Consider the following 56,531-nt stretch of genomic DNA (forward strand, 5'->3'; position numbering starts at 1 on the left):
CGTCGGTGCCGGCCTAGGCGCGGGGCGCGACGCAACCGGAGCCTCCATGCCGCCGCCCTTCTTCTCCGCCGTCAGCGCGACGACGGCGCCGGCGACACCAGGGATCGCCTTGACGACACGCTCGGCTGCAGCGCGCAGCGGCTCCATCTCCTGTGCGCGGGCGGCGGGAACGGTGATCGAGAAAAACACTTTCGAATCGGCGATGAAAATCTCCGAAACCATGCCGAGGTCGACGATGTTGCCGGTGAAGTCCGGCCCGTTGACCGTCTTCAGACGCTCGGTGACGATTTCCTTGGTGACGGACATGCATTGTTCCCTAAGGCGTTTGGCTGCGGCTCAGATAGTGCAGATTGGCAGCGACTCCAAGCACCACGGTGTCCGCCTCACCTTGCCAGGCCAACCGCAAGGTAGGTGAGCGCCGAAATTGCAGCCGTGGCCGGCAAGGTGACGATCCAGGCGATGACGATGTTGCCGGCAATGCCCCAGCGCACGGCCGAGACGCGGCGGGCGGCGCCGACACCGATGATGGCCCCGGTGATGGTATGGGTGGTCGACACGGGGACGCCGAGCCAGGTGGCGGCAAACAGGGTGATGGCGCCGCCGGTCTCGGCGCAGAAACCCTGCATCGGATTCAGCCGGGTGATCTTCGAGCCCATCGTGTGAACGATGCGCCAGCCGCCGAACAAAGTGCCGAGCGCCAGTGCTGTCTGACAGGTGAGGACGACCCACAGCGGCACGTAGAACGTCCCGCCGAGCATACCTTGCGAATAGAGCAGCACGGCGATGATGCCCATGGTTTTCTGGGCGTCGTTGCCGCCGTGCCCTAGCGAATAAAGCGAGGCCGAAAAGAACTGCATGACGCGGAAGGTGCTGTCGACGGCGAACGGTGTCTGGCGGACGAACAGCCAGGAAACGGCCAGGATCAGGACCAGCGCCAGAAGAAACCCTGTCGCCGGCGACACGACGATTGCGGCGACCGTCTTGCCAAGCCCGGTCCAGACGATGGCGCCGGGCCCAGCCTTTGCAACGCTGGCGCCGACGAGCCCGCCGATCAGGGCATGCGAACTGCTGGACGGGATGCCGGCAATCCAGGTGACGATGTTCCAGACGATGGCGCCAACGAGCGCCGAGAAGATCACCGCCGGCGTGACGATGCTGACGTCGACGATACCTTTTCCCACAGTTTCAGCCACGTGAAGGCCGAAGAACATGAAGGCGATGAAATTGAAGAAAGCCGCCCACAGGACCGCATATTGCGGTCTCAGCACGCGGGTGGAGACGATGGTGGCGATGGAGTTCGCTGCATCGTGCAGGCCGTTGAGAAAATCGAAAAACAGCGCGACGGCGACAAGGCCGATCAGCACGGGAAAGGCGATGGTGGCTTCCATTGCCTAAACGTTCTCGATGACGATGCCGCTGATCTCGTTGGCGACGTCCTCAAAGCGGTCGACCACCTTCTCCAGCTGGCCGTAGATCTCCGAGCCGATCAGGTAGGCCATCGGATCGCTGCGGCCATGCCGCTTGAACAGGTCCTTCAATCCCTGCTCATGCAGATCGTCGGCGCGGCTTTCGACGCGCATCACCTCTTCGGCGATGGCGTTGAGGCGCACCGTGTGCGTGCCGACCTTGCTGAGCAGCGGGATCGCCTCGGCAACCAGCCTGGAGGCGGCAACGATGACGCCGCCCATCTCCTGCATCAGCGGGTCGAATTCCTTCTTTTCGAACAGCTTCACCGTCTTGACGGTCTTGTGCATCATGTCGATGGCGTCATCCATCGACTGGATCAGGTCCTTGATGTCGCCGCGATCGAAGGGCGTGATGAAGGAACGCCGCACCGCCAGCAGCACTTCGGCCGTGATATGATCGGCCTCGTCCTCGAGATCGATGATCTTCTGGCACCAACGATCGATGTCCTTGCCCTGCAGGAGCTGCTCCAGCGCCTCGGCGCCGCCGACCACGGTGCGGGAATGCCGTTCAAAGAGGTCGAAGAAGCGATCTTCGCGCGGCAAAAGCTTGCGGAACCAGCCCAGCATGTCCGATCTCCTCGTATTCAATCCAACCACATAGCGCCGTGTTCGGCCGGGGGAAACAGCCAGCCGGCCCAAAGATGTGGATGCATGGCCAATTGCGGGTAGAGCTTGCGGCGAAAGGCAATTTCCCCGACCTTGCGCGCAACGAACGGACGGATGGTATGATCGACAAGCTCGAATTCTTCATCGCGCTGGCCAAGGAGGAGCATTTCGGCCGGGCGGCGGAAGCGTGCGGCGTCACGCAGCCGACCTTGTCGGCCGGGATCAAGCAGCTGGAGGGCCAGCTCGGCGTCATGCTGGTCAATCGCGGTTCGCGCTTTCAGGGGCTGACGCCGGAAGGCAAGCAGGTGCTGGTGTGGGCGCGTCGCATCGTCGGCGATTCCAGGACCATGCGCGAAGAGATGCGGGCGGCGCGACATGGCCTGTCCGGGCGTATCCGTATTGCCGCCATCCCAACCGCCCTCGCCATGGTGGCGCGGCTTACGACGCCATTTCGCGAGAAGCATCCGGGCGTCACCTTCTCTATCCTGTCGCGCACCTCGATCGAGGTGTTGTCGCTGCTCGGCAATTTCGACGTCGATGCCGGCATCACCTATCTCGACAACGAGCCTCTCGGACGGGTGACCAGCGTGCCGCTCTATGACGAGCGCTACCAGCTGATCACGGCGGTCGGAAATCCCTATTCGGATCGCGACAAAGTGACATGGGCCGAAATCAGCCAGCTGCCGCTCTGCTTGTTGACGCCGGACATGCAGAACCGCCGCATCATCGACCAGCATCTGGCCGAGGCCGGCGTGCAGGTGCGGCCGACACTGGAATCCAACTCGATGATCGTGCTGTTCTCCCACATACGGACAGGCAAATGGTCGTCGATCATGCCGCTCAACCTGGCGGAAACATTCGGTTTTTCCGAGCCGATCCGGGCCATTCCGATCGTCGAACCGGATGCCAGCCACACGGTCGGGCTGGTCGCCGCGCCGCGCGAACCGCACACGCCGCTGGTGCAGGCGCTGCTGGACGAGGCGATGGCGCTGGCAGACGATTTCCGCGCCAATCGCTGAGCTAGTCATAACTGGTCAATCGGCGCGATAGAAATTTTCTATCGTGCAACGAAACCGCTTTATTGATTTCAGAGGTTTTCTCTGATTTCTTAAGCACTTAGCGATTAAGCGGCGTAGGCATGTCGTTGTTCCAAAACCGCTTCATGCCTTTGGACGATTATATGCATCGATCGCTACGATAGGGAGGGCGCTGCGTGACGATGCAGCCTGCAAGTACCGAGATACAGTCGCGCACGGCGGCGATCATCCAGGAGTTGAAGGGCCTCGAAGGCCCGCTGCTGCCGATCCTGCACGAGATCCAGGAAGAATTTGGCCACGTGCCGCAGGACGCCGTGCCCGTCATCGCCGATGGGCTGAACCTGTCGAGGGCCGAGGTGCACGGCGTTGTGACCTTCTATCATGATTTCCGTGCCCGGCCGGCCGGCCGGCACGTGCTCAAGCTCTGCCAGGCGGAAGCCTGCCAGTCGATGGGTTCGGATGCGATCGCCGCAAAGGTCAAGCAGTTGCTCGGCATCGATTTCCATGAGACCACCCGCGACGGATCGGTTACACTTGAGCCTGTCTATTGCCTCGGGCTGTGCGCCTGTTCACCGTCGGCGATGCTGGATGGTGAGGTGATCGGGCGGCTCGATGACGAGAAGATCGAAGAGATCGTCGGGGAGGTACGCTCATGATCCCGCGCATCTACATTCCAGGTGACTCCGGCGCGCTGGCGCTCGGCGCCGAAAAGGTCGCCAAGGCTGTTCGTGCGGAACTGGCTGAACGGGGCGTCGAGGCCAAGATCGTCCGCAACGGCTCGCGCGGCGCCTATTTCCTCGAACCGATGGTCGAGGTCGCGACCGAAAAGGGCCGCGTCGCTTACGGGCCGGTCAAGCCATCGGACGTCAAGAGCCTGTTCGACAGCGGCTTTCTCACCGGCGGGCATCACAAGCGCTGGCTGGGCGCGCCCGACAAAATCCCGTTCCTGGCCAAGCAGACGCGCCTGACCTTTGCGCGTTGCGGCATCAACGACCCGCTATCGCTCGATGCCTACAAGTCACTGGGCGGGCTCAAGGGCCTGCAGAACGCGGTGGCCATGGCGCCGCTCGACATCGTCAAACAGGTCACGGAATCGGGCTTGCGCGGCCGAGGCGGCGCCGGCTTCCCGACCGGCATCAAGTGGAAGACGGTGCTCGATACGACATCTGACCGCAAATACATCGTCTGCAATGCCGACGAGGGCGACAGCGCCACCTTTGCCGACCGCATGATCATGGAGGGCGACCCCTTCGTGCTCATCGAAGGCATGACGATTGCCGGCATCGCCACCGGCGCGACCAAGGGGTTCGTCTATATCCGCTCGGAATATCCGCATGCGGTGGCTGTCATGAACAAGGCTGTCGAGGTCGCCCGCAAGGCAGGCGTGCTCGGCGTCAGCGTGCTGGGTTCGCCCAACGCCTTCGACATGGAAATCCGCGTCGGCGCCGGCGCCTATGTCTGCGGCGAGGAAACTTCGCTGCTGAACAGCCTTGAAGGCAAGCGCGGCGTGGTGCGAGCCAAGCCACCGCTGCCGGCAATCCAGGGTCTGTTCGGCAAGCCGACGGTGATCAACAACGTCATCAGCCTAGCCTCCGTGCCCATCATCATGGACAAGGGTGCTGCCTTCTACAAGGATTTCGGCATGGGCCGCTCGCGCGGCACGATCCCGATACAGATCGCCGGCAACGTCAAATTCGGCGGCCTGTTCGAGGCGGCGTTCGGCATGACGCTGGGCGAAATCGTCGACGATATCGGCGGCGGTACGGCCACAGGTCGCCCGGTGAAGGCGGTGCAGGTCGGCGGCCCGCTCGGCGCCTATTTCCCGCGCGGCCTGTTCGACACGCCGTTCGACTACGAAGAGTTCGCGAAGCGCGACGGGCTGATCGGCCATGCCGGCATCACCGTGTTCGACGACACGGCCGACATGCTGAAGCAGGCGCGCTTTGCCATGGAGTTCTGCGCCATCGAAAGCTGCGGCAAGTGCACGCCCTGCCGCATCGGCTCGATACGCGGGGTGGAGACCATCGACCGGCTTGCCGCCGGCATCGAGCCGGAGAAGAACCTGGCACTGGTCACCGATCTCTGCAACACGATGAAGTTCGGATCGCTCTGCGCGCTGGGCGGCTTCACGCCCTATCCGGTGATGAGCTCGATCACCCATTTCCCCGAAGATTTCAAGCCCGCGCCGGCGCGCGTGGCTGCTGAATAGGAGCTGGCAGATGAATATCAAGGCCGACTTCCCGACACTCATCGAAGAACTCGATTACGGAACCCCGGAATCGAAGGCGCAAAAGCAGGTTACGCTGATCGTCGACGGCCGCAGCATCAGCGTGCCGGAGGGTACGTCGATCATGCGCGCGGCGATGGAAGGCGGGGTCGAGATCCCAAAACTCTGCGCCACGGACATGCTGGACTCGTTCGGCTCCTGCCGCGTCTGCCTGGTCGAGATCGACGGGCGCGGCGGCACGCCGGCATCCTGCACGACCCCCGTCGGCGAAGGCATGGTGGTGCGCACGCAATCCGAGCGGCTCGACGCCATCCGCCGAGGTGTCATGGAGCTTTACGTCTCCGACCACCCGACCGGCTGGAACGAGAAGGCCGGTACCGGGGCCAGCGAGTTCGACGTTGTGGCGAAGTCTGTCGGCCTGACCGAGAACCGCTTCGGCATCGAGGGCCGCAACCACGTCAAGCAGGAAAACGGCGTCGCGCCCGGCCATGGCTCGCTGGCGGTCGACTACATCGCCCGCGATGAGTCCAACCCCTATTTCACCTATGATCCGGCGCAATGTATCGTGTGCTCGCGCTGCGTGCGGGCCTGCGAGGAGGTGCAAGGCACCTTCGCGCTGACGATCGAGGGCCGCGGTTTCGAATCGCGCATGGTCGCCGGCATGCACGAGGATTTCATCGCCTCCGAATGCGTATCCTGCGGCGCCTGCGTGCAGGCCTGTCCGACCGATGCGCTGCGTGAAAAGACCGTGCTTGAGAAAGGCATGCCCGAGCGCTCCGCCGTCACCACCTGCGCCTATTGTGGCGTCGGCTGCTCGTTCAAGGCCGAAGTGAAGGACGACGAAGTCATTCGCATGATGCCCTACAAGGACGGCAAGGCGAACCACGGCCACTCCTGCGTGAAGGGCCGTTTCGCCTATGGATATGCCACCCACAAGGACCGCATCCTGTCGCCTATGATCCGGGAAAAGGTCAGCGATCCCTGGCGCGAGGTGAGCTGGGAAGAGGCCATCGCCCATACGGCCAAGGAATTCCGCCGTATCCAGTATCAATACGGCCGCACCTCGATCGGCGGTATCACGTCCTCGCGCTGCACGAATGAAGAGACCTATCTCGTCCAGAAGCTGGTGCGCCAAGGCTTCCGCAACAACAATGTCGACACCTGCGCCCGCGTCTGCCACTCGCCGACCGGCTACGGCCTCGGCCAGACCTATGGCACCTCGGCCGGCACGCAGGATTTCGATTCCGTCGATTTCACCGATGTCGCCGTCATCATCGGCGCCAATCCGGCTTCCGCGCACCCGGTGTTCGCCTCGCGGCTGAAAAAGCGGCTGCGCCAGGGCGCCAAGCTGATCGTGCTCGATCCGCGCCGCACCGAAATGGTCAAGTCGGCGCATATCGAGGCCGACTATCACCTGCCGCTGAAGCCCGGCACCAACGTGGCGGTGCTGACGGCGCTGGCGCATGTCATCGTTACCGAAGGGCTTTTCGACGAAGCCTTCATCCGCGATCGCTGCGACTGGGCGGAGTTCCAGGATTGGGCTTCTTTCGTCGCCTTGCCGGAAAACAGCCCCGAAATCGTGGGCAAGCTGTCCGGCGTCGATCCCGAACTGATCCGAGGTGCTGCACGACTCTATGCCAAGGGCGGCAATGGCGCGATTTATTACGGCCTCGGCGTGACCGAACACAGCCAGGGTTCGACCACGGTTATGGCTATCGCCAACCTTGCCATGGCGACCGGCAATATCGGCCGCCCGGGCGTCGGGGTGAATCCGCTGCGCGGCCAGAACAACGTGCAGGGTTCCTGCGACATGGGCTCGTTCCCGCATGAACTGCCGGGCTACCGCCACATCTCCGGCGAGGCGGTGCGCGACATCTATGAGACGTTGTGGGGGGTGAAGCTCGACGACGAACCGGGCCTGCGCATCCCCAACATGCTGGATGCCGCCGTCGACGGATCCTTCAAGGGCATCTACATCCAGGGCGAGGACATCCTGCAATCCGACCCTGATACCAAGCATGTCGCGGCCGGCCTGGCGGCGATGGAATGCGTCGTCGTGCACGACCTGTTCCTCAACGAGACAGCTAACTACGCGCATGTCTTCCTGCCGGGCTCGACCTTCCTGGAAAAGGACGGCACCTTCACCAATGCCGAGCGCCGCATCAACATGGTGCGCAAGGTGCTGGAGCCGAAGGCGCGCTATGCCGACTGGGAAGCGACACAGGAGCTTGCCCGCGCGATCGGGCTGGATTGGAACTACCAGCATCCCTCCGAAATCATGGACGAGATCGCCAAAACGACGCCAAGCTTCGCCGGCGTCTCTTTTGATCTGCTCGACCGTGTCGGATCGGTGCAATGGCCCTGCAACGAGAAGGCGCCGCTCGGCACGCCGATCATGCATATCGACGGCTTCGTGCGCGGCAAGGGCAAGTTCATCCGCACAGAATATGTGGCGACCGACGAGCGGACCGGGCCGCGTTTCCCGTTGCTGCTGACCACCGGTCGCATCCTCAGCCAGTACAATGTCGGTGCACAGACAAGGCGCACCGAAAACGTCATGTGGCACTCGGAGGACCGGCTGGAGATCCATCCGCACGATGCCGAGAACCGCGGCCTGCGCGATGGCGACTGGGTGCGGCTGACCAGCCGTTCGGGTGAGACGACGCTGCGTGCGCTGATCACCGACCGGGTGTCGCCAGGTGTGGTCTACACAACGTTCCACCATCCCGACACGCAGGCCAACGTCATCACCACCGACTTCTCGGACTGGGCGACCAACTGCCCGGAGTACAAGGTGACCGCGGTGCAGGTCGGCGCCTCCAACGGGCCTTCGGACTGGCAGCGCGATTATAACGAGCAGGCCGAGCAGAGCCGCCGCATCGCAAAGCTGGAAGCGGCGGAGTAGTCTTGCCACGGCGTTCGACAATAAGAGCTTCAATCTTGACGGTTGGTCGACCCCTACTCCGTCAGGAAGGACGCGAGCTTATGCCGCCTGGCGCCTTTCTTCTCCCTCCGGAGGGGGGAGAGGTGGCGCCGCGAAGCGGCGACGGAGTGGGGGACGCCGGCCCCGCAACACGCAGCCGTCGAAAGTCGCGCACAACCCAAAGAGCAGGCAAACCGGCCTATCTGGCGAGCAGTCGACCCCCACTCCGTCAAGCTTCGCTTGACACCTCTCCCCCGGTCGACGGGGGAGAGGAAAGGCGCGAGCCTCCACAGCTACTGCTAAGGACGAACAGGGCAGAGGGGCGCGCCTCGTGACCCGAAAACGCCAAGCCACCACCCAAATCTCTCGCCTTGCCCACCGCGCCAGCGGCACGACATCGGCCAACCGCATGGTGCCGGAGGAGACGCCGGTGGCGTTCTCCTTTGCCGGCACCACCCATGCGGTGATGATGGCGAGCCCGGCCGATTTCGAGGATTTCGCGCTCGGCTTCTCTCTGACCGAAGGCATCATAGCCTTGCCTGACGAAATCGATGCGATCGAGGTCGAGGACCATGGCGCCGGCATCGATATCCAGATCCGGCTGAAGGACCAGGCCAATACGCGCTTCGAGACGCGGCGCCGGCGCTTGGCCGGGCCGGTTGGCTGCGGGCTGTGCGGCATCGAATCCATCGAGGAAGCGATGCGCTCGGTCGACAAGGTTGGTGCGTCCAAGCTTACGCTTGAAGCCGACGACATCACCCGTTCGGTAAAGCTTTTGTCCAAGGTGCAGCCTCTGCATTCAGAAACCGGCGCCGTGCATGCAGCGGGCTTCTACATTCCCGGCAAAGGCATCGTCATGGCGCGCGAGGATGTCGGCCGGCACAATGCGCTGGACAAACTGGCCGGCGCGCTGGCCAAGGCCGGCATTGACGGTGCATCGGGCGCGGTGGTGGTGACATCACGCGTCTCAGTGGAGATGGTGCAGAAAACGGCGGCGATCGGCTCCGCCTTCATCATCGCCGTGTCGGCGCCGACAGCCCTTGCCATCCGCACCGCCGAAGAGGCCGGCATGACGCTGGTGGCGCTGGTGCGCGGCGACGATTTCGATGTTTTCACCCACCCGGAACGGGTGGTCTTGGGAGTTGCCCAGCATGTCGCATGACGAAGAACACATCACGAGCACCGGGGAAAAGCTGGTGCGCATGGCCAACCAGATCGCCGCCTTCTTCCATTCAAGGCCCCGCGAGGAAGGTGTGGCGGGCGTGGCCGAGCACATCAACAAGTTCTGGGAGCCCAGGATGCGCCGGCAGTTCTTCGAGATGCTGGACAGTGGCGGCGAAGGTTTTGACGAACTCGTCGTCGTGGCCTCGGCCAGGATCAAGCGGCCGAAGACCGAGGAGCAGGCCGATGTGAGCATCGGCTACGTCCAACCCACGGGTGCAGAGAGCGCCGCTCCCCAGAAATAGCCTCCCCCAGAAATGGCGGGCGAACACGGTTCGCCGCGGGCTATATTCCTGTCTTCTAAAGTTTGGCTGCCGCATCCGCCAGGCGTCTGCTATGGTCGGCGATCAGAAATCGTCTGGCCGGGCGGGATAGCAACGTGAGGCCGATCGAGACGCGATATGCCCTCAGCGGCGACGTGCGGATCGCCTATCAGGTGGTCGGCCAGGGATCGTTCGACCTGGTTTTCGTGCCCGGCTTCATCTCCAATCTCGACCTGCATTGGGAAGACGAGGGCTACGCCAGGCTCTTGAAACGGCTCTCGGCGTTCTCGCGGCTGATCCTGTTCGACAAGCGCGGCACCGGCCTGTCCGACCGCGTCGACCCACGCCACCTGCCCAGCCTCGAAACCCGCATGGACGATGTGCGCGCGGTGATGGATGCCACCGGCAGCGGCCGCGCGGCCTTGCTCGGCGCTTCGGAAGGCGCGCCGATGGCAATGTTGTTTGCCGCCACCTATCCGGAACGGACACGAGCGCTGGCGCTCTATGGCGGTTATGCGCATTTCCACAAATGGGTGATGTCGCCGGAGCGCCTCGAGGCCTTCATCGCGACGGCCGGCACGGAATGGGGCACGGGCGCCACACTGCCCAACTTCGCTCCCGGCCGGGTAGATGATGCGCATTTCACCCAGTGGTGGGCCCGCTTCGAGCGGCTGTCGGCCAGTCCGACGGCAGCGGCAGCCCTTGCCCGGATGAATGCCGGAATCGATGTGCGCGGCGTGCTGTCGGCGATCGGCGCACCGACACTGCTCATTCATCGCCGCAACGACGCGCGGGTCGACCCGGACGCCAGCCGCTTCCTGGCGAAAGAGATCGCCAATGCGCGATTGGTCGAGGTCCCCGGGCGCGACCACCCGATCTGGACCGGCGATGTCGACCGGGTGGCCGACCTGATCGAGGAATTCCTGACCGGCGAGCGTGCCGTGGCCGAAGTGGAGCGCGTGCTTGCCGCTCTTCTGGCGACACGCATCTACGACACGGCGAGGGTTGGCGACCGCATGTGGAGCGAACGCAGCGAGCGCTTCCAGGAGAGCTGGCGGCAGCTGGTCGGCCGTCATGGCGGACGCGTTGCCGGCATCCATGGCGAATTGATGATCTCGCGCTTCGACGGGCCGGCGCGGGCCATACGCTGCGCGGCGGCACTGCGCGATGCGGCGCAACATATGGGCATTGCAAGCGCCCAGGGCGCCCATGTCGGCGAGGTCGAAATGCGCGGGCCGCCGGTGGGGCTGATGGCACGGGTGACGATGCAGATCGCCGCCCATGCCGGGCGCGGCGATATTCTGGCGTCGCGGCTGGCGGCCGATCTGGCGGCGGGGTCCGGCCTGTATTTCATCGATGCCGGGCGTGTCACGGTGGATGAGCTGGACGAGCCGCTGGCGCTGGTCCAGGCGACGTCGGAACAGCACCTGGAGCCGGCCTGCCGCCCCAAGGCGAAACCCGCCGAGCCGGCTCAACTGACGGCGCGCGAAAGCGAGGTGGTGATCCTGATCGCCGACGGCAAGAGCAATGCCGCGATCGCCGCCGAGCTGAGGCTCAGCGAGCATACGGTCAAGCGTCATGTCGCCAACATATTGCTGAAGCTCGATTTGCCGTCACGGGCGGCGGCAGCGGCATTTTCCGCCAGGCAGGCTGGCCCGGACGGGCCATAGGGACCATGGCGCTTTCGGGCGAAGCGGCCAGGTGGGGTCGAGGCGTACCAATTCTCTCCATGCAGGCCAGGCGGATGTCGCCGGGAAAGGCACTGCGGATGGAGGATGCAATGCTGAAGTCAAACAGGTCGATCAAATCGCTGGTGATAGCGGCAAGCGTTGGCGCGCTGTTCATGATCGCTCCCGCCAGGGCCGAGGATGCCTCGGCGGCGGCCGCCTACAAGGACATCGAGGCGACGCTCGGCTCGGTGCCGGACATGTTCAAGACGCTGCCCGATGTCGCCGTTGCCGGCGCCTGGGCCGAGATCAAGGGCGTGCAGCTCAACCCCAAGACCGCGCTCGACGGCAAGACCAAGGAACTGCTGGGGCTGGCCGTCGCCTCGCAGATCCCCTGCCAGTATTGCATCTATTTCCATACCGAGGCCGCCAGGCTCAATGGCGCGACCGACGAGGAGATCAAGGAGGCGATCGCGATGGCGGCCATCGTGCGCCACTGGTCGACGATGCTCAACGGCAGCCAGGTCGATTTCGCGACCTTCAAACAGCAGACCGACGGTGTGTTCGCAGCCGTCAAAGCCAAGTCGCAGTGAAAGAAAATGCCGGGCGGTGCGCCGGGCATTGCTTGTGATCATTCAACCGCCCGATCAACGGGCCATGGAGGAGAAGATGCTGACCAAGACGCAGAGCGTGGACGGCGCGGCGATCAAGAAAGCGATCGAAGGACGGGACGGCAGGATGCTCGCTAGCTTCTATGCCGACGACGCACTGGTGCGGGTGATCGACCGCAACAATCCGCCGAGCAAGCCGCGCGAGATCCGCGGCCGGGCGGCGATCAGCACCTTCTGGGACGACATCTGCAGCCGGGCGATGACCCACAAGGTCGACACCACCATCGCCGATGGCGACAATCTCGCCTTCACCCAGGCCTGCGCCTATCCGGACGGAACGAAAGTGTTCTGCGCGGCGGTGCTGGAGCTGAAGAATGGGCGGATTGCACGACAGACGGTCGTGCAGGCTTGGGACGAGTAGTTGCACCGCGAAAAGATCAACCGCGGTTGGGCCGCAAAACTGGAGGAGACAAAAATGTTCAGCGCCAGATGGCAGATCGACGCCAAGTTCGGGCACAAGCAGACCGTGCTCGACCTGTTGAAGAAATGGGAACGCGAGATCGGCTCNGATCGGCTCTCAGGTCGGCATTGCCGATCTCGAGTTCCAGATCATGACCGGTTCGATCGGAGCTCGGGAAGCGACGGTCGAATCGCATCATCAGGTCGAAAGCCTTGCCCAGCTGGAGGGCTTCTTCGCCAGGATCGGCATGATCGACGCCCACGCCAAATGGGGCAAGGAGATGGAGCCCTACGTCGTTTCAGGCACCAGCCTTTGGAACATCTACCGCATCGTGGAGTAGCCGTGGCAGGTGCAGCAGTTTTCGGCCATCAGTTGCGGCGGCCGAAACTCGTCCGCTGCCCGGAAAACCGCCCTTCCCTGGCCCTTGGTTGCGGCACCGGTCTGATGGGCGAGAAACTGCGGCGGTCGCCGAACGGCTGGAGGGCTACGATATCTCCGCCGCCATGCTGAAAAAGGCTCGCGCCAAAGGCGTCTACGATCTGCTCGCCAAGGCCGATCTGCAGGATTTCGCCTATGCCGGACCGAAAGCCGATCTGGTGGTGGCGGCCGACGTGTTCATCTATGTCGGCGCGCTCGATCGCGTGATGAAGACCGTCGCGGGCATTCTGGCCACCAATGGCCTGTTTGCCTTTTCCGTCGAAAAGCCAGCCAAGGGCCGGGCGGGCGGCGACGCCGGTTTCGCGCTGCAGCCGTCTCGTCGCTACGCCCATTCTCAAGCCTATGTCGAGCGGGTGCTTGCCGCAAACGGCCTGTCGGTGCTGTCGATGCAGCCGACCGTCATCCGCTGGGATCGCCGCCAGCCGGTCGACGGGCTTGCCGCGCTGGCGGTGCCCTCGTCCAAGGGTTGATGTCTCGTCTTGTTCGAAAACGTGAATAGGATTTTTGCGGCTGGCGCGGCATCAGGTAGGATACAAGCCGAGAAAAGCCCTCGGCAGGCATTGAGGAGGAACACATGCGCTGGAACATGATGGTCTTGGTGTCTTGCCTGGCAATGACCGGCTGCATGGGCAGTTCGATGTCGGAGCGGCAGGACCAGGACGTGCAATCGTCGCTGCAATATGACAACGTGCCTTGCGACCAGTTGCTGGCGCAGCGCAACGAACTGGCGCAGCAATACCATCTGTCGACGGACGCCAAGCCGAGCTTCTCCAATCCGGCGATGGGCTTCGGCCCGTTCACGCCGGATATGCGCTCCAAAAGCAAGCGCGACACCGACCTGGCAAGCGGCCAGATCGATGCCATGAACCGCTCGATCGTCCGCCGCGACTGCGGCACGCCCAACAAGCAGAAGAAGTTCAGTCTGCCGAGCTGAACCTGGACTTCCTCAGTACCCCGCCTTGCGGTCGACCACGTTATCAAGCTTTTCGCCGCGCTCGAAGCCAGCCATCTGCCGCAACATGCTCGGCGCCAGGTGGACAGGGTCGGAGGTCGCCGCCGCGTGCGGCGTCACGAACACTTTCGGGTGACTCCATAGCGGACTGGTCTTCGGCAGCGGCTCGACCTCGAACACGTCGAGGCTCGCCTCCTTCAGCGTGCCGTCGCCCAGCGCGCGCAAGATGTCGGCGTCCTTCTGCAGCCGGCCGCGCCCGGCATTGATCAGCACCGAGCCGCCGAGGCCGTTGCGCTTGCGCAATTCCTTCAGCACGCCGTAATTGATGATGCCGTGCGTATCCGGCGTCAGCGGCAGCAGCACCACCAGTATGTCGGTGGCGTTGAGGAAGGGGATCAGCCCGGCCTCTCCGGCATAGGTCGCAACGCCTTTCATGGCCTTGTCGCTGCGCGACCAGCCATTGACGGCAAAGCCGAGCGACAACAGCACCGATGCCGCCGCGCGGCCGAGATTGCCGAGCCCCATAATGCCGACCGAGATGTCACCGGCCGGCCGCTGCGGCGGTTCGTGCCAGGTCTTCTTCGGCTGCTGCGCACGATAGAGCATGCCCTGGCGGTGATGGTCGAGCACGCGCCAGACGACATATTCGGTCATGTACTGCGTCAGGTTGTCAGCGACCACTTTGACGATCGGCACATCGGGCAGGCCGGGATCGGCGAAGATATGGTCGACGCCGGCCCCGATCGAGAAGATTGCGCGTAGATTCGGCAGCGATTTCAAGAGGTTCGGCTTCTGCTTCCACACCACCGCATAGGTGATCGACGGGTCAGAGGCGCCGTCCGGCTCCAGCACCACTTCGCGCTCGGCCGACAGCAGCTCGCGCCAGCGCTGCGGATGAAAGCCGGTGACGGCAAGCAGGATTTTGCCTTTTTCCATTTGCGGATTGTATTCCCTGTTATTCGCTAACGATACCGACTGGCGCCGTCTCGATCTTGAACGCGGCCGAGATCAGCGCCTTCGTATAGTCGGTCTGCGGGCGCTCGAAAATCTGTTCGGAAGGGCCGGCTTCGACGATCTTGCCATTGCGCATGACGATGACGTCATTGGCAAGGGCGCGAATGACTTTCAGATCGTGGCTGATGAACAGATAAGCAAGGTCGTGCCTGGCCTGCAGATTGCGCAAGAGGTCGACCACTTGCGCCTGCACGCTCATGTCGAGCGCCGAGGTCGGTTCGTCCAGCATGACGAAGCGCGGATTGAGCACCATGGCGCGCGCAATGGCGACGCGCTGGCGCTGGCCGCCGGAGAATTCATGCGGATAGCGGTTCCTGGTCGCCGGATCGAGCCCGACCTCCTTCAGCACGGCGACGACCTTGTCGTCGCGTTGGTCGGGCGACAGCTTCGGCTCATGGATCTTCAAGCCTTCCTCGATGATCTCCGAGACCGACATGCGCGGGCTGAGCGAGCCGAACGGGTCCTGGAAAACGATCTGCAACTCGCGGCGCAGCGGCCGCATGGCGTTGAAGGAAAGTTGGTCGATGTCGCTGCCGTTGAACTGGATGGTGCCGGTCGATGAGATCATCCGCGCCAGCGCCAGGCCGAGCGTCGTCTTGCCGGAGCCGGATTCGCCGACGACGCCGAGGGTCTGGCCGGCGCGCACGGTGACGTCGATGCCGTCCACCGCCTTCACATTGTCGACGGTGGTGCGAAAGAAACCCTTTTTGATCGGGAACCAAACCTTGATGTCCTTGCCGGTCATAACCGGCTTGGCGGCGTCGTTGGCGGCCGGCGGCTTGCCTTTCGGCTCGGCGGCGAGCAGGTGCTTGGTATAAGCGTGCTGCGGGTTGGCGAAGATGTCCTTCGTCGGTCCGGTCTCGACGATCTTGCCCTTGGTCATCACGCAGACGCGGTCGGCGATCTTGCGGACGATGCCGAGATCATGGGTGATGAACAGCATCGACATGCCCTTACGGCTCTTCAACTCCGCCAGCAATTCGAGGATCTGCGCCTGCACGGTGACGTCGAGCGCCGTCGTCGGTTCGTCGGCGATCAGCAGTTCCGGTTCGTTGGCCAGCGCCATGGCGATCATGACGCGCTGCCGCTGGCCGCCGGACAATTGGTGCGGATAGGCGTCGAGCCGCTTTTCCGGTTCGCGAATGCCGACCTCGTTGAGCAGCGCCAGCGTGCGCGCCTTGGCCTGGCGGTCGCCCATGCCCTGATGCAGCGCCAGGATCTCGACGATCTGCTGCTCGATCGTGTGCAGCGGATTGAGCGAGGTCATCGGCTCCTGGAAGATCATGGTGATCTTGTTGCCGCGCACGCTGCGCAACTGCTTTTCGTTCATCGCCAAAAGGTCGGCGCCCTGGAACAGGATCTTGCCCGAGGGATGGCTGGCCGTCGGGTAGGGCAGAAGCTTCAGCACCGACAGCGCCGAGACCGATTTGCCGGAACCGGATTCGCCCACAAGCGCCACCGTCTCGCCCTTGGCGAGATCGAAGGAGATGTGGTCGACGGCGGTCGACTCGTTGCCGCCTTGGGTGAAGGCAACGCTGAGATCGCGGACGGAGAGCAGGAGTTCGCTGCTCATCGGAACGCCTTGCGCGGGTCGAAAGCATCGCGCGTTGCTTCACCGATGAACACCAACAGCGACAGCATCAGCGAGATGACGATGAAGCCCGATATACCGAGCCAGGGGGCATTGAGGTTACTCTGCGCCTGTTTTAGCAGTTCGCCGAGCGACGCGGTGCCGGGCGGCAGGCCGAAGCCGAGATAGTCAAGCGAGGTCAGTGTCGAGATCGAGGCGCTGACCAGAAAAGGCATGAAGGTCAGCGTCGCCACCATGGCATTGGGCAGAAGATGGCGCAGCATGATGGTGCGGTTGGACACACCAAGCGCGCGGGCCGCGTTGACATATTCGAAGTTGCGCGCGCGCAGGAATTCGGCGCGCACCACGCTGACAAGCGACGTCCAGGAGAAGAGCAGCATCAGCCCAAGCAGGATGAAGAAGCCCGGCGGCAGGATGGCGGCGACGATCAGCAGCAGATACAGCAGCGGTATCGCCGACCAGATTTCTATGAAGCGTTGAAAGAGAAGGTCGGTCCAGCCGCCGAAATACCCTTGCAGCGCGCCGGCGGCGACGCCGATAACCGACGAACCCGCGGTCAGGATCAACCCGAACAGCACGGAAATCCTGAACCCGTAGATGATGCGCGCCAGCACGTCGCGCGCCTGGTCGTCGGTACCCAGCCAGTTCCAGTTGCCGACAATGCAGTCAGGATCGGCAGCGCCTTGCGGATATTGGCTGCATCGCCTCTGCGCGTCGTATTCCCATGACGGTTTTGCGGGAGCGGCGTCGGGGATCGCATTGTTGACGGTGCGGTAGGAATAGCGGATTGGCGGCCAGATCATCCAGCCATTGGCGTTGATCTCGTCGCGGATGACCGGGTCGCGATAGTCGGTGACGGCGTAGAAGCCGCCGAATTTTTCCTCGGGGTAGGCGACCGCCACCGGGAAGAGGATCTCGCCTTTGTAGTAGGCGACGATCGGTCTGTCGTTGGCGATCAGTTCGGCAAACAGCGACAGCACGAACAGAGCGAGGAATATCCACAACGACCAGTAGCCGCGCCTGTTGGCCTTGAAGTTCTGCCAGCGCCGCTTGTTGAGCGGCGACAGCCAGGGGCGGGCGATCCTTGTCGGTGTGATCTCGGCTGCAGCCTGCGTCATCAGACGTCTCTCCGCTCGAAATCGATGCGCGGATCGACCCATGTGTAGATCAGGTCGGACAACAGCGTCACGAACAGGCCAAGCAGCGAAAATATATAGAGGTTGGCGAACACGATCGGATAGTCGCGCGCCAACACGGACCTGAAACCGAGCAGCCCGAGACCGTCGAGGGAAAAGATGTTCTCGATCAAAAGCGAGCCGGTGAAGAAGGCCGAGATGAAGGCCGCTGGAAAGCCGGCAATGACGATCAGCATTGCGTTGCGGAACACATGTCCGTAAAGCACCCGCCGCTCCGACAGGCCCTTGGCACGGGCCGTCACCACATACTGTTTGCGTATCTCTTCCAGGAAGGAGTTCTTGGTCAGCAGCGTCGTCGTCGCGAAGGCCGACAGCACCAGCGCCGTCAGCGGCAAGGTCATGTGCCAGAAATAATCGACGATCTTGTCAGGCCACGACAATTGGTCCCAATTGTCGGAGACGATGCCGCGCAGTGGGAACCAGTCCCAGAACGAGCCGCCGGCGAAAAGCACCATCAGCAATATGCCGAACAGGAAGGCCGGTATGGCATAGCCGACGATGATCACGCCGCTGGTCCAGATGTCGAAGGCGGAGCCGTCCTTGACCGCTTTGCGGATGCCAAGGGGAATCGAAATCAGATAGGAGAGCAGCGTGATCCACAGCCCGAGCGAGATTGAAACCGGCATCTTCTCCAGGATCAGGTTGAGTACCGAAATGTCACGGAAATAGCTGTCGCCGAAATCGAAGCGCGCGTAGTTCCACAGCATCATGCCGAAGCGTTCGAGAGGCGGTTTGTCGAAGCCGAACTGCTTTTCCAGCTTCTTGATGAATTCAGGATCGAGCCCTTGCGCGCCGCGGTACTTCGAACCGACATCGCCGGCCACATCGAAATTGCCGCCACCTCCTGCATCGCCGCCGCCACTGCCGAGCCGATCGTTGCCGCCCTGGTTGGTCAGGCTGGCAATGACCTGCTCGACCGGTCCACCCGGTGCGAATTGAGTGACGACGAAAGCAACCGCCATGATGCCGAACAGGGTCGGAATCATCAGCAGGATACGGCGCAGTATGTAGGCGCCCATCAGCTTTCACCCTCCCCCTTGTGGGGAGGGTCGATCCGCGAAGCGGAGCGGGGTGGGGGTAGTCTCGATCCGGCGTACGCCGTCACACCGCCACCCCGGTTCGCCATTCGTGCTGCGCACGAAGTGCTCACCGACCCTCCCCACGAGGGGGAGGGTAAAGTGCCGCGCAACAGCCTACCCTTTGCCAATTTTTGCCGCCTTGCCCTTGTCGACCCACCACAGCGCTTCGACCGGGAAGTCGAAATCGGGTTTCCGCTCGGGAAAACCGAACATGTCCCAATAGGCGCTTCGATGATTCGCCAGGAACCAACTTGGAATCCAATCCCTCCGTGCACGCAAGACCCGGTCGAGCGCGCGCATGGCAATTGTCAGGCTTTCGCGACCCTCGGCGGCACCTGCGGCGTCAACCAGGGCGTCGATGGCCGGGCTCGACGTTCCCGGCAGATTGCGAGAGCCCGATACGGTAGCTGCTCGCGAATGGAAAATGGTTTCGAGGTCATCACGGGTTGGCGTCGCCGGAAACGAGGCCGCGACCGAGACGAGGTCGTAGTCGAACGAATTCTGCCGCAGCTGATATTGCGCGGCATCCACCAGCCGGATCGAGGCATCGATGCCGACCGCCTTCATGTTTTCGACCCAGGGCGAGTAGACCTGTTCGAAGACTTCGTCGTCGACAAGAAACTCTGCGGACAACCGACCACCCTTGTCGTTCACGACGAAATTGCCGGACCGTTTCCAGCCGGCCTCGGCCAGAAGCTTGGCCGCCTTGCCAAGCAACTGCCGGTCGCGGCCGGAGCCGTTCGACGCGTCCTGGATCACGGCTTCGCCAAAAGCCTCGGCGGGAATCTGCTCACGCAGCGGCTCAAGAAGAGCCAATTCTTGTGGCGACGGTCTGCCCTCGGCGCGAAATTCGGATTTCTCGAAGCAGGATTGCGAGCGCTCATAGGAACCGTAGAAGAAATTGCGCCGCGTCCATTCGAAGTCGAAGCACAGCCCGATCGCCTGCCGCACGCGCGAGTCGCGAAACTGCTCGCGCCGCTGGTTGACGGCGGTGCCCTGCATCGAAGGCACCGTTTCGGCCGGGAATTCGTGCTTCACCACCTTGCCGGCAGTGAAGGCTGGGAAGTCGTAGCCGGTCGCCCAGACGCGCGAGGTGAATTCCTCCCTGTAGAGGATTTCTCCCTTCTTGAACGCTTCGAAGGCAACGCTACGGTCCTGATAGAACTCAACGCGAATCCGCTGAAAATTGTTCTGGCCGCGATTGACCGGCAGGTCGTTGCCCCAATAATCAGCCACACGCTCATATTCGATCCAGGCCCCTGCCGACCAGCGACCGACCTTGTAGGCGGCTGACCCCAACGGCGGGTTCATCTGCGAGGAATCGAACGGGTTGGCCGTGTAGAACGCCTTCGACAGGACCGGGAACTCGACGACGTTGAGGATGGTGCGGCTTGTCTGCTTGCCGGAAAACCTAAGCTGCAGCGTGTGGGCATCCACGGCAATCGCGTCATTCAGATGCGTTAGCGGCAGGGAATAGTACGGGTGCCCCTTGTCCTTGAGCAGCTTGAAGGTGAAGGCGGCATCCTCTGCCGTCAATGGCGTGCTGTCATGGAAGCGGGCCTGCGGGCGCAGCGAGAAGGTGAAGTCGTTGCGGTCGTCGGAAATCGTCACGCCGTCAGCGATCAGCCCGTAAACGGCGTCAGGTTCGTCGTACGCTCTCACCATCAGTGAATCGAAGCACATCTCCGTGCGCTGGGGCGAATCGCCTTTGGGAACGAACGAATTCAGCGTGTTGAAGGTCAGCGGCGTCTGGTTGGCAAGCCAGTTGCGCGGCAGGAAGTTGAAGACGCCACCTTGCGGCGCATCGACATTGACATAGTCGAAATGAGTGAAGTCCGGCTTGTATTTGAGGTCGCCGAAAGCCGACAGTCCATGCAGTTTCACGCCGGTTGGGCTGGCGGCGAAAGCCTTGCCCGGCAGCAGCGCAGCAACGGCCGCGGCGCCACTGAGGGCCAGGAAATCGCGGCGAGGGAGCCCCGCCATCAATTGCTGCCCTTGTACTTGGCGGCCAGGGCCTTTTCCTTGTCCGCATCGATCCACCAGGAATCGATATCGGCGCCACGGTAGCCGGGCTGCTTTTCCGGGATGCCGAACTTGTTCCAGTAAGCCAGCCACACAACGGCGCGATAGTATTGCGGCACCACATAGTAATTCCACAGCAGCACGCGATCGAGCGCATGGGTGGTGGCGACGAGGTCATCGCGATCCGTGGCAAAAATGATGCGGTCGACAAGGGCGTCAACGACCGGGTTCTTGATGCCGGAATAATTGCGCGATGCCGGTGTGTCGGCGGCCTTGGAGCTCCAGAAATCGCGCTGCTCGTTGCCGGGCGATTCCGACTGTTGGAGCTGTCCTGTGATGACGTCGTAATCGAAATTTCTGACGCGGTTGGTGTACTGGCTCGGGTCGACGATGCGCAGTGTCGCATCGACGCCGATCTTGCGCAGATTGGCGATCCAGGGGCTGGAAATGACCTGGTCGGTTTCATTCGAGCCTAGGATTTCAAACTTGAATGGCTCGCCGGTCTTGGCGTTGACCATCTTGCCGCCCTTGATCACCCAGCCGGCCTGGGCGAACAGGTCGACCGCCTGCTTCAGATATTTGCGCTCCGCCTGCGGCGAATCGTAGACCGGCAACTTGAATTCCTGGGTGAATACTTCCGGCGGCAGCTTGTCGCGGTACTTCTCCAGGATCTCCAATTCCTTGCCTTGCGGCAAGCCGCTGGAGGCTAGGTCCGTGCCCTGGAAATAGCTGTGGGTGCGAGTGTTGAAACCGAAGAACAGCGTGCGGTTCATCGATTCGAAATCGAACGGGTAGGTGAGCGCGGCCCTGACCAGACGATCGGCAAACAACCTATGTCTCTGGTTGAGCATGAAAGCCTGCATCGGCTCGGGCGAGGTGGTCTTGAACTCCTGCTTGATCACATCGCCGGCCTTGATCGCCGCGAAATCATAAAATGTCGCCCAGCGCTTCGAGCTGTTTTCCGGCTTGATATCGTCGAGGCCACCTTTCTTGAACGCCTCCCAGGAGGCGTTGTCGTCAAGAATGTAGGTAAAGTGCTGCGTGTCGAAATTCTCCCGACCGATTTTCACAGCCAGCTTGGCGCCCCAATAGTCGGGGACGCGCTGCCAGACGATTTCCGACCCCGCCTTGAAGCTGGCGATCTTGTATGCAGCCGAGCCCAGCGGCGGCTCCAGCGTCCCCTTGGTGATGTCGCGCTTCTTGCCATTGGCGTCGGTGCCTTCCCACCAATGCTTGGGCAGCACGACAAGGTCGCCGAGGATCTTGGGCAGTTCGCGATTGCCCTTCTGGTCGAAGTGGAACTCGACCTCACGGTCCGAGACAGCGACGGCGTCGGTGACGTTTTCGAAATAGCGGCTGTACATCGGGCTGTTGGCCTTCAGCACCTGGAACGACCAGATCACGTCGTCAGTGGTGATCGGCTGTCCGTCATGCCATTTCGCCCGTGGGTCGAGCCGGTAGGTGGCCGAGGAATAGTCGGTAGGGTACTTGTAGGCATCGGCGATGAGCGGGTGGCTGACGCTGCCTTCGTCAGTCGCTTGATCCATGAGCGTGTCGTAGAGCAGGCCGCCGCCAAATGGCTGCAGGCCGGCCGCCGGCGAGCCCTGCACGATGTAGGGATTGAAGCTGTCGAACGTGCCGGAAACGACCGAATTGTAGGTGCCACCCTTCGGTGCATCCGGATTCACATAATCGTAGCGCTGGAAGTTCTCGCCATATTTGGAGGGGCCGATCAGCGAAGAGGTGGTGTGCCATTCCTGGGGGAAGGCTGCCTGCAGGCCGCCTGCGAGGGCGCCCACAACCAGAAAGGACCTCAGAAGCGTTCGGCCAACCGTCATGCGTTCTCCTCTTCGCGATGCCCGGCAATCCTAAATGATTTGACGCCGGTGAAAACCGCCATGCGGCGGCTTTGTCGCCGCATATGCGATTTTCCTAACAAAAAGCCGGGCTGAACCCGGCTTTTTTGAGATCATGGAGATGACAATTCGGTTATTTGGCGGGCGCCGGTGCCGGCGTCGCAGGGGCTGGAGCTGCCCCTTCAGCCGGCTTGGCCGGAGCAGCACCCTCGGCCGGCTTGCCCGGCGCGGTTGCATCAGCGGCGGCACCTGGCGTCGGCAGCGGCTTTGGGCTGTCCGACAGCGTTCGCAGATAGGCGATGACGTTGGCGCGGTCCTCGTCCTTCGGCAGGCCGGCAAAGCCCATCGCAGTGCCCTTCACGAATTTCTTCGGCGAGGTGATGAAGTGGTTGAGGTTGTCATAGGTCCACTTCTCCGCGCCGCCCTTGGAAAACTCTTTCATGCCGGCCGAATAGGCAAAGCCCTCATGCTCGGCGACGGGGCGGTCGACGATGTCCCAGAGATCCGGGCCGACCTTGTTGGGGCCGCCTTTTTCGCCGGAATGGCAGGCCTGGCATTTCTTAAAGACGGCCGCACCTTGCTCGACATTGGCGGTGGCCAAAAGGTCGGCGATCGGCTTGGCCTCTGCCGCGGGTCCGGCGGCGCCGCCTTCGGCAGGCTCCGTCGCCTCGATGGCGAAGCCGGGCTTTTCCGGCGCCGGCGAGGCAAACAGGGCGTCGGACACCAAACCGACCGAGAAGACGACGAAACAGGTTCCAAGCAACCCGGCGAGCAGTTTGTTGACTTCGTTGGAATCCATACGCCCCAGGGCTCCCTTTTCCGGCGGACCTCTCCGTCCACTCCGTCCGTCGGTATCGTGACCCACCCCGTCGAGCCGGTCAAATCGGGCGGAAACTAGGTCTTTTGCTTGGGCGTTGCAACACCTATAAGGGCGCTTCCAGTGAGACCTTTTGCCACTTTCCCCATCCTCTTTCGAACGCCTTGCAACCTCGATGTCCACGCTCATCCTGATCCCGGCCCGCATGGCCTCGACGCGCCTGCCGGGCAAGCCGCTGGCCGACATAGCCGGCGCGCCGATGATCGTCCATGTCGCCCGCCGCGCCGCTGAGGCTGGGCTTGGCCGGGTGGTGGTGGCAACCGACACGCGCAACGTGGCCGAAGCGGTGCGCGCGCACGGTTTCGAGGCGGTGATGACGCGCACCGACCACGAATCCGGCTCCGACCGTATCTTCGAGGCGCTGACCGCGCTCGACCCCGATCGCAAGGTCGAAACCATCGTCAATGTGCAGGGCGACCTGCCGACCATCGATCCCAAGATCATCGGTGCGGCGCTGAAACCGTTCGAGGACGCTGCGGTCGACATCGCCACGCTCGGCGTCGAGATCGTCCGCGACGAGGAAAAGGCCAACCCCAACGTCGTCAAGATCGTCGGTTCGCCGTTGTCGGCGACGCGGCTGAAGGCGCTCTATTTCACCCGCGCCACCGCGCCCTGGGGCGAGGGGCCGCTCTATCACCATGTCGGCCTCTACGCCTATCGGCGCTCAGCCCTCGAACGCTTCGTCGCGCTAAAACCTTCGCCGCTCGAACGGCGCGAGCGGCTGGAGCAGTTGCGGGCGGTGGAGGCCGGTATGCGCATCGATGCCGAGATCGTGCAATCGCTGCCGCTGGGCGTCGACACGCCGGAAGACCTCGAACGCGCCCGACAAATTCTTTCCTGAGACCTTCAACCTGAGATATCGGCATGCCTGACAAGACCAACAGAATAGCCTTCCAAGGCGAACCGGGCGCCAATTCCGACACCGCCAGCCGCAACATGTTCCCTTCGATGGAGCCGTTGCCGTGCCCCACCTTCGAGGATGCCTTCAACGCGGTCGAGACCAACAAGGCCGACCTCGCCATGATCCCGATCGAAAACACCATCGCCGGCCGCGTCGCCGACATTCATCATCTCTTGCCGGAATCGAAACTCCACATCGTCGGCGAGTATTTTCTGCCGATCCACTTCCAGCTGATGGTGCTGCCAGGCGTCAAACGCGAAGAGATCAAGACCGTGCACAGCCATATCCATGCGCTGGGACAGTGCCGCAAATACATCCGCAAGAACGGTTGGAAGCCGGTGATCGCCGGCGACACGGCGGGCTCTGCGAAGCTGGTCTCGGAGCTCAAGGACCGCACCATGGCCTCGCTCGCCCCGGCGCTAGCCGCAGAACTCTACGGCCTCGACATCATCGAGAAGAACGTCGAGGACACGGATTCGAATGTCACCCGCTTTGTCGTGCTGACCAAGGACAAGCGATTGGCCGAACGGCCCTCGGCCGACACCAAGATGATGACGACCTTCATGTTCCGTGTCCGCAACGTGCCGGCTGCGCTCTACAAGGCAATGGGCGGTTTCGCCACCAACGGCGTCAACATGACGAAGCTGGAGAGCTATCAGTTGGGCGCCTTCACCGCGACGCTGTTCTACGCCGATATCGAGGGCCATCCCGACGATCCACTGGTCAAGCTGGCGCTGGACGAACTGCGCTTCTTCTCGCGCGAAGTGCGCATTTTGGGTGTCTATCCCGCCAGCGAGTCGCGCGAGCAGTGGAAGGTCGCGGACTAAGGTTCCCTAAACCAGCAGGGTCAGCGGCACATAGTCGATTTCCATGAAGGTTTCGACTTCCGGGATCCAGCGGTCGCGCACGAAGGCAACGTGGTCGGGATGCTCGTTATATCTGGTGTAGGCGGCCTGATCGACGAACTCCATCGAGAAGCCGAAGTGATAGTCGTTTTTCGGGCTGACTTGCCGCAGCGGCTCGAAATGGGTGACGCCCTTGATTGCGCTGAGAATGCGCTTGGCATCGGAGAGGAACCGCTTTTCCTCCAGCGAGTACTGCGGGTGCTTCAGGGTGAAAACCACGGTGTGACGGATCATTTTTTGCTCCCGTTAAGCAATTCCAGGAAAAGTGTGAAGCGGTTTTCCGTCCGGAATTGCGTAAAATAACAAGTCTTATTCGCTGTCGACCCAGGCGCGGATCAGATGATGCGCGATCGCGCCTTTCGGCGGCGTGACCAGATTGTCCTTGTGCGTCCTCTCCAGCATGGAACGCACCTCGTCGCGAAAAAACCAGCGGCAATCTTCCAACTCGTTGAGATCGGCCTGGATGTCGTCATTGAGCGGTTCGCCGAAACAGCCGATCATCAGCGAATAGGGGAACGGCCAGGGTTGGCTGGCATGGTAGACGACGCGGCCGAGCCGGATGCCGGCTTCCTCCAGCGTTTCGCGGCGCACCGCCGCCTCGATCGTCTCGCCCGGCTCGATGAAGCCGGCAAGCGCCGAGTACATGCCGGGCCCGAAATGCCGGCCGCGGCCGAGCAGGCATTTTTCCCGCGTCGCCGTCAGCATAATCGCCACCGGATCGGTGCGTGGAAAGTGCTCGGTGCCGCAATTTGGGCAATGGCGCTTGTAGCCGCCGGCCCGCATATGCGATTCATGGCCGCATTTGCTGCAGAAGCGATGGGTGGCATGCCAGGCAAGCAGGGCGGCGCCTTGCGCCAGCGCGCCCGCTGCCGCCTCGTCGATCAGCCCCTGCATATAGACCGAGCGATAATCGATCGCCTTCATGGTCTCCGGTAGCTGTTCGGGATCGAGGCCGACCGGCACGGCAAGGACCGGGCCGCTCTCGGCAAAGCCAAGCAGCACGCCTTGTGCGAGTGATGGCTGCAGCTTCTGGCTCTCAGCCAGATCGAACCAAGGGTCGAAGCTGCCATCGTGCAATTTCAGATACAGCCGTCCGCCATGCATCGGCAGAAGACGTGCCGAGGGATCGGCCAACGCCCTTTCGACGGAATCGTCGGCGCGGTTCTCGGATTGCCGATCAATCGTGTTTCCGGCGAAGCCGACGAACTGGCTCGGTTCGCGCAAGGGCGCGTCAAAAAGGCGAAAGGTCATGGAAGCTCGAACGTCTAGGGATGGACACAGGCGGCTTATAGCGCCGCCTTGATCTGTTGCGCAAATTGGCGGATGCCTGAACGCTCATAGGGCTCGCGCATGCCGTGCCCCCACACCGGCCCCGGCCAGCCCGGATCGCCTTCCGAGCGGGCGATGACGTGGACATGCAATTGCCGAACGATGTTGCCGAGCGCGCCGGTGTTGATCTTGGTGCAGCCCGTGGTTCTTTTCAGCGCCTGCGCCACCATGTTGGTTTCGAAGGTCAACATCGCCTGGTCGAGCGGCGTCATGTCGTGGATTTCTTCGGCCCCCGGCCGCTGCGGCACCAGGACCAGCCATGGCCAGCGGCTATCGTTCATCACCCTGAGCTCGCACAGGCCGAGCCACATCAGCTGCTCGCTATCCGCCTCCAGCCTGGAGTCGAGCGTGAATCCGGCCTTGAGGCCCGGTAGCATTGGCGTTTCCCTTGCGCTTCTCGCATTATTCCCAAACTCATGACGCTAGAGCGGCTGCACGGGGGCTGCAAGCGATTCATTGAGCGGCGGAGTTCAAGGGCATCCGATTCTCAATGCACCCTTGCATTTGATCGCTGAATTGCCGATATGGAACGCGGGAGGTTGGTGGTGGACGATCCACTCGCCAACCGGGTCAGGTCCGGAAGGAAGCAGCCCTAACGAGCCCGGAACGGGTCATTGTTCCAGCCTCCCACCTCATCGGCCCCTCTCGCGACATTGACGACGCATTGCAGCGCGGGCGAGACTATTGGAGCAATTCCAGGGAAAGTGTGAGCGGTTTCCCGTCCGGAATTGCGTTAAAGCAAAGGGTAGAGCGGTTTGCCGTTTCAGAAAACGGTGAAACGATCTAGCAGGAATCGGCTACGCTGAGACGCGGCCTTTTGGAGCTTTACGGGCGAATGAGCGAAGCCGGAAATTCGGACCCCGAAAACCTGGAGAAGCAAAAGGCCGTCGCCTATCGCGTGCTGGCGCGCAAATATCGTCCGTCGAATTTCTCGGAACTGATCGGCCAGGAGCCGATGGTCCGCACTTTGACCAACGCTTTCTCCACAGGCCGCATCGCCCAGGCCTGGATGCTGACCGGCGTGCGCGGCGTCGGTAAGACCACGACGGCGCGCATCCTGGCGCGGGCGCTCAACTACAAGACGCCGACGGTCGACCATCCCTCGGTCGACCTCGCCCTCCTGGGCGAGCACTGCCAGGCGATCATGGAAGGCCGCCATGTCGACGTCATCGAGATGGACGCCGCGTCGCATACCGGCATCGACGACATCAGGGACATTATCGAGCGCGTGCGCTATGCCCCGGTGTCGGCGCGCTACAAAGTCTACATCATCGACGAAGTGCACATGCTCTCCACCCAGGCCTTCAACGGCCTGTTGAAGACGCTGGAAGAGCCGCCGCCGCACGTCAAATTCATCTTTGCCACCACCGAAATCCGCAAAGTGCCGATCACCGTGCTGTCGCGCTGCCAGCGTTTCGACCTGAGACGCATCGATGCCGGCGCGCTGGTCGCGCATCTCGCCTCCATTGCCGGCAAGGAAGGCATTTCGGTAGACGACGACGCGCTGGCGATGATCGCGCGCGCCGCCGAAGGCTCGGCCCGCGATTCGCTCTCCATCCTCGACCAGGCAATCGCCCATGGCGGCGGCGCCGTCAGCGCCGAAGCGGTGCGCGCCATGCTGGGTCTCGCCGACCGCGCCCGCATCGTCGACCTGTTCGAACATGTCATGAAAGGCGATGTGGCGGCCGCCCTTGCCGAATTCCGCAACCAGTACGACACCGGCGCCGATCCGGTTGCCGTGCTGACCGATCTGGCCGAATTCAACCACCTCGTCACCCGGCTGCGCTTCGTGCCGACGGCTGCCGACGACGCTTCCCTGTCCGAGGATGAGCGCCGCCGCGGCGCCGACTTCGCCAGCACGCTGTCGGTCAAGGTTCTGTCGCGAACCTGGCAGATGCTCTTGAAAGGCATTCCCGAGGTGCAGTCGTCCAACCGACCGGTCAGCGCCGGCGAGATGGTGCTGATCCGGCTGGCGCATGCCGCCGACCTGCCGACGCTGGACGAGGCGCTGAAATCTCTAGAGAGCGGCGCTCCGGCGTCCGGTGGTGCGTCACGCCCGAATGGTGCGCCGGTAAATGCCGGCAATGGCGGCGGCGCCAGCGCGGTAGCGCAGACCCGGATGCCGTCCGGGCCAGCCGGTGCGCAAACCATGCGATTGGTCGACGCGCCCCCGGTCGCCTTTGTCGCGCCTCCGCAGCCGGTCGTCGAGCCGCAATCGCCGCCGCTGAAATCGCTGGCCGATATTGTCGCTCTTGCCGACGCGCAGCGTGACATCGCCTTTAAGGTGCTGGTCAAGAGCTGTATTCGCCTGGTGCGCATCGAGCCCGGCCGTATCGACGTCGGCCTGACCGCCGATGCGCCCAAGATGCTGCTCAACGACTTGACGACGAAGCTGCGCGCCTGGACCGGCCGCAACTGGCTGGTGTCATTGTCGAAGGAAGAGGGCGGCCAAACGCTGGCCGAGATGGAATCGACCAGGCGCGAGACTGCTTTCTCCGACGCGAAAAGCGATCCGGCTGTGGCCGCCATCCTGGCGCGCTTTCCCGGCGCCAAGATCATCGACGTGCGCATTCCCGACGCGCCGGAAGTCGACACCGACAAGGCCGAAGCGCCGGTCGAGCCGCCGTCCGACGACGACGAAACCTGACCATAGCCACGAATCCGCAAAGGACCCGACCATGAAAGATCTTCTCGGCCTGATGGGCAAGGCGAAGGAAATGCAGGCCAAGTTCCAGGCCATGCAGGACGAGATCGCGACGATTGAAGCAAGCGGGCAGGCGGGCGGCGGGCTGGTCAATGTCACGCTGACCGGCAAGTTCGAAATGAAGTCGCTGAAGATCGATCCGTCGCTGTTCAAGGAGGACGAGGTCGAGATTCTCGAAGACCTGCTGCTGGCCGCTCACAATGACGCCAAAAATAAGGTCGAGCAGATTATGCAGGAGAAGACCAAGGCGCTGACGGCAGGCTTGCCGATCCCGCCCGGAATGAAATTGCCGTTCTGAGCCGGCTCCAACCAGTTAATTGATTATGAAGGGAAATCGGCTGCGGAGGCTGTTGTTAAGACTTTCTCCGGCTTTGCTCACGCGGACATATCCGGGCATTTATAAAGTTTTACCTATGCTGCACGAAAGCTAATCCTTTAGCCATCTTTTTGCCTTTAAGAGTCTCATTCTTGCCACATCTCGGGGCGGGCTGGCATCTGGACAATGAGGCATTTTTGTTGATCGCGACGCGATGGAAGACGCCGCTTCTGCTCGGCATCATCTTCTCCCCTATGTTCCTGGCCGGTTGCAGCCAGACCACGTCTTCGCACGGCCTGTCGGTCGCCAGTCTGACCGACGCCATCACGCCCAGCTTCCTTTCGACGCGCGCCTACCGCAACACGCCGAAGGAGAAGGAATGTCTGGAGCGGGCGATGTTCTTCGAGTCCAACCGCTCGAGCCGTGACGGCATGATCGCCGTCGGCACGGTGGTGATGAACCGGCTGCGCTCCGGCAATCATGGCAGCACCATTTGCCAAGTGGTTGGCGAACCGGGCCAGTTCGCGCCCGGCGTGATGACGCGGGCGATGAATTCGAAAGCGATGCCCGATGTCGAGGAGGCCGCCGATGCGGTGCTCAAGGGCGAGCGCAAGGCCAAGCTGAAAAACACGATGTACTTCCACACCGCCGGCCTGAGGTTCCCCTACAAGAACATGCATTACACCATGGTTGCCGGCGGCAACGCCTTCTACGAGAAGCGCGGTCGCAACTGGCAGCCGCTGCCGGATGAATCCACGACCATGGTTGCCTCGGCGCAGCCGCGCGCGCCTGTGCCTGAAGCGCCGGTGCAGGTTGCCTACGCCGAGCCGGTGGTGAAGACCATTGTCCGTCCAGATCCTGCCAAGCAGGCCGCGGCGGTTCGCGCAGCCAAGGCGACACGTGCCCCGGCCGAGCAGACCTATGTGACGGCTTCCGCGGCGCCCGCCAAGAGCGCCCGCGTCGCCGCCAAGCAGACGGAGGTGGCGATGCAGGAGCCGATGGCCGAGCCCGATGCCTCGCGTTTCGGCGGCACGCTGAACGCCCGCCACATCACCTCGGTTCCATCGGCAACGCAGGAAGCGTCGATGGGCTTCCAGTCGACGCCTGAGAATACCGACGCTATCGGCGCGATGATTATCGACCAGACCCGGCCAGCGTCAGCTTACTGACGCCAAAAACAGTTTCCAAGCCCGCCATGGCAGCATGGCGGGCTCGGTGCGTATGCGGCATGTTTCAAAGCGCGCGGAAAAATCCTAGATCAGTGCGATGTCGAAGCGAATCGCCGGTCCCGAGATCGAACGCCTGATCCAGCTCCTGGCCAAGGTGCCGGGGCTAGGGCCGCGTTCGGCCAGGCGTGCGGCACTGCACCTCATCAAGAAGAAGGAGCAGCTTTTGTCGCCGCTCGCCGCCGCCATGGCTGAAGCCGCCGACAAGGTGCGCATCTGCACGACCTGCGGCAACGTCGATACCTCCGACCCTTGCATGATCTGCACCGATCCGCGCCGCGATGCCTCGACGCTGATCGTCGTCGAGGATGTCTCCGACCTCTGGGCGCTGGAGCGGGCGGCGGCCATGAATGTGCGCTACCACGTGCTCGGCGGCACGCTATCGCCGCTCGACGGCATCGGCCCCGACCAGCTCAATGTCCGCTCGCTGGTCGACCGCGTCGCCGGCGGCGAGGTGAAGGAGGTGATCCTCGCCGTCAACGCCACGGTCGAGGGCCAGACGACGGCGCATTATCTCACCGACCAGCTCTCGGGTTTCGAGATCAAGGTCACCAGACTTGCGCATGGCGTGCCGGTCGGCGGCGAACTCGACTATCTGGATGAGGGGACGCTGGCGGCGGCCTTGCGCTCGCGGACGGCGTTTTGACGCAATTGGCGGGCAGGATGTGCGACATGAAAGCTTCGCATTCTTCGAGGTTTGCGCCAAACACCCCCCTCTGTCCTGCCGGACATCTCCCCCTCAAGGGGGGAGATCAGCAGCTTCTCGGGCGGCATTCTTCTTTCAACGCTGGTGGTTGGCGAAAACCGAAGCGACAGCCAATCTCCCCCCTTGAGGGGGAGATGTCCGGCAGGACAGAGGGGGGCGCGACAGAACGCGGATCTTTTGGATTGGCGCTCGTTGCGCTTCTCGCATCCCTCGTTGCCCTGCTTTTTGTAGCCCCCGCCTCCGCCGCCAAAATCGACGACCAGTTCCGCGCCTGGCTGAAAACCGATCTCTGGCCGGAAGCCCAGACCAAAGGCATCTCCAAATCCACCTTCGACGCCGCTTTCGACGGCGTGAAGCCGAACCTCAAATTGCCCGACCTCGTCCTGCCCGGCGAGAAACCCAAAACTCCGCAAAAACAGCATCAGGCCGAGTTCGGTTCGCCCGGCGCCTATTTCGCCGAAAAGACGGTGCGCGCCGTCACGTCAGGTGGGCGCACGCGCGAGGCGGCCAACGCCAAGACGCTGGCTGCGATCGAAAAGCGCTACGGTGTCCCGGGCGAGATACTGTTGGCGATCTGGGGCCGCGAGACCGGCTTCGGCGCGGCGAAAATGCCCTACGACGCCTTCGAGGTTCTCGGCACCAAGGCGTTCATGTCGACCAAGAAGGACTTCTTCCGCACCGAGGTACTGGCGGCGCTCGAGATCGTCGAGCATGGGTTGGCGCCGGTCGGCGCCATGAAATCGTCCTGGGCCGGCGCGCTCGGCCAGCCGCAATTCATGCCGACCTCGTTCCTGAAGCACGCCGTCGACTACGACGGTGATGGGCACCCGGACATCTGGAATTCGACGCCGGACGTGCTGGCCTCGATCGCCAACTATCTCGTCCACTATGGCTGGGTGAAGGGGCGTGGCTGGGGTTTCGAGGTGACGGTTCCGGAAAGCGTTTCCTGCTCGCTCGAAGGTCCCGACCAGGGCAAGAAGATCTCAGCCTGGGCGGCGATGGGAATCAGCCGCGTCGGCGGCAAAGCCTTTCCGGCCAACGAACCGAAGGCGGAAGGGTTCCTTTTGATGCCGGCCGGACGCAGCGGTCCGGCCTTCATCGCCACGACAAATTTCTACGTGCTGAAGCAATACAACACCAGCGACCTCTACGCCCTGTTCATCGGCCATGGCGCTGACCGCATCGCCCATGGCGATGCTGATTTCGTCGGCAGCTGGGGTGCGGTCGGCGGCCTGCATCGTTCCGACATCGCCGCGCTGCAACGGGCGCTGGAGGCCAAGGGCTACGATGTCGGCAGCGCCGACGGCCTGCCCGGCTTCAAGACCCGCCGCTCGATCGGCAGCTGGCAGGAAAAGAACGGCCGCCCCGCCACCTGCTTCCCCGACGCCGATCTGGTTGCTGCCATCAAGTAACACCGAAAAGAGCAGATTTTTCCCCATCGGCGGCTGCAATTGGCTCGCCCATGCTTCGACGCGCACAGCATATTCCGGTCCAGTATGCCGGCTCGCAAAAATGCCCGTTGCCGGTTGGAGGGCTGCCGGATAGGGTGTTGACCAACTGGAAAAAAATCAACACGGTATGGGGTCTAACGGTCGTCCTCCGGCCGCGAAAAAGATTACTGCAGCCCTGAGCCGGGAACTCGGGGTCAACAATCAACAAAACAGGGAACAATCATCATGATGATGGAAAAGTTTGCTCTACGTTCGCGCGTCTGGCTCGCAGGTGCTGCCATGTCCGCTCTGCTCATTGGCGTCGCGCCGGCCTTTGCCGTGACCCCCGCCGACACGCTGGTCGAAGGTTTTGCCATCGACGACATCATCTCCATGGATCCGGGCGAGGCGTTCGAACTGTCGACCGCCGAAGTCACCGGCAACACCTATGATCTGCTGGTCCGCCTCGACCTCAGCGACACCTCCAAGGTCAAGGGCGACCTTGCCGAGAGCTGGACCGTCTCCGACGACGGCCTGGTCTATACGTTCAAGCTCAAGCCCGGCCTAAAGTTCGCTTCGGGCAATCCACTGACGGCCGCCGATGTCGCCTATTCCTTCGAGCGCGCCATCAAGCTGGATAAGCCGCCGGCATTCATCATCAACCAGTTCGGCATCAGCGGCGACAATGTTGCCGACAAGGCCAAGGCCGTCGACGATACCACCTTCCAGTTCACCGTCGACAAGGCCTATGCGCCGAGCTTCGTGTTAAACTGCCTGTCGGCAACGGTCGCTTCGGTCGTCGACGCAAAGCTGGTCAAGGAACATGTCGCCGCGGTGACGCCGAGTGCCGACTACAAATGGGACAACGATTTCGGCAACGCCTTCCTGAAGACCGGTTATGCCGGCTCCGGCGCCTACAAGCTGCGCGAATGGCGGGCCAATGAGGTCGTCGTGCTGGAGCGCAACGACAATTACAATGGCGAGAAGGCCAAGCTCGCCCGCGTCATCTACCGCAACATGAAGGAAAGCTCGGCACAGCGCCTGGCGCTCGAAGCAGGCGACATCGACGTTGCCCGCAACCTCGAGCCGAACGATCTCGACGCCATCGCCAAGAATGCCGATCTCACCACGACCAGCGCGCCGAAGGGCACGGTCTTTTACATCAGTCTCAACCAGAAGAATCCGAACCTCGCCAAGCCCGAGGTTCGCCAGGCGTTCAAATATCTGGTCGACTACGATGCGCTGAGCACGACCATCCTCAAGGGCATTGGCGAGATTCACCAGACCTTCCTGCCCAAGGGCGTGCTGGGCGAACTGGACGAAAATCCGTTCAAGTTCGACGTCGCCAAAGCCAAGGAACTGCTGACCAAGGCCGGCCTGGCCGACGGCTTCAGCGTAACCATGGACGTACGCACGGGACAGCCGACAACGGGCATGGCGGAATCGATCCAGCAGACGCTTGGCCAAGCCGGCATCAAGCTGGAAATTATCCCGGGCGACGGCAAGCAGACGCTGACCAAATACCGCGCCCGCAATCATGACATCTATATCGGCCAGTGGGGCCAGGACTATTTCGATCCGAACTCCAACGCCCAGACCTTTGCCTCAAACCCGGACAATTCGGATGAAGGCAAGACCAAGACGCTGGCCTGGCGCAATGCCTGGGACATCCCGGACCTGACAAAGCAGACCGAAGCAGCCTTGCTGGAGAAGGATGCCGGCAAGCGCGCCGATATGTACAAGAGTCTTGAAAAGACGATCCTCGACACCAGCCCCTTCGTCATCATCCACCAGCAATTGGAAGTGGCAGGCCTGCGCAAAAACCTGAAAGGCTTTGCGCTCGGTCCGAGCTTCGACACCAACTTCGTCGGCCCGGTCTCCAAGGAATAGCGCCGGCGGACGCGCCCTGATGAGCGCGATTGAAAACCAGGCGACGGCGGGGCAGGGAAGCGCCCGCGCCGTCGCTATCTTGTTGGCGATCGGCCGCTTCCTGGTCATCGCCGTCACCACCTATCTCGGCCTGCTCGCGGTGACCTTTTTCATCGGCCGCGTCATCCCGATCGATCCGGTGCTGGCGGTGCTCGGCGACCGCGCACCGGCCAATGTCGTCGAGCGCACCCGCCGCGAGATGGGGCTCGATCTTCCGTTGATCGAGCAATTCTATATCTATCTCAAGCATGCGCTGAACGGTGATTTCGGCACCTCTGTGCTGACCACCAATCCTGTGATGACCGACATCCGCCGTGCCTTTCCGGCAACGATCGAACTGGCGACTTTGGGCACTCTGATAGGCTCGTTGATCGGCGTGCCGCTCGGCGTGCTGGCAGCGGTAAAACGCGGCAGTCTCATCGACCAGATCGTTCGCATTGTCGGCCTGATTGGCTATTCCGTGCCTATCTTCTGGATCGGGCTTTTGGGGCTTGTCCTGTTCTACGCCAAGCTCCAATGGGTGGCTTTTCCTGGCCGCCTCGACATCGTCTACGAGTACACATTCACACCGATCACCGGCTTCTACCTGCTCGACGCCGCGCTGCAGGGCCAGTGGGATGTCTTCTACGACGCTTACCGCCACATCATCCTGCCGGCAGGGCTGCTGGGCTATTTCTCGCTCGCCTATATCAGCCGAATGACGCGCTCCTTCATGCTGAATGAGCTGTCGCAGGAATACATCGTCGCCGCGCGCGCCAAGGGCCTGTCTGAAACGCGAATCATCTGGGGCCATGCGCTGCGCAACGCCGCGGTGCCGATGGTCACGGTGATCGCGCTGTCCTATGCCGGGCTGCTCGAAGGTTCGGTGCTGACCGAGACGGTGTTCTCCTGGCCCGGCATCGGCCTCTACATCACCAATTCGCTGCAGAACGCCGACATGAACGCCGTGCTCGGCGGCACCATCGTCATCGGTTCGGTGTTCATCGGCATCAATCTCCTGTCCGACGTTCTCTACAAGGTGCTCGATCCGAGGACGAAGACAGGATGAGCGCCGAAGCAATCCAAACGCGCCGCGATTGGCTGCTCAGCGATCGGCCGGCCTCGCGCATGCAGGCACGGCTCGGCCGCGCCTACGTCGCTTGGCGGCGCTTTTCCGCCAACCGGCTGGCGTTTCTCGGCCTGCTCATCATCATCGCGCTGCTGCTGGTCGCCGCCTTTGCCGATGTGCTGGCGCCCTATTCGCCGACCATCGGCGATCTCAAGAATGCCCGGCTTTTGGCGCCGAGTGCGGCGCATTGGTTCGGCACCGACGATCTCGGCCGCGATATCTATTCGCGCATTCTTTTCGGCTCACGCTGGACTCTCTATGTCGTCATTCTCGTCGCCGTCATAGCGGCCCCCATCGGCCTTTTGGTCGGCACCGTCGCCGGCTATGCCGGCGGCTGGACCGATGCCATTCTGATGCGCATTACCGACATCTTCCTCGCCTTCCCCAAGCTGATCCTGGCGCTGGCCTTTGTCGCGGCCCTTGGCCCCGGCATCGAAAACGCGGTGATGGCCATCGCCATCACCTCGTGGCCGCCTTACGCCCGAATTGCCCGCGCCGAAACGATGACCGTGCGCAATTCCGATTACATCAAGGCGGTGCAATTGATGGGCGCCTCGCCGTTCCGCATCGTGCTGCGCCACATCATGCCGCTCTGCATCTCTTCGCTCATCATCCGGGTGACGCTCGACATGGCCGGCATCATCCTCACCGCCGCCGGCCTCGGCTTCCTCGGCCTCGGCGCCCAGCCGCCGCTGCCGGAATGGGGCACGATGATCGCGTCCGGCCGCCGCTTCGTGCTCGACCAATGGTGGGTGGCCGGCGCGCCGGGCTTCGCCATCCTCATCGTCAGCCTCGGCTTCAACCTGCTTGGCGACGGCCTGCGCGATGCGCTCGATCCCCGGAGTGGCGACCAATGAGCGGTGACCAATGAGTGGCGCACTTCTCGATGTCGACGACCTGCGCGTCGATTTCCCGACTCGGACCGGCCTCATCCAGGCGGTGCGCGGCGTCACTTTTTCGCTCGGCCGAGAGCGGCTGGGCATTGTCGGCGAAAGCGGTTCCGGCAAGTCGCAGACCGGCCGCGCCATCATGGGGCTGACGCCGCCGCAGGCTCTGGTGTCGGCCAAGAAGCTTGCCTTGGACGGCATCGATCTTTTGGACATACCGGCCCGTCAGCGCCGGGCGCTGCGCGGCAAACGCATCGCCATGATCCTGCAGGATCCGAAATATTCGCTCGACCCCGTGATGAGCATCGGCCGCCAGATCGTCGAGACGCTGCGCACGCATGAAAAGGTCTCCAAGGCCGAAGCGCGCGAGCGGGCGCTGGCCATGCTGGAAGCTGTGCAGATCCGCGATCCCTCGCGTGTCTTCGACCTGCATCCGCACGAGGTGTCCGGCGGGATGGGCCAGCGCGCCATGATCGCAATGATGCTGATCGCCGGACCGGAACTGATGATCGCCGACGAGCCGACCTCGGCGCTCGACGTCACCGTTCAGCTCGATGTGCTCGGCATCCTCGACCGCTTGGTCAGTGAGCGCGGCATGGGTCTGATCTTCATCTCGCACGATCTGCGGCTGGTCGCCTCCTTCTGCGACCGCGTCATCGTCATGTATGCCGGCAAGGTGGTCGAGCAGCTCAAGGCGTCGGAGCTGCGCGACGCCCAGCATCCCTACACGCGCGGCCTGCTCAACTGCATGCCCAGGATCGGTTACGAACGCCACCCGCTGCCGGTGCTCGACCGCAAGCCGGAGTGGGCGGCATGACGCCAGCCATTTCGATTGAAGGGCTGGAGGTGGTGTTCGACCGTTTTCGCGCGCTGAAAGGGGCGAACCTCGAGGTGAAGTCCGGCGAATCCTTCGGCCTGGTCGGCGAGAGCGGTTCCGGCAAGTCGACGCTGCTCAAAGCCATTGCCGGCCTGGTGCCGGCCAAATCCGGCACTATCACGGTCAACGGCAAGACGCTGGGAGCGCGCCGCGACAAGGCTTTTTATCGCGAAGTGCAGATGGTCTTCCAGGACCCGTATGGTTCGCTGCACCCGCGCCAGACCGTCGACCGCCTGCTGCAGGAACCGCTCGCCATTCACGGCTTTGCCGATGGCGAGCAACGCATCCAGCGCGCCCTTGACGAGGTCGGATTAGGCAACGGTTTCCGTTTCCGCTACGCGCACCAGCTCTCCGGAGGTCAGCGTCAGCGCGTGGCGATCGCGCGGGCGCTCATCCTCGAACCGTCGATACTGCTGCTCGACGAACCGACATCGGCGCTCGACGCTTCGGTGCAGGCCGAAGTGCTCAACCTGCTCGAAGAAATTCGCCGGCGGCGCAAGCTGACCTTCCTGATGGTCAGCCACGACCTCGCCATCATCACCCATATGTGCGAGCGCCTGATGGTGATGCAGAATGGCGAAGCGGTGGAAAATCTCACCGCGGGCCAGCTGATCGGGCATCGGGTGGAGAAGGATTATACGCGCAATCTGTTGAGGGCGAGCGAGGGGTTTGTGCGGACCGCTTGAATCTGGGGTTTCCTATGGCGGAATGGAAGTTCGAAGACCCACCCAACGTCGCGGTGTGGTCGGACACAAGCATATTTAAACGTGGTGACTGGATCGCATACGTTGTGCACGAAGCTGATGACGACGATAACCACAACGATGAGGGTGGCAGTTGGCAATTTCATAGCAGCGACAAGAAAAATCGAGATGAACCCGAGATAATGCTCGTCAGCCTCCAGAATGTGGTTCAGCGGGATGAGAGCATCCTGGAATTGGCCGATTTGCCAAAAGGCTGGCATGCTTGGCGCGATTCAAAATTGTCGCCCTGGCAGCGCGCTAAATCACTCCCTGTACCCTCCAACGACAACGAGTGATGCAGCAGGGCTAAGTCGAGCTTTGCGCCAGTTCGCCGTTCTCCGGAACAGATGGTTCGTCCCCCTGCTTAGGCTCCTTGATCCTGAACCACGTCACATAAAGCGCCGGCAGGAATAGCAGCGTGATCGCCGTGCCGGCGATGATGCCGCCCATCATGGCGTAGGCCACCGGGCCCCAGAACACTTCGCGCGCGATCGGGATCAGCGCCAGGCTGGCGGCCGCGGCCGTCAGCGCGATCGGCCGCATGCGGTGCTCGGTCGCTTCGATACGGCTTCCCAGCGGTCTTGGCCCTCGGCCACCAGATCCTTGATCTGCACGATCAGGATCACCTGAGTTGCGGATCAGGATGCCGATCAGCGCCAGGACGCCCAGAATGGCGACGAAGCCGAGCGGTGCGCCGCTCGGCACCAGGGCCGCGACCACGCCGATCAGGCCGAGCGGCGCCACCGCACCACCAGGAACAGGCGCTGAAAACTTTGCAACTGGATCATCAGGATGGTCGCCATCACGAACAGCATCAGCGGCACCACCGCTGCGATCGGTCCCTGGCTTTTTGCGCTTTCTTCGACCGAGCCGGCGGTTGCAACGGAATAGCGGGCGGCAGTTTGGCGATGAAGGCGTCGACCGACGGCTTCATCAATTCGTTGACGACGGTGGCCGGCAGCACGTCGCCAACGAGGCCCGCGCGAACGGTGATCGTCGGGATGCGGTTGCGCCACCACACAGTCGGCTGTTCGAGGTCGTAGCGGAAGTCGCCGCTGCCGCGAGCGGGATCGCTTCGCCGTTCCCGGTGACGGGTGAGCTGTCACGGACTGCCCCGTACGTGTATCGGTCGGCTGGTTAAGACCGGTCGTCGAAGTGGCCCGCATCGACGACAGGCCCAATCGCCCGGCGGCGGTGCCAACTTGAGGAAAACGTGAAATAAGGTCAGAAGAGGCCTTGGCATTCATCTAACGAGAACGGGCGTCGGCCCGATGAGGGACGAAATGAAGAACGCAGCCATTTCCGAGCGCAAGAACCAGTCGATCTCGCGCGGCGTCGGCATGACGACGCAGATCTATGCCGACCGCGCCGAGAATTCGGAGATCTGGGATGTAGAAGGCCGCCGATTCATCGATTTCTCCTCGGGCATCGCCGTCGTCAACACCGGCCACCGCCATCCCAGGGTGATCGAGGCGGTCAAGGCACAGCTCGACCGCTTCACCCATACCTGCCACCAGGTCGTGCCCTATGAGAGCTATGTGCGGCTGGCCGAACGGCTGAACGGCATGCTGCCCGGCAAGTTCGAGAAGAAGACCATCTTCGTCACCACGGGCGCTGAAGCCGTCGAGAACGCCATCAAGATCGCCCGCAACGCCACTGGCCGCCAAGCCGTCATCGCCTTTGCCGGCGGCTTCCACGGCCGCACCTTCATGGGCATGGCGCTGACCGGCAAGGTCGTGCCCTACAAGGTCGGCTTCGGCGCCATGCCGGGCGACGTCTACCACGCGCCGTTTCCGGTGCCGCTGCACGGCGTGTCTACAGCCGATTCGCTGGCCGCACTCGACAAACTGTTCAAGGCCGATGTCGATCCGGCTCGCGTTGCCGCCATCATCATCGAGCCGGTCCAGGGCGAGGGCGGCTTCTACGACGCGCCGCGCGAATTCCTGACGGCGCTGCGCAAGCTCTGCGACCAGCACGGCATGCTGCTGATCGCCGATGAGGTGCAGACCGGCTTTGCCCGCACCGGCAAGATGTTCGCCATGGATCATCATGAGGTCGCGGCCGACATTACCACCATGGCGAAAAGCCTGGCCGGCGGCTTCCCGCTGGCGGCGGTCACCGGCCGCGCCGAGATCATGGATGCGCCCGGTCCTGGCGGGCTCGGCGGCACCTATGGCGGCAGCCCGATCGGTGTCGCCGCGGCACACGCCGTGCTCGACGTAATCGAGGACGAAAAGCTGTGCGACCGCGCCAATACGCTGGGCGCCCGGCTGAAACAGCGGCTGCAGTCGATCCGCGACGATGTGCCCGAGATTGTCGACATCAGGGGTCTCGGCTTCATGAACGCGGTCGAGTTCAACGACGTCAAGAAGGGCCTGCCGTCGGCCGAGATCGCCAATGCGATCCGGCTGAAGGCGCTCGACAAGGGGCTGATCCTGCTGACCTGCGGCGTCTACGGCAACGTCATCCGTTTCCTGGCTCCGATCACCATCCAGGACAATGTCATGAACGAGGCGCTCGACATTCTGGAAAGCTCGATCCGCGAAGTCTGCGCTGCCTAGCGCAAAACCCTACCTCCCCCTTGTGGGGAGGTCGGACCGCAGGTCCGGGTGGGGGGCCTCGCGCCGACCCCAACCCCGCTGCTTCGCAGCGACCCTCCCCACAAGGGGGAGGGTAAGTGCGTCTAGCCCGCAGCCCGTGCCGGCTCATCCTGCTGGAACGCGGCCAGCGCCGCCTTCAGCCCGTCAGGTCCCTCAGCAATCGTCTGCGCCATCGGCGAAAACCCGGCCCCGAGCATTTTTCGGCCCAGCATATGGTCGCCCGGCCTGTTGACGGATTCGATGCCGAGCAGCCGGCTTCCAGCATAGTGGTAGATCGAGAACTTGTTCTCAGCGAGGTCGCCCAGCACGACATGGCTGTCGCCGCCCGAGGTCAGCCCGACCATCTGCAGTTTCATGTCGCCGATGTCAGACCAGAACCACGGCACCGCCGCATAGGCGTCCGTATGGCCGGTGATCGTGCGTGCGGCAAGCCGCGCCTGGTCGGTGGCGTTCTGCACGGATTCCAGCCGCACGTCGCCGCCGGTCGACCAGTGGCGGTAGGAAGCGGCGTCGCCGATGGCCAGAATATCAGGCACTGAGGTGCGCATCTGTTGGTCGACGCGGATGCCATTGGCGACAGTCAGTCCGGCAGCCTGCGCAAGTTCGACATTCGGCACGGCGCCGATGCCGACGATGACCATGCGCGCGAGCAGCCTTTCGCCGGTGGAGGTGATGGCGGCGCAGACATGGCCGTTTTCGCCTTCCAACCTGGCAATGGTGGTGCCGGTGAGGATACGCACGCCGATCGCCTCCAGCCGCTGGCGGACATGGCTCGCCACCACCGGCGCTACCGCCCGGCCAAGCAGCCGGTCGACGGCCTCGACCACGATGACATTGCGGCCGGCGGCCCTCAGCGTTGCCGCGATCTCCAGCCCGATGAAGCCGCCGCCGAGGATGACCACGTCTTCGCTTTGGGCGCTGAGCGCGCGGATCAGCCGCGCATCGGCGATCGAGCGCAGCGACAGCACGCCCGAGAGGTCGGCGCCCGGCAGCGGCAGAAGCCGCGGCCGCGAACCGGTGGCCAGGATGAGCCGGTCGAACGGCAGCACGCCGCCGCCCGCTACCTCCAGCTTGCAGCCTGCCGTATCGAGGCTGTCTATTCGGATGCCCGGCCTGAAGTCGATGGCGCTGCCGGTGTAAAAGGCCTCGCCGCGCAAGGGTTGCGGCTTGGCATCGGCGTCCTTGATGAAGGTCTTCGACAGCGGCGGCTTGTGATAGGGCAGATCGGTTTCGTCGCCGATCAGTATGACAGGCCCGTCATANGAAGGTCTTCGACAGCGGCGGCTTGTGATAGGGCAGATCGGTTTCGTCGCCGATCAGTATGACAGGCCCGTCATAGCCTTCCTCGCGCAGGCTGGCGGCCGCTTGCACGCCCGCATGACCCGCACCGACAATGACGACCCCGTTCTTCATCGCAACCCGAATTCCTGTTTCAAATCTGGAGCATGATGCCGAAAAGTGTGAAGCGGTTTTCGGACAACATCATGCTTTGATTGTGAGCCGTTCCGCCAGATGGCGATTGTCTGCCGCCGTCGCAAGAGCCCCGGTCCGGGTCGCACCCGGAACGGTCGCTTGTCAATCGCGGCGTCTCTCACCTTGGCTGCTGGCTACGATTTAAAGTTGATAGTGCTAGTTTAGAATAATTCTAAACTGTTGTTTCAATTGGATTTTCCAGGGTTGACCAGTTGACTTCCGGCCTCGCCATCGTTTTATGGAGGCTCGCGCGTCAGCGCATCCCTTTGATGTTTGGGCCTTGAACCCGTTCGATTGGAGGCATTTGGTGTCTTTCTCCCGTGAGCCGCAGAGCGGCGCGGCATCTGTGGTGTCCTACGGCATGCCTATGTCCCGGCACCGTTTGGCACGCGCGCCTTTTACCGAATCCCCTTTCAACTGGAGAATGATGATGACAGCGCGATATGGCGGCAGGCTGGCCGCGATCGGTGCCACGGCTATGTTGACGGCGGCGGTTTTCATCCTGCCGGCCAAAGCGGCGGAGATCGATGCCAAGGCGGTCATCAAGACCTATTCCGACATCGCGCTGGCCAAGTACGAGGATTCGCTGACCACGGCGCAGGCGCTCGACAAGGCTGTCGACGCGCTGCTTGCCAACCCGTCGGCGGACACGCTGAATGCCGCCCGCGATGCCTGGAAGGCGTCGCGCGTGCCCTACCAGCAGACCGAGGTCTACCGCTTCGGCAACAAGATCGTCGACGACTGGGAAGGCAAGGTGAACTCCTGGCCGCTGGACGAAGGGCTGATCGACTACGTCGCCAAGAGCTACGGCACCGAGTCCGACGCCAACGCGCTCTACACCGCCAATGTCATCGCCAACAAGGAAATCGACATCAACGGCAAGAAGGTCGACGCCTCCAGGCTGACGCCGGAATTCCTCTCCGGCACGCTGCAGGAGGCCGGCGGCATCGAGGCCAATGTCGCCACCGGTTATCACGCCATCGAATTCCTGCTCTGGGGCCAGGATTTGCACGGCACCGGCCCGGGCGCCGGCGAGCGTCCGTACACCGACTACGACCTCAAGAACTGCACCGGCGGCAATTGCGATCGCCGGGCCGAGTATCTGAAGTCGGCCAGCGATCTTCTGGTCTCCGACCTGCAGGAGATGGTCGGCAACTGGAAGGAAGACGGCGCCGCCCGCAAGAACCTCGTCGATGGCCAGCCGAACACCGCTATCTCGGTGATTTTCACCGGCATGGGCTCGCTGTCCTACGGCGAACTGGCCGGGGAGCGCATGAAACTCGGCCTGCTGCTGCACGATCCCGAAGAGGAGCACGACTGCTTCTCGGATAATACCTACAACTCGCATCTCTATGACGCCATCGGCATCCGCGCCGCCTATCTCGCCAGCTACACGCGCATCGACGGCACCGTCGTTTCAGGCCCGTCGGTGCACGATATGGTCAAGGCGGCCGATCCGGCGATCGACAAGGAACTGTCCGACAAGCTCGATGTCTCGGTCGCCAAGATGGAGGCGATCAAGGCGCGGGGAGTGGCCGGCGAGGCCTACGACCAGCAGATCGCCGAGGGCAACACCGAAGGCAATGCTACCGTGCAGGCGGCAATCGACGCGCTGGTCGACCAGACCAAGTCGATCGAACGCGCCGTCGGCGCGCTGAAGCTGAACAACATAGCCTTCGAGGGGTCCGACAGCCTCGACGCACCGGACAAGGTGTTCAAGTAGCCGCGAGCATGACCCCGAAAAGTGGAAGCCGGTTTTCGGAAAAGGTCATGCTCAACTAAGACGTACCACCAGCCAAACGGCGCGGAGGGGCGCCGTCAGCCAGAGCCAATCCATGCTGATCTGCCATTGCAACATCATCACCGAAAAGGAGATTGAGCAGACGATCGTCGATCTGCTGGATCAGGACCCCTGGCAACTGATCGTGCCGGCGAAGGTCTATCACACGATGCAAAAGCGCGGTCGCTGTTGCGGCTGCTTCCCAAATGTGGTCGAAACGATCATTCGGGTCACCGAAAATTACCACACCCGTTCGGAGGCGAGCGGCGTGGACATCGTTTCACACCTGGATCGCGTCAGAGGCCTGCGCGTCCAATATGGGAGCAGAATCCATGAAAGGCGAACCGCAGATCATCGAGCGGCTTAACGAGGCTCTGTTCCTGGAGCTTGGCGCCGTCAATCAATACTGGGTACATTTCCGCCTGCTCGAAGATTGGGGATATGCCAAGCTGGCAAAGAAGGAACGCGCCGAATCGATCGAGGAGATGCACCATGCCGACCGGCTGGTGGCCCGTATCATCTTCCTCGAAGGGCATCCCAATTTGCAGTCCGTGGCGCCGTTGCGCATCGGCCAGAACGTCAAGGAAGTGCTCGAATCCGATCTCGCCGGCGAATATGACGCACGCACCGCCTACAAGCGTTCGCGCGAGATCTGCAACGAAGCCGGCGACTACGTGACGATGAAGCTGTTCGAGGAATTGCTGGCGGATGAGGAAGGTCACATCGACTTCCTCGAGACGCAGCTCGACCTCCTTGCCTCGATCGGCGAGGAAAAATACGGCCAGCTCAACGCCGCATCGGCGGACGAGGCGGAATAGGACCATGCAGGAATGCGGCGCCCCATAGATATTCTGCGCCGCTTGCGGCGGGCCGCCGGCCCGCTGCTCCTCAAAAACCCGCGATATCAGGCCTTTCGCGGGCTTTCGGTTGTAACCCTGGCGGCAATTTTGGCCCCGGCCCTGGCCGGATCGTCGGAACCGGTCGGCCTCGCCACGAGCCGCACCGACCTGACGCCGAAGGACCAGGCCCGCGTCCTTGCCGTTACCAGGCCAACCCAGGATTTCTCCAAGCCCGAATCCTTCGAAACGATGCAAGGCGGCGCCGGCACGTCGCGCAAGCAGGTCGACCGCGACGCCTTCTCGCAACCCTCTGAAAACATTACCTTCGAGGAACAGGGCAATTTCAAGCTCGGCAATGCGCTTTTCCGCAAGAACTGGGTGTCGTCGCCATCCTCGACCCAGGCCTCGGACGGTCTCGGACCCCTGTTCAACGAGCGCGCCTGCCAGAATTGCCATTTGAAGGATGGCCGCGGCCGCCCGCCGGCCGCCGACAGCCGCACCACGTCGATGTTCCTGCGGCTAGCGCGCGATGCGAGCACGGCCGAGGAAAAGACCGAGATCGCCGCGCACAAGGTGCTGAACTTCCCCGATCCGGTCTACGGCGCGCAGTTGCAGGAACTGGCAGTGCCCGGCCTCAAGGGCGAAGGCCGCATGTATGTCGATTATCGCGAGGAAAAGGTCACGCTCGGCGACGGTAGCATCGTTTCGCTGCGCAAGCCGAGCTATTCGGTCGACGGGCTTGGCTACGGCCCGCTTGACCCGCGCACCACGCTGTCGCCACGTCTGACCCCGCCCATGATCGGCCTTGGCCTGATCGAACAGATCGCGCCGGCCGACATCCTTGCCCATGCCGATCCCGACGACCGCGACGGCGTTTCCGGCAAGCCCAACATGGTGCGTGACCTCAGCAGCGGGCAATTGACGCTTGGCCGCTTCGGTTGGAAGGCGCAGACCGCATCGATCCGCCAGCAGGCGGCGGACGCCTTTGCCGGCGATATCGGCATTTCGACGCCGGAAGAGCCCAGCCACTGGGGCGATTGCACCGCAGCCGAAGAGGCCTGCTTAGCCATGCCCAATGGCGTGCAGAAGCGGCTCGGCCCGGTCGAGGCGCCACCACCGGTGATGGACCTCGTCACCTTCTATTCACAGAACCTTGCGGTGCCGGCGCGGCGCGATGTCGGCGCACCCGCCGCGCTCGCCGGCAAGAAGCTGTTCTACGAGATGGGCTGCATTGCCTGCCATACGCCGAAATTCGTCACCATGCGCGGGAACAAGGCGCAGGCGTTCCAACTGATCTGGCCCTATTCCGACTTTCTGCTGCACGACATGGGGCCTGGCCTTGCCGACGGCCAGGCGGTGGGCGATGCCACGGGCAGTGAATGGCGCACCCCGCCGCTATGGGGCATCGGCCTGACAAAGACCGTCAACGGCAACGCTTTCTTCCTGCATGACGGGCGTGCGCGCACGCTTACCGAAGCGATCCTGTGGCATGGCGGCGAGGGGCAGAAGGCGCGCGATCGCTTTGCCGCCGCCAATACGGCCGACCGCGATGCTCTCATCAAATTCCTGGAGTCATTCTGATGCTCAAGCGGGTTTTGCCTGTTCTACTCCTCCCATTGGCTCTGTTCGGTGCGTCCCCGGCATCGGCCTCGGTGAAAGCCTCCGATGTCATTCAAAGAGCGATCGACGGATTTGTCCACCCCGCCTATGCCAGCCTGCATGGCCATGCCGGCACCTTGGCGAAGGCCATGGACGCGCTCTGCCAGGCGCCGTCGCAGGGCAACCTCGATGCCGCGCATGCCGGATTCTCGGCCACGGTCGCAGCCTGGTCGTCGGCTGAAATCATCGGCTTCGGGCCAATCAAGGAGAACAACCGGCTGGAGCGCATGCTCTACTGGCCGGACCGAAAGAGCATCGGCCTGAAGCAGGTGCAGGCGGCGCTGGCCGGCAAGGATCCGACCGCCACCGATCCGGCGCAGCTGGCGGGCAAGAGTGTCGCGATGCAGGGATTAGGGGCGCTTGAGTTCGTGCTTTACGGCGACGGCGCCGAGACGCTCGTCGGCAAGGACGAGCCCTATCGCTGCGCCTATGGCGCGGCAGTCGCCAAGAACATCGAGACCATGGCGGCCGATGTCGACGCGGCCTGGAAAAAACCGGACGGTTTTGCAGCCTTGTGGGCTAATCCCGGACCCGACAATGCGCTTTACCGCGACGGCACCGAAGCGGTGACCGAACTGGTCGGCGTCTTCATCAACGAGCTGGAAATGCTCCGCGACGTGCGCCTCAAAGGTTTTCTCGGCGCCAAACCGCAGGGTGACAAGCCGAGGCAAGCGATCTACTGGCGCTCGCAAAACACCGGCCTTTCATTAGCCGGCAACCTCTCCGGCATTGATGCGCTGTTCCAGGCCTCGAAGCTCGGCGACGCGCTACCCGAGGATAGCAGATGGATGGCGGAATCCATCCATATCCAGCTCATCAATGGCGTTGCCACTGCCAAATCCATCCAGGGTCCGATCGACAAGACGCTGGCCGATCCCGCGGAGCGCGGAAAACTCGAACATTTCGCGCTGATCACCTCCAGCCTGTCGGGCTTGATCGGCACCCGGCTAACCGCCGAGTTCGGCCTGACCGCCGGCTTCTCCTCGCTCGACGGAGACTGATCATGAGGACGCCGCTGATCGACCGCCGCGATTTTCTCAGGGCTGCCGGCGCCGGCTTCGTCGCGGCAATGGCGCCGCGGGCCTGGGCGGACACGCCCGCCGCCGATGCCGTCTTTGCCACCGCCTTCGTCAAGCGTGACGGCAGCTTTGGCGCCGCTGTGTTGTCGGACGACGGCAAAGTACTGCATGCCATCGATCTGCCCGACCGTGGCCACGATGTCACCTTCGATCCGGTATCGAAGCGCTCCGTGGTCTTCGCCAGGCAGCCCGGCACCTTCGCCGTGGTCTTCGACCACACCGGCCGCGAGGCGCCGCAGACCATCGCCAGCATCACCGGCCGGCATTTCTTCGGCCATGGTATGTTTTCCGCAGACGGCGCGCTGCTTTACGCCACCGAGAATGACTTCGACAATGCCGCCGGCGTCGTCGGGATCTACGACGCACGGGCCAAGTTCAGCCGCATAGGCGAGTTTCCGACCTATGGCATGGGGCCGCATGATCTCTTGCTGCTCGGAGACGGCCGGACGATCGCCATCGCCAATGGCGGCATCGAGACCCATCCCGACTATGGCCGCGCCGAGCTCAACATCGCCACCATGAAGCCGTCCTATGTGCTGGTCGATCGCACAACCGGCGATCTCATCGAAAAGCACGAACTGCCGCCGGCTCTGCACCAGCTGTCGATTCGCCACATGGATGCCGACCCCACAGGCACCATCTGGTTCGGCTGCCAGTACCGCGGGCCGGGCACCGAGCGGCCACCGCTGGTCGGCCGCGCCACGCGCGGCAAGGGGCTGCAGCTGCTCGACATGCCGCGGGACGTGCTATCCGGCTTCCGGAATTACATCGGCTCGGTCGCCGCCAACCCGATTGCCGGCACGGTCGCGGTGTCTTCGCCGGAAGGCAATTCGCTGGCCGTCATCGACGCCGCCAGCGGCAAGATCGTCGCCACCAAGGCGCTGGTCGAGGTCTGCGGCCTGGCGCCCGACGGCCCGGGCTTCATGGCAACCACGGGTGCCGGCGAAATCATCGAAGGCAGCGGCGCGACGCGCTCCGAGCCCGACTATGTCTGGGACAACCACATGCTGCGCATCGCGCCGGCGGCGTAAGCCGTCCGGCCTGCACCGAAGCGAAGCCACTTAACAATTTACGCGCCGGCTCTTGCGGCGGCGCGCCGTGGCGGGCAGAGGGAGACTGTTTTTCGAACCGGTCGCCCATGAAACTGCTCGCCATCGACTGTGCCGCCAATCTCTGCGCCGCTTGCGTCTATGACGCATCGGGCGGCAGAGAACTTGGCCGCTCGGTACTCGATCTCGGCAAAGGCCATGCCGAACACCTGATGGCTGTCATTGACGAAGCGCTGAAAGCGGACGGCACCGATTATGCCGGCCTTGGCGCCGTTGCGGTTTCCATCGGTCCGGGTTCCTTCACCGGCCTGCGGGTGGGCGTCTCGGCGGCGCGCGGCCTGGCGCTGGCGCTGAAGATCCCGGCGATCGGGGTAACGACACTGGAGGCGCTGGCGGCCGAGGCGAGGGCGGCATTTCCCGGCCGCCCGGTCCTGGCCGCTCTCGATGCCGGCCGCGAGGAAATCCATGCCGCGCTTTACGATGCGGAAGCGATTTTGCGCTATGGTCCGGCGGTGACCACACTTGCGCAAGCCGCGGGAATGGCGGCGGACAATCGTCCGGTGCTTGCCGGCACGGCCGCCGTGCAGATCGCAGCCGCGGCCGGTCGCGATTTCGATATCGGCCCGACGGCTGCCACCGCCGACATTGCCGCCTACGCCCGGCTCGCCGCTGCAAAAGGCGAGGGCGACAAGCCGAAGCCACTCTATCTGCGCGGCGCCGATGCCAAGGCGCAGGCCGGGTTCATCCTGTTGAGGCAGGAAAAGTGATGCGCATCCCTTTCCTCCAGCCGCGCCGCAGGGACTATGCGCTCGAGCCGCTGACCATCGCCGACAGCCCGGCAGCGTCGGTGCTGCACCGCGAGGATTTCGTCCGGCCCTGGACCGATGGCGAGTTCGCCGCGTTGCTCGAACAGGAAACCGTGTTCGGCTATGCCGCGCGCGAAATCGGCCAGGGCGCCAAGCCGCCGGTCGGCTTCGTGCTGGCCAGGCTTGCAGCCGGCGAGGGCGAGATTCTGACCGTGGCGGTGGCGCGCTCGCATCGCCGCCAGGGGCTCGGCTGGCAGTTGATGGACGCGGTACTGCGCGAATTGCATGCGCAGCGGGCCGAGGCGCTGTTCCTTGAGGTGGACGAGACCAATGTCGCTGCCATCGCCCTCTACCGGCGGCTGGGTTTCCGCCAGGTCGGCCACCGCGCCAATTATTACCGCTCGACCGAACATGGTCCTACCGGCGCGCTTGTCATGCGCCGCGATCTTCGCTAGCCAAAGTTTTGGGGCAGGGCCAAGCTGCATGATCGGAAAAATCAGGATTTTCCTGGCGCTGAGCCTCGTTGTCATCGGTTCGCTGGTCCTTGTGCCTTTGCAGCTGCTGTCGATGAAGACCGGAATCTGGCGCGAGACGGTCATTCTGAAGGCCTGGCACAGCCTCATCGTCCGGACGCTCGGCCTGCGCATCCATGTCAAAGGTGCGCTGTCCAGCCAGCGCCCGCTGCTGGTCGCCTCGAACCATATCTCCTGGACCGACATCATGGTGCTGGGCTCCTTTGCCGATGTGACCTTCATCGCTCGGGCGGACATGGAGGGATGGCCGCTGATCGGCTGGCTGTCGAAACTGCAGCGTACGGTCTTCATCGAACGCGAGCGCAAGCGGACAGCTGGCGACCAGGCCAGCGAGATCGCCAGCCGCATGGCCAAGGGCGACGCCATGGTGCTGTTTGCCGAGGGCTCTACCGGCGACGGCAACACCATCCTGCCGTTCAAGAGCACCTTGTTCGGCGCCGCCTCGATGGCGATTTCGGAAGGCGCGGCCGAGCAGGTCTTCATCCAGCCGCTGGCGATTGCCTACACGCGGGTGCACGGCGTGCCTCTCGGCCGTCGCCACCGGCCGCTCGCTGCCTGGATCGGCGATCAGGACCTGATGCCGCATCTCAAGGTGCTGATGGCCGAAGGCGCCATTGACGTCGAGGTGCATTTCGGCGAGCCCATCGCCTTTTCCAAGGGCTCGAACCGCAAGGAAACGTCGAGGCTGATGGAAAGCCAGGTGCGCGCCATGATGCAGGCCGCGCTCGCCGACCCGCGCCAGAGTCGGTAGCGCAACCTAGAATCGTCTGTTTTTTGTCACGGAAAGGCGTTAGAAGCCGCCGGATGGATTTGAACACGATAGAGCGGAACGAAACCGACAGCGCCTTGCAAAGCGCTGCTGTGGCGTCCGCCTCGGCCAAAAAGGTCTTCGTCAAGACCTATGGCTGCCAGATGAATGTCTATGACTCACAGCGCATGACCGATGCGCTGGCAGCCGACGGCTACACCGCGACCGATGTCATCGCCGACGCCGACCTGGTGCTGCTCAACACCTGCCATATCAGGGAGAAGGCGGCGGAAAAGGTCTATTCTGAGCTCGGCCGCATCCGCGACATGAAGGCTGAACGCGCAGCAGTTGGGCGCGAAATGCTGATCGGCGTCGCCGGTTGCGTCGCGCAGGCCGAAGGCGCGGAAATCATCCGCCGTTCGCCTGCTGTCGATCTGGTCATCGGCCCGCAGACCTATCACCGGCTGCCCGATGTGCTGGCCCGGGTGCGTGGCGGCGAGAAGATCGTCGAGACCGAATACGCCATCGAGGACAAGTTCGAGCATCTGCCGCAGCCGAAGCGTGCCGAAATGATCAAGCGCGGCGTCACCGCCTTCCTCACGGTGCAGGAAGGCTGCGACAAATTCTGCACCTTCTGCGTCGTGCCCTATACCAGGGGCTCGGAAGTGTCGCGGCCGGTGGCGCAGATCGTCGCCGAAGCCGAGCGGCTGGCCGATGCCGGTGTGCGCGAGGTGACGCTGCTGGGGCAGAACGTCAATGCATGGCACGGCAAGGGTGAGGATGGCATGGAATGGGGGCTTGGCCGTCTGCTGTTCCGGCTAGCCGAGATTCCCGGCTTGGCGCGGCTGCGCTACACCACCAGCCATCCGCGCGACATGGACGACGAATTGATCGCTGCCCATCGCGATCTCCCGGCTTTGATGCCTTATCTGCACCTGCCGGTGCAATCCGGGTCAGACCGCATCCTCAAGGCGATGAACCGCAGGCACACGGCCAAGGACTATCTGGCGCTGCTCGAGCGCATCCGCGCTGCACGCGGCGACATCGCGCTGTCCGGTGACTTCATCGTCGGCTTCCCCGGCGAAACCGACGCCGATTTCGAGGCGACGATGGATCTGGTGGGCCAGGTGAACTACGCCTCGGCCTTCTCGTTCAAATATTCGCCGCGTCCCGGCACGCCGGGCGCCGATATGCCCGATCACGTGCCGGAAGCGGTCAAGGACGAGCGCCTGCAACGCCTGCAGGCGCTGCTGCTGAAACAACAGCAGGATTTCGGCCTGAGCCTGGTCGGCTGCACCATCGACACGCTGATCGAGAAGCCCGGCCGTCAGGCCGGCCAGAAGGTCGGCCGCTCGCCCTGGCTGCAGCCGGTTATTGTTGATGAAAAGGCCGGCGAAATCGGTGACATTATCCGGGTGCGAATCACGAAGACGGGGTACAATAGCCTGTTCGCCGAGTTGGCTTGATGGCCTCGGCAGATGAGGAGAGACGGTTGAGCGCTGCTGAAGTGAAGACTCTGCCCCAGAACCAGACATCCGGGGCCTCTGACATGGCGCACATCGTTCTGACTTTCGACAACAACAAGCTTGCCAGCGCCCTGTACGGCCAGTTCGACGAGAACCTGGCCCGGCTCGAGCAGAAGCTCGGCGTCGACATCCGCTCGCGCGGCAACCAGTTGACCATCAAGGGCTCGGCCTCGGCGGCCGAACAGGCGCGCCGCGCACTCGACAATCTCTACGGCATTCTCCAGAAGGGCACCGATATCGGCCAGTCCGACGTCGATGGCGCCGTGCGCATGGCGATTGCCGCCGACGACCAGCTGACGCTGCCGACGCTGGAACGCAAGGGCAAGGTTTCGGCCGCCCAGATCTCCACCCGCAAGAAGACGATCTATGCCCGTTCGCTCAACCAGGACGCCTATATGCGGGCGCTGGAGCGTTCGGAACTTGTCTTCGGCATTGGCCCCGCCGGCACCGGCAAGACCTATCTGGCGGTGGCGCATGCGGCGATGCTGCTCGAACGCGGCATGGTCGAGCGCATCATTCTGTCACGGCCGGCGGTCGAGGCCGGCGAGCGGCTGGGCTTCCTGCCCGGCGACATGAAGGAAAAGGTCGATCCATATCTGCGGCCCCTCTATGACGCGCTCTACGACATGATGCCGGCCGACAAGGTCGAGCGTGCTATCGCTGCCGAGGTAATCGAAATCGCGCCGCTGGCCTTCATGCGCGGCCGCACGCTGGCGCATGCCGCCGTCATCCTCGACGAGGCGCAGAACACCACGCCGATGCAGATGAAGATGTTTTTGACCCGCCTCGGCGAGAATTCGCGCATGATCGTCACCGGCGATCCGACGCAGATCGATCTGCCTCCAAGCACCAAGTCGGGCCTCGTCGAAGCCTTGCGTGTCCTTGACGGCGTGGCGGGCGCGGTAACCGTGCGCTTCAACGATGTCGACGTTGTGCGCCACCCGCTGGTGGCCGAAATCGTCAGGGCCTATGACCGCGACGCCAAGCTGGCGCGCGGCCTCGGCGCCGAGAGCTGATGTGACGATGCGGGCTCATGCCTGAAGACATAAGACCTGGCGGCGGGGATAGTTCGGTTCCCGTCGAGATCGATATGTCGGTCGGGGCCGGCGACTGGCCCGACGAGGCGGCGCTGACGCGTCTGGTCAATCGCGCCGTGTCGGCTGCCTTTGCCGAAACCGCTGCTGCCGGTCCTTCCGAACTCAGCATCGTCTTTTCCGACGATGCCCATATCCGTACCCTCAATGCCGGCTGGCGCGGCAAGGACAAGGCGACCAACGTCTTGTCTTTCCCTGCTTTTCCGTTCCCCAGGGGTGGCAAGCTGCCGCCCATGCTGGGTGACATCGTGCTGGCCGCCGAGACGGTGGCGCGCGAAGCAGCCCTGGAAGACAAGCCCTTCGAGAACCATATCACCCATCTCGTCATCCACGGCCTGCTGCATTTGCTGGGCTACGATCACGAGACCGATGCAGAGGCCGAGGAGATGGAAGCCATCGAGCGCTCAGCGCTCGCAAGGCTTGCCATTCCCGATCCCTACACGTAATGACAAAAGACCAATTGACCGGACGACGATGAACGACAAACCAGAAACTGCCGCCCGCCCCGAGGCTGGCAGTGCGACAAAGCCTTCCGATACGACGGAAGAGGGATCGAGTCCGAGTCCCAGTTCCGGCAGCCCCGCTTCTGGTGGTATTGCCAGCGAGCCATCGCCTGCCGGTCCGTCCCTGTTCGACCGCGTCTTGGGCCTTTTCAGGCAGCGGAACGGCACCAGCCTGCGCGAGGAAATCGCCGGCGCGCTTGCCGAAACGACCAGCGATGCCGGGTCTTTCTCGCCCGGCGAACGCGCCATGCTCAACAACATATTGCGCCTGCGCGAGGTACGCGTCGAGGACGTCATGGTGCCGCGCGCCGATATTGAGGCCGTCGAGATCACCACGACGTTGGGCGATCTGCTCGGTCTGTTCGAGCAGTCCGGCCATTCCCGCATGCCGGTCTATTCCGAGACGCTCGACGATCCGCGCGGCATGGTTCACATCCGCGACGTGCTGGCCCACATCACCAACGTCGCCCGGGTCAAGAAGGGCAGAACATCCAGGAAGACGCCGGCAACGACGCTTCTCGACCTCGCCCAGGTCGATCTCGGCCGCACCATCGGCGACCTCAATCTGATCCGCCCGGTGCTGTTCGTGCCGCCCTCGATGCTTGCCTCCGACCTGATGGGCCATATGCAGACGACGCGAACCCAGATGGCGCTGGTCATCGACGAATATGGCGGCACCGATGGTCTCGCCTCGCTGGAAGACATCGTCGAGATGGTCGTCGGCGATATCGAGGACGAGCATGACGAGGACGAGCCGCTGATCACCCAGACCGGCGAGGGCGTGTTCGTCGTCGACGGCAAGGCCGAGATCGACGAGGTCGCCAAGATGATCGGCGAGGACTTTACCGCCGGTGAGCATGGTGAATATGTCGACACGATCGGCGGCATGATTTTCAACACGCTCGGTCGCGTGCCGGCGCGTGGTGAGGTTGTGCAAGCCATCCCCGGCTTCGAATTCCACGTGCTCGACGCCGATCCGCGCCGCGTCAAGCGGGTGCGCATCGTCCAGAACCAGAAGGGCGAGCGTCGCCGCCGCGTGACCGCCCCCCGCACCGAGCAGGCCTAGGACAGAACGTTGCCCGGCCGATGACGATCGACGATCCCTTCAAGCACTCAACCTTTGGCTCGGGTGTCTTCTACAAGGACCCGCGAGCCGCATTGAAATGGCTCGAAACGGCCTTCGGCTTCGAGCCGAGCATGGTGGTCAGCGATGCCGACGGACGGCTGGTCCATGCCGAAATGCGCTTTGGCGACGGCTACATCATCGTCGATTCCGAATGGGCCGATCATATTGCCAGTCCGGTAAGCGTCGGCGGCAAGAACACTCAGTCGGTCTGTGTGCGTCTGAAAGACGGCCTGGACGTGCATTGTGGGCGGGCAATGGCGGCTGGAGCCCAAATCGTCGAGGAGCCTGCCGACCATTTCTACGGCGAACGGCAGTATCGGGCACGCGACCCCGAAGGCCATGTCTGGACCTTCTCCCAGACCTTGCGCACCGTGCCGCGCGAGGAGGCCGAGCACCTGAGCGGGCTACCCATCGAGGGATGGCACCGATAGCGCAGCGATCGGCCGGTTCGCGTTTCAATAAATCTGATAAATCTTGGCTCTTGATTCGCGCGACCTGGGAAGTCTGTATGGAGCGCCTTGCCGGCCGGATAATTCTGCTTTGGGGCTGGCGGCGCGCGCTGGTGGCGTTTCTTGCCGGGGCGCTGGCGGTGCTCGCCCAGGCGCCTTACGATTTCTTCGCCGTCTGTTTCGTCTCGTTTCCACTGCTGGTCTGGCTCCTCGACGGCGCCACCGGCGAGGCTTCCGACGGCTGGCTCAGGCGCCTGCGGCCGGCTTTTGCCATCGGCTGGTGGTTCGGCTTCGGCTATTTCCTCGCCGGCCTATGGTGGATCGGCGAGGCGCTTCTGGTGGAGGCCGACAGTTTCGCCTGGGCCTTACCCTTCGCGGTCGTAGGCATTCCTTTGGCGCTGGCATTTTTCTACGGCTTCGCCACCGTCGTCGCGCGGCTGTTATGGACCAACGATATTGGCCGCGTTGCCGCCCTTGCCTTTGCTTTTGGCCTGACGGAATGGCTGCGCGGCTTCCTGTTCACCGGCTTTCCCTGGAATGCCGTCGGTTACGCGGCGATGCCCGTGCCGCTGTTGATGCAAAGCGTGTCGGTGACCGGCATGGTCGGCATGAACGCGCTGGCGGTCTTTGTCTTCGCCATGCCGGCCTTGCTTGCAGCACGCCGGCATGTCCGTCTCGGTGTGGTCCTGCTTGCCATTCT

The 56,531-nt window shown here is 63.1% G+C and carries 54 protein-coding genes, 1 other RNA gene and 3 pseudogenes (1 of these 58 running past the window's edge); 42 read left to right on the plus strand and 16 right to left on the minus strand.

Features of this window, described 5'->3' with window-relative positions; genetic code table 11:
• From X728_RS0135365 to X728_RS149860, 3 genes are all read right to left on the minus strand, one after another.
• The coding region (locus X728_RS0135365; RefSeq protein WP_031195616.1) for an iron-sulfur cluster assembly protein at positions 1 to 306 on the minus strand (306 nt) is incomplete at its 3' end.
• Positions 307 to 383: 77 nt separating this feature from the next.
• A complete protein-coding gene (locus X728_RS149865; protein ID WP_023831919.1) occupies positions 384 to 1,388 on the minus strand; it encodes an inorganic phosphate transporter in 1,005 nt (334 codons plus the stop codon).
• Between the two features lie 3 nt (positions 1,389 to 1,391).
• Complete coding sequence (locus X728_RS149860) at positions 1,392 to 2,033, minus strand: DUF47 domain-containing protein (protein WP_023673429.1); 642 nt, start codon at positions 2,031 to 2,033, stop codon at positions 1,392 to 1,394.
• Positions 2,034 to 2,191: 158 nt separating this feature from the next.
• Between X728_RS149860 and X728_RS149855 the strand changes: the two genes are divergently transcribed.
• The 12 genes and pseudogenes from X728_RS149855 to X728_RS149810 all read left to right on the plus strand — a co-directional run bounded on the left by X728_RS149855 (position 2,192) and on the right by X728_RS149810 (position 13,853).
• Positions 2,192 to 3,091 (plus strand): LysR family transcriptional regulator, encoded by a 900-nt coding sequence (locus X728_RS149855; protein WP_023688790.1) that lies wholly within the window; start codon positions 2,192 to 2,194, stop codon positions 3,089 to 3,091.
• Positions 3,092 to 3,285: 194 nt separating this feature from the next.
• Positions 3,286 to 3,765, plus strand: coding sequence for a formate dehydrogenase subunit gamma (locus X728_RS149850; RefSeq protein WP_023688791.1), 480 nt, complete (start codon positions 3,286 to 3,288; stop codon positions 3,763 to 3,765).
• Positions 3,762 to 5,318 (plus strand): NADH-quinone oxidoreductase subunit NuoF, encoded by a 1,557-nt coding sequence (locus X728_RS149845; RefSeq protein WP_023673426.1) that lies wholly within the window; start codon positions 3,762 to 3,764, stop codon positions 5,316 to 5,318. The genes X728_RS149850 and X728_RS149845 overlap by 4 nt, the downstream gene beginning before the upstream one ends.
• Positions 5,319 to 5,328: 10 nt before the next feature.
• Entirely contained in the window at positions 5,329 to 8,241 is a 2,913-nt protein-coding gene (gene fdhF / locus X728_RS149840; RefSeq protein WP_023673425.1) for a formate dehydrogenase subunit alpha, read from the plus strand.
• A 349-nt stretch (positions 8,242 to 8,590) separates the two neighbouring features.
• Complete coding sequence (gene fdhD, locus X728_RS149835; RefSeq protein ID WP_023692627.1) at positions 8,591 to 9,421, plus strand: formate dehydrogenase accessory sulfurtransferase FdhD; 831 nt, start codon at positions 8,591 to 8,593, stop codon at positions 9,419 to 9,421.
• A complete protein-coding gene (locus X728_RS149830) occupies positions 9,411 to 9,725 on the plus strand; it encodes a formate dehydrogenase subunit delta (protein ID WP_023688796.1) in 315 nt (104 codons plus the stop codon). The genes fdhD and X728_RS149830 overlap by 11 nt, the downstream gene beginning before the upstream one ends.
• A gap of 134 nt (positions 9,726 to 9,859) precedes the next feature.
• Complete coding sequence (locus X728_RS149825; protein WP_023831920.1) at positions 9,860 to 11,413, plus strand: alpha/beta fold hydrolase; 1,554 nt, start codon at positions 9,860 to 9,862, stop codon at positions 11,411 to 11,413.
• Between the two features lie 110 nt (positions 11,414 to 11,523).
• The gene (locus X728_RS149820) at positions 11,524 to 12,003 is read left to right on the plus strand and encodes a carboxymuconolactone decarboxylase family protein (protein WP_023831921.1); all 480 of its coding nucleotides are present in this window, start codon (positions 11,524 to 11,526) and stop codon (positions 12,001 to 12,003) included.
• 76 nt (positions 12,004 to 12,079) lie between these two features.
• Complete coding sequence (locus X728_RS149815; protein WP_023831922.1) at positions 12,080 to 12,442, plus strand: nuclear transport factor 2 family protein; 363 nt, start codon at positions 12,080 to 12,082, stop codon at positions 12,440 to 12,442.
• Between the two features lie 54 nt (positions 12,443 to 12,496).
• Positions 12,497 to 12,821, plus strand: a pseudogene (locus X728_RS1000000172275) (hypothetical protein).
• Positions 12,822 to 12,895: 74 nt separating this feature from the next.
• A pseudogene (locus tag X728_RS1000000169065) lies at positions 12,896 to 13,389 on the plus strand (methyltransferase domain-containing protein); the annotation flags it as partial.
• A gap of 104 nt (positions 13,390 to 13,493) precedes the next feature.
• Positions 13,494 to 13,853: a hypothetical protein gene (locus X728_RS149810; RefSeq protein WP_023831923.1), complete on the plus strand. Its 360-nt coding sequence runs from the start codon at positions 13,494 to 13,496 to the stop codon at positions 13,851 to 13,853.
• 12 nt (positions 13,854 to 13,865) lie between these two features.
• Here the strand turns inward: X728_RS149810 and X728_RS149805 are convergent, their stop codons facing one another.
• The 7 genes from X728_RS149805 to X728_RS149775 all read right to left on the minus strand — a co-directional run bounded on the left by X728_RS149805 (position 13,866) and on the right by X728_RS149775 (position 23,428).
• Entirely contained in the window at positions 13,866 to 14,807 is a 942-nt protein-coding gene (locus X728_RS149805; protein ID WP_023831924.1) for a glyoxylate/hydroxypyruvate reductase A, read from the minus strand.
• 19 nt (positions 14,808 to 14,826) lie between these two features.
• Complete coding sequence (locus X728_RS149800) at positions 14,827 to 16,458, minus strand: ABC transporter ATP-binding protein (protein ID WP_023831925.1); 1,632 nt, start codon at positions 16,456 to 16,458, stop codon at positions 14,827 to 14,829.
• Positions 16,455 to 17,594 (minus strand): ABC transporter permease, encoded by a 1,140-nt coding sequence (locus tag X728_RS149795; RefSeq protein WP_023682037.1) that lies wholly within the window; start codon positions 17,592 to 17,594, stop codon positions 16,455 to 16,457. The genes X728_RS149800 and X728_RS149795 overlap by 4 nt, the downstream gene beginning before the upstream one ends.
• On the minus strand, positions 17,594 to 18,691 hold the full coding sequence (locus X728_RS149790; RefSeq protein WP_023831926.1) for a microcin C ABC transporter permease YejB: 1,098 nt from the start codon (positions 18,689 to 18,691) through the stop codon (positions 17,594 to 17,596). The genes X728_RS149795 and X728_RS149790 overlap by 1 nt, the downstream gene beginning before the upstream one ends.
• Before the next feature lie 174 nt (positions 18,692 to 18,865).
• Complete coding sequence (locus X728_RS149785; RefSeq protein ID WP_023821514.1) at positions 18,866 to 20,734, minus strand: extracellular solute-binding protein; 1,869 nt, start codon at positions 20,732 to 20,734, stop codon at positions 18,866 to 18,868.
• Positions 20,734 to 22,611, minus strand: coding sequence for an extracellular solute-binding protein (locus X728_RS149780; RefSeq protein WP_023745252.1), 1,878 nt, complete (start codon positions 22,609 to 22,611; stop codon positions 20,734 to 20,736). The genes X728_RS149785 and X728_RS149780 overlap by 1 nt, the downstream gene beginning before the upstream one ends.
• Before the next feature lie 151 nt (positions 22,612 to 22,762).
• Positions 22,763 to 23,428: a cytochrome c family protein gene (locus X728_RS149775; RefSeq protein ID WP_023688767.1), complete on the minus strand. Its 666-nt coding sequence runs from the start codon at positions 23,426 to 23,428 to the stop codon at positions 22,763 to 22,765.
• Positions 23,429 to 23,621: 193 nt separating this feature from the next.
• On the opposite strand from X728_RS149775, the gene X728_RS149770 reads away from it, so the two are divergent.
• Together X728_RS149770 and X728_RS149765 are read left to right on the plus strand one after the other, a co-directional pair.
• Positions 23,622 to 24,347 (plus strand): 3-deoxy-manno-octulosonate cytidylyltransferase, encoded by a 726-nt coding sequence (locus X728_RS149770; protein WP_023669513.1) that lies wholly within the window; start codon positions 23,622 to 23,624, stop codon positions 24,345 to 24,347.
• A gap of 23 nt (positions 24,348 to 24,370) precedes the next feature.
• On the plus strand, positions 24,371 to 25,234 hold the full coding sequence (locus X728_RS149765) for a prephenate dehydratase (RefSeq protein ID WP_023682034.1): 864 nt from the start codon (positions 24,371 to 24,373) through the stop codon (positions 25,232 to 25,234).
• Between the two features lie 6 nt (positions 25,235 to 25,240).
• On the opposite strand, the gene X728_RS149760 is transcribed toward X728_RS149765, so the two are convergent.
• The 3 genes from X728_RS149760 to X728_RS149750 all read right to left on the minus strand — a co-directional run bounded on the left by X728_RS149760 (position 25,241) and on the right by X728_RS149750 (position 27,018).
• Positions 25,241 to 25,546, minus strand: a complete 306-nt coding sequence (locus X728_RS149760) for a Dabb family protein (protein WP_023669515.1) — start codon at positions 25,544 to 25,546, stop codon at positions 25,241 to 25,243.
• Positions 25,547 to 25,621: 75 nt separating this feature from the next.
• Positions 25,622 to 26,563 (minus strand): NAD(+) diphosphatase, encoded by a 942-nt coding sequence (gene nudC, locus X728_RS149755; protein WP_023682033.1) that lies wholly within the window; start codon positions 26,561 to 26,563, stop codon positions 25,622 to 25,624.
• 35 nt (positions 26,564 to 26,598) lie between these two features.
• Positions 26,599 to 27,018, minus strand: coding sequence for an HIT family protein (locus tag X728_RS149750; RefSeq protein WP_023682032.1), 420 nt, complete (start codon positions 27,016 to 27,018; stop codon positions 26,599 to 26,601).
• Between the two features lie 157 nt (positions 27,019 to 27,175).
• Between X728_RS149750 and ffs the strand changes: the two genes are divergently transcribed.
• The 12 genes from ffs (at position 27,176) to X728_RS149695 (ending at position 38,863) form a co-directional block, all read left to right on the plus strand.
• Positions 27,176 to 27,272, plus strand: an RNA gene (ffs, locus tag X728_RS1000000169070) — signal recognition particle sRNA small type.
• 204 nt (positions 27,273 to 27,476) lie between these two features.
• Complete coding sequence (locus X728_RS149745) at positions 27,477 to 29,288, plus strand: DNA polymerase III subunit gamma/tau (protein WP_023699443.1); 1,812 nt, start codon at positions 27,477 to 27,479, stop codon at positions 29,286 to 29,288.
• A gap of 31 nt (positions 29,289 to 29,319) precedes the next feature.
• The gene (locus tag X728_RS149740) at positions 29,320 to 29,643 is read left to right on the plus strand and encodes a YbaB/EbfC family nucleoid-associated protein (RefSeq protein ID WP_023669519.1); all 324 of its coding nucleotides are present in this window, start codon (positions 29,320 to 29,322) and stop codon (positions 29,641 to 29,643) included.
• 218 nt (positions 29,644 to 29,861) lie between these two features.
• Positions 29,862 to 30,830, plus strand: a complete 969-nt coding sequence (locus X728_RS149735; protein WP_023696746.1) for a cell wall hydrolase — start codon at positions 29,862 to 29,864, stop codon at positions 30,828 to 30,830.
• Between the two features lie 97 nt (positions 30,831 to 30,927).
• Positions 30,928 to 31,533: a recombination mediator RecR gene (gene recR / locus X728_RS149730; RefSeq protein WP_023696745.1), complete on the plus strand. Its 606-nt coding sequence runs from the start codon at positions 30,928 to 30,930 to the stop codon at positions 31,531 to 31,533.
• 194 nt (positions 31,534 to 31,727) lie between these two features.
• Positions 31,728 to 33,005, plus strand: a complete 1,278-nt coding sequence (locus X728_RS149725; protein WP_023696744.1) for a lytic murein transglycosylase — start codon at positions 31,728 to 31,730, stop codon at positions 33,003 to 33,005.
• Positions 33,006 to 33,269: 264 nt separating this feature from the next.
• Positions 33,270 to 34,913, plus strand: a complete 1,644-nt coding sequence (locus tag X728_RS149720; RefSeq protein WP_023682026.1) for an ABC transporter substrate-binding protein — start codon at positions 33,270 to 33,272, stop codon at positions 34,911 to 34,913.
• Positions 34,914 to 34,932: 19 nt separating this feature from the next.
• On the plus strand, positions 34,933 to 36,000 hold the full coding sequence (locus tag X728_RS149715; protein WP_023669524.1) for an ABC transporter permease: 1,068 nt from the start codon (positions 34,933 to 34,935) through the stop codon (positions 35,998 to 36,000).
• Positions 35,997 to 36,917: a nickel transporter permease gene (gene nikC, locus X728_RS149710; protein WP_023831927.1), complete on the plus strand. Its 921-nt coding sequence runs from the start codon at positions 35,997 to 35,999 to the stop codon at positions 36,915 to 36,917. The genes X728_RS149715 and nikC overlap by 4 nt, the downstream gene beginning before the upstream one ends.
• A gap of 10 nt (positions 36,918 to 36,927) precedes the next feature.
• Positions 36,928 to 37,764 carry an ABC transporter ATP-binding protein gene (locus tag X728_RS149705; protein ID WP_023831928.1) on the plus strand — a complete coding sequence of 279 codons (837 nt, stop codon included), beginning with the start codon at positions 36,928 to 36,930 and terminating at the stop codon, positions 37,762 to 37,764.
• On the plus strand, positions 37,761 to 38,510 hold the full coding sequence (locus X728_RS149700) for an ABC transporter ATP-binding protein (RefSeq protein ID WP_023688757.1): 750 nt from the start codon (positions 37,761 to 37,763) through the stop codon (positions 38,508 to 38,510). The genes X728_RS149705 and X728_RS149700 overlap by 4 nt, the downstream gene beginning before the upstream one ends.
• A gap of 14 nt (positions 38,511 to 38,524) precedes the next feature.
• Complete coding sequence (locus X728_RS149695) at positions 38,525 to 38,863, plus strand: DUF2185 domain-containing protein (protein ID WP_023831929.1); 339 nt, start codon at positions 38,525 to 38,527, stop codon at positions 38,861 to 38,863.
• A 10-nt stretch (positions 38,864 to 38,873) separates the two neighbouring features.
• Here the strand turns inward: X728_RS149695 and X728_RS149690 are convergent, their stop codons facing one another.
• Complete coding sequence (locus tag X728_RS149690) at positions 38,874 to 39,311, minus strand: efflux RND transporter permease subunit (RefSeq protein ID WP_023831930.1); 438 nt, start codon at positions 39,309 to 39,311, stop codon at positions 38,874 to 38,876.
• On the minus strand, positions 39,293 to 39,583 hold the full coding sequence (locus tag X728_RS1000000170375) for an efflux RND transporter permease subunit (RefSeq protein WP_155923994.1): 291 nt from the start codon (positions 39,581 to 39,583) through the stop codon (positions 39,293 to 39,295). Before X728_RS1000000170375 ends, X728_RS149690 begins: the two co-directional genes overlap by 19 nt.
• Before the next feature lie 267 nt (positions 39,584 to 39,850).
• On the opposite strand from X728_RS1000000170375, the gene X728_RS149680 reads away from it, so the two are divergent.
• Positions 39,851 to 41,128 (plus strand): 4-aminobutyrate--2-oxoglutarate transaminase, encoded by a 1,278-nt coding sequence (locus X728_RS149680; protein ID WP_023831932.1) that lies wholly within the window; start codon positions 39,851 to 39,853, stop codon positions 41,126 to 41,128.
• Between the two features lie 122 nt (positions 41,129 to 41,250).
• On the opposite strand, the pseudogene X728_RS0135380 reads toward X728_RS149680, so the two are convergent.
• A pseudogene (locus X728_RS0135380) lies at positions 41,251 to 42,580 on the minus strand (FAD-dependent oxidoreductase).
• Between the two features lie 490 nt (positions 42,581 to 43,070).
• Between X728_RS0135380 and X728_RS149675 the strand changes: the two are divergent.
• From X728_RS149675 to lnt, 15 genes are all read left to right on the plus strand, one after another.
• Positions 43,071 to 44,363, plus strand: coding sequence for an imelysin family protein (locus X728_RS149675; protein ID WP_023755167.1), 1,293 nt, complete (start codon positions 43,071 to 43,073; stop codon positions 44,361 to 44,363).
• A 112-nt stretch (positions 44,364 to 44,475) separates the two neighbouring features.
• The gene (locus tag X728_RS149670; RefSeq protein ID WP_023669536.1) at positions 44,476 to 44,787 is read left to right on the plus strand and encodes a (2Fe-2S)-binding protein; all 312 of its coding nucleotides are present in this window, start codon (positions 44,476 to 44,478) and stop codon (positions 44,785 to 44,787) included.
• Positions 44,753 to 45,238 carry a bacterioferritin gene (bfr, locus tag X728_RS149665; protein ID WP_023669537.1) on the plus strand — a complete coding sequence of 162 codons (486 nt, stop codon included), beginning with the start codon at positions 44,753 to 44,755 and terminating at the stop codon, positions 45,236 to 45,238. The genes X728_RS149670 and bfr overlap by 35 nt, the downstream gene beginning before the upstream one ends.
• 12 nt (positions 45,239 to 45,250) lie before the next feature.
• The gene (locus X728_RS149660; protein ID WP_023831933.1) at positions 45,251 to 46,840 is read left to right on the plus strand and encodes a di-heme oxidoredictase family protein; all 1,590 of its coding nucleotides are present in this window, start codon (positions 45,251 to 45,253) and stop codon (positions 46,838 to 46,840) included.
• Entirely contained in the window at positions 46,840 to 47,919 is a 1,080-nt protein-coding gene (locus X728_RS149655) for an imelysin family protein (RefSeq protein ID WP_023831934.1), read from the plus strand. The genes X728_RS149660 and X728_RS149655 overlap by 1 nt, the downstream gene beginning before the upstream one ends.
• Positions 47,920 to 47,921: 2 nt before the next feature.
• Positions 47,922 to 49,028, plus strand: coding sequence for a DUF1513 domain-containing protein (locus X728_RS149650; RefSeq protein ID WP_023831935.1), 1,107 nt, complete (start codon positions 47,922 to 47,924; stop codon positions 49,026 to 49,028).
• A gap of 107 nt (positions 49,029 to 49,135) precedes the next feature.
• The gene (tsaB, locus tag X728_RS149645; RefSeq protein WP_023831936.1) at positions 49,136 to 49,813 is read left to right on the plus strand and encodes a tRNA (adenosine(37)-N6)-threonylcarbamoyltransferase complex dimerization subunit type 1 TsaB; all 678 of its coding nucleotides are present in this window, start codon (positions 49,136 to 49,138) and stop codon (positions 49,811 to 49,813) included.
• On the plus strand, positions 49,813 to 50,307 hold the full coding sequence (gene rimI / locus X728_RS149640; RefSeq protein WP_023669542.1) for a ribosomal protein S18-alanine N-acetyltransferase: 495 nt from the start codon (positions 49,813 to 49,815) through the stop codon (positions 50,305 to 50,307). The genes tsaB and rimI overlap by 1 nt, the downstream gene beginning before the upstream one ends.
• A gap of 28 nt (positions 50,308 to 50,335) precedes the next feature.
• Complete coding sequence (locus X728_RS149635; RefSeq protein WP_023696735.1) at positions 50,336 to 51,136, plus strand: 1-acyl-sn-glycerol-3-phosphate acyltransferase; 801 nt, start codon at positions 50,336 to 50,338, stop codon at positions 51,134 to 51,136.
• 53 nt (positions 51,137 to 51,189) lie between these two features.
• A complete protein-coding gene (miaB, locus tag X728_RS149630) occupies positions 51,190 to 52,599 on the plus strand; it encodes a tRNA (N6-isopentenyl adenosine(37)-C2)-methylthiotransferase MiaB (RefSeq protein WP_023831937.1) in 1,410 nt (469 codons plus the stop codon).
• Positions 52,599 to 53,675, plus strand: coding sequence for a PhoH family protein (locus X728_RS149625; RefSeq protein WP_196813585.1), 1,077 nt, complete (start codon positions 52,599 to 52,601; stop codon positions 53,673 to 53,675). The genes miaB and X728_RS149625 overlap by 1 nt, the downstream gene beginning before the upstream one ends.
• 17 nt (positions 53,676 to 53,692) lie before the next feature.
• The gene (gene ybeY / locus X728_RS149620) at positions 53,693 to 54,199 is read left to right on the plus strand and encodes an rRNA maturation RNase YbeY (protein WP_023692587.1); all 507 of its coding nucleotides are present in this window, start codon (positions 53,693 to 53,695) and stop codon (positions 54,197 to 54,199) included.
• A 28-nt stretch (positions 54,200 to 54,227) separates the two neighbouring features.
• The gene (locus X728_RS149615) at positions 54,228 to 55,322 is read left to right on the plus strand and encodes a hemolysin family protein (RefSeq protein ID WP_023831938.1); all 1,095 of its coding nucleotides are present in this window, start codon (positions 54,228 to 54,230) and stop codon (positions 55,320 to 55,322) included.
• A 20-nt stretch (positions 55,323 to 55,342) separates the two neighbouring features.
• On the plus strand, positions 55,343 to 55,813 hold the full coding sequence (locus X728_RS149610; RefSeq protein ID WP_023831939.1) for a VOC family protein: 471 nt from the start codon (positions 55,343 to 55,345) through the stop codon (positions 55,811 to 55,813).
• 77 nt (positions 55,814 to 55,890) lie between these two features.
• Positions 55,891 to 56,531, plus strand: the 5' end (the start) of a protein-coding gene (gene lnt, locus X728_RS149605; protein WP_023831940.1) for an apolipoprotein N-acyltransferase. Its footprint extends 952 nt past the window's final position; 641 of the gene's 1,593 nt are visible here — the first part of the coding sequence; its start codon is at positions 55,891 to 55,893; the stop codon falls past the right edge of the window.

The sequence above is a fragment of the Mesorhizobium sp. L103C119B0 genome (assembly GCF_000502235.1).
In the GTDB taxonomy this organism is placed as follows: Bacteria; Pseudomonadota; Alphaproteobacteria; order Rhizobiales; family Rhizobiaceae; genus Mesorhizobium.

Bases quoted from the DNA above. Each gene is read 5' to 3' on its own strand.
- X728_RS149765 (WP_023682034.1), top strand. From the start codon at position 24,371: ATGCCTGACAAGACCAACAGAATAGCCTTCCAAGGCGAACCGGGCGCC.
- X728_RS149720 (WP_023682026.1), top strand. From the start codon at position 33,270: ATGATGATGGAAAAGTTTGCTCTACGTTCGCGCGTCTGGCTCGCAGGT.
- X728_RS149745 (WP_023699443.1), top strand. From the start codon at position 27,477: ATGAGCGAAGCCGGAAATTCGGACCCCGAAAACCTGGAGAAGCAAAAG.
- recR (WP_023696745.1), top strand. From the start codon at position 30,928: ATGTCGAAGCGAATCGCCGGTCCCGAGATCGAACGCCTGATCCAGCTC.
- miaB (WP_023831937.1), top strand. From the start codon at position 51,190: ATGGATTTGAACACGATAGAGCGGAACGAAACCGACAGCGCCTTGCAA.
- X728_RS149660 (WP_023831933.1), top strand. From the start codon at position 45,251: ATGCGGCGCCCCATAGATATTCTGCGCCGCTTGCGGCGGGCCGCCGGC.
- X728_RS149715 (WP_023669524.1), top strand. From the start codon at position 34,933: ATGAGCGCGATTGAAAACCAGGCGACGGCGGGGCAGGGAAGCGCCCGC.
- X728_RS149860 (WP_023673429.1), bottom strand. From the start codon at position 2,033: ATGCTGGGCTGGTTCCGCAAGCTTTTGCCGCGCGAAGATCGCTTCTTC.
- X728_RS149790 (WP_023831926.1), bottom strand. From the start codon at position 18,691: ATGGGCGCCTACATACTGCGCCGTATCCTGCTGATGATTCCGACCCTG.
- rimI (WP_023669542.1), top strand. From the start codon at position 49,813: ATGCGCATCCCTTTCCTCCAGCCGCGCCGCAGGGACTATGCGCTCGAG.
- X728_RS149740 (WP_023669519.1), top strand. From the start codon at position 29,320: ATGAAAGATCTTCTCGGCCTGATGGGCAAGGCGAAGGAAATGCAGGCC.
- X728_RS149785 (WP_023821514.1), bottom strand. From the start codon at position 20,734: ATGGCGGGGCTCCCTCGCCGCGATTTCCTGGCCCTCAGTGGCGCCGCG.
- nudC (WP_023682033.1), bottom strand. From the start codon at position 26,563: ATGACCTTTCGCCTTTTTGACGCGCCCTTGCGCGAACCGAGCCAGTTC.
- X728_RS149725 (WP_023696744.1), top strand. From the start codon at position 31,728: ATGTCCGGCAGGACAGAGGGGGGCGCGACAGAACGCGGATCTTTTGGA.
- X728_RS149635 (WP_023696735.1), top strand. From the start codon at position 50,336: ATGATCGGAAAAATCAGGATTTTCCTGGCGCTGAGCCTCGTTGTCATC.
- X728_RS149610 (WP_023831939.1), top strand. From the start codon at position 55,343: ATGACGATCGACGATCCCTTCAAGCACTCAACCTTTGGCTCGGGTGTC.
- tsaB (WP_023831936.1), top strand. From the start codon at position 49,136: ATGAAACTGCTCGCCATCGACTGTGCCGCCAATCTCTGCGCCGCTTGC.
- X728_RS149655 (WP_023831934.1), top strand. From the start codon at position 46,840: ATGCTCAAGCGGGTTTTGCCTGTTCTACTCCTCCCATTGGCTCTGTTC.
- X728_RS149675 (WP_023755167.1), top strand. From the start codon at position 43,071: ATGACAGCGCGATATGGCGGCAGGCTGGCCGCGATCGGTGCCACGGCT.
- X728_RS149795 (WP_023682037.1), bottom strand. From the start codon at position 17,594: ATGACGCAGGCTGCAGCCGAGATCACACCGACAAGGATCGCCCGCCCC.
- X728_RS149705 (WP_023831928.1), top strand. From the start codon at position 36,928: ATGAGTGGCGCACTTCTCGATGTCGACGACCTGCGCGTCGATTTCCCG.
- ybeY (WP_023692587.1), top strand. From the start codon at position 53,693: ATGCCTGAAGACATAAGACCTGGCGGCGGGGATAGTTCGGTTCCCGTC.
- X728_RS149800 (WP_023831925.1), bottom strand. From the start codon at position 16,458: ATGAGCAGCGAACTCCTGCTCTCCGTCCGCGATCTCAGCGTTGCCTTC.
- X728_RS149670 (WP_023669536.1), top strand. From the start codon at position 44,476: ATGCTGATCTGCCATTGCAACATCATCACCGAAAAGGAGATTGAGCAG.
- X728_RS149820 (WP_023831921.1), top strand. From the start codon at position 11,524: ATGCTGAAGTCAAACAGGTCGATCAAATCGCTGGTGATAGCGGCAAGC.
- X728_RS149855 (WP_023688790.1), top strand. From the start codon at position 2,192: ATGATCGACAAGCTCGAATTCTTCATCGCGCTGGCCAAGGAGGAGCAT.
- nikC (WP_023831927.1), top strand. From the start codon at position 35,997: ATGAGCGCCGAAGCAATCCAAACGCGCCGCGATTGGCTGCTCAGCGAT.
- X728_RS149695 (WP_023831929.1), top strand. From the start codon at position 38,525: ATGGCGGAATGGAAGTTCGAAGACCCACCCAACGTCGCGGTGTGGTCG.
- X728_RS149775 (WP_023688767.1), bottom strand. From the start codon at position 23,428: ATGGATTCCAACGAAGTCAACAAACTGCTCGCCGGGTTGCTTGGAACC.
- X728_RS149780 (WP_023745252.1), bottom strand. From the start codon at position 22,611: ATGACGGTTGGCCGAACGCTTCTGAGGTCCTTTCTGGTTGTGGGCGCC.
- X728_RS149805 (WP_023831924.1), bottom strand. From the start codon at position 14,807: ATGGAAAAAGGCAAAATCCTGCTTGCCGTCACCGGCTTTCATCCGCAG.
- X728_RS149770 (WP_023669513.1), top strand. From the start codon at position 23,622: ATGTCCACGCTCATCCTGATCCCGGCCCGCATGGCCTCGACGCGCCTG.
- X728_RS149760 (WP_023669515.1), bottom strand. From the start codon at position 25,546: ATGATCCGTCACACCGTGGTTTTCACCCTGAAGCACCCGCAGTACTCG.
- X728_RS149650 (WP_023831935.1), top strand. From the start codon at position 47,922: ATGAGGACGCCGCTGATCGACCGCCGCGATTTTCTCAGGGCTGCCGGC.
- bfr (WP_023669537.1), top strand. From the start codon at position 44,753: ATGAAAGGCGAACCGCAGATCATCGAGCGGCTTAACGAGGCTCTGTTC.
- X728_RS149680 (WP_023831932.1), top strand. From the start codon at position 39,851: ATGAAGAACGCAGCCATTTCCGAGCGCAAGAACCAGTCGATCTCGCGC.
- X728_RS149845 (WP_023673426.1), top strand. From the start codon at position 3,762: ATGATCCCGCGCATCTACATTCCAGGTGACTCCGGCGCGCTGGCGCTC.
- fdhF (WP_023673425.1), top strand. From the start codon at position 5,329: ATGAATATCAAGGCCGACTTCCCGACACTCATCGAAGAACTCGATTAC.
- X728_RS149700 (WP_023688757.1), top strand. From the start codon at position 37,761: ATGACGCCAGCCATTTCGATTGAAGGGCTGGAGGTGGTGTTCGACCGT.
- X728_RS149750 (WP_023682032.1), bottom strand. From the start codon at position 27,018: ATGCTACCGGGCCTCAAGGCCGGATTCACGCTCGACTCCAGGCTGGAG.
- X728_RS149830 (WP_023688796.1), top strand. From the start codon at position 9,411: ATGTCGCATGACGAAGAACACATCACGAGCACCGGGGAAAAGCTGGTG.
- X728_RS149625 (WP_196813585.1), top strand. From the start codon at position 52,599: ATGGCCTCGGCAGATGAGGAGAGACGGTTGAGCGCTGCTGAAGTGAAG.
- X728_RS149615 (WP_023831938.1), top strand. From the start codon at position 54,228: ATGAACGACAAACCAGAAACTGCCGCCCGCCCCGAGGCTGGCAGTGCG.
- X728_RS149865 (WP_023831919.1), bottom strand. From the start codon at position 1,388: ATGGAAGCCACCATCGCCTTTCCCGTGCTGATCGGCCTTGTCGCCGTC.
- X728_RS149815 (WP_023831922.1), top strand. From the start codon at position 12,080: ATGCTGACCAAGACGCAGAGCGTGGACGGCGCGGCGATCAAGAAAGCG.
- X728_RS149810 (WP_023831923.1), top strand. From the start codon at position 13,494: ATGCGCTGGAACATGATGGTCTTGGTGTCTTGCCTGGCAATGACCGGC.